Source organism: Pseudomonas frederiksbergensis (assembly GCF_003732275.1).
Classification (GTDB): Bacteria; Pseudomonadota; Gammaproteobacteria; order Pseudomonadales; family Pseudomonadaceae; genus Aquipseudomonas; species Aquipseudomonas frederiksbergensis_H.
Genome location: NZ_MOBM01000019.1, coordinates 228,654 through 286,324, shown reverse-complemented (window position 1 = coordinate 286,324; position 57,671 = coordinate 228,654). Strand labels below are relative to the sequence as shown.

At 59.3% G+C, this 57,671-nt stretch carries 37 protein-coding genes and 2 pseudogenes (1 of these 39 only partly in view); 29 read left to right on the top strand and 10 right to left on the bottom strand.

Going from position 1 to position 57,671, the window contains the following annotated elements:
- Window positions 1-391, bottom strand: a pseudogene (locus tag BK662_RS35860) (MCP four helix bundle domain-containing protein); its annotated part reaches 365 nt to the left of the window's first position; the annotation flags it as partial.
- A gap of 290 nt (window positions 392-681) precedes the next feature.
- Here BK662_RS35860 and BK662_RS15310 point away from each other — a divergent pair.
- The 4 genes and pseudogenes from BK662_RS15310 to BK662_RS35850 all read left to right on the top strand — a co-directional run bounded on the left by BK662_RS15310 (window position 682) and on the right by BK662_RS35850 (window position 3,261).
- Window positions 682-912 carry a hypothetical protein gene (locus BK662_RS15310; RefSeq protein ID WP_007903194.1) on the top strand — a complete coding sequence of 77 codons (231 nt, stop codon included), beginning with the start codon at window positions 682-684 and terminating at the stop codon, window positions 910-912.
- On the top strand, window positions 909-1,211 hold the full coding sequence (locus BK662_RS15305; protein WP_007903196.1) for a cell division protein ZapA: 303 nt from the start codon (window positions 909-911) through the stop codon (window positions 1,209-1,211). The genes BK662_RS15310 and BK662_RS15305 overlap by 4 nt, the downstream gene beginning before the upstream one ends.
- A 55-nt stretch (window positions 1,212-1,266) precedes the next feature.
- Window positions 1,267-2,394, top strand: a pseudogene (locus tag BK662_RS35855) (HAMP domain-containing protein); the annotation flags it as partial.
- A gap of 21 nt (window positions 2,395-2,415) precedes the next feature.
- A complete protein-coding gene (locus tag BK662_RS35850; protein ID WP_375538995.1) occupies window positions 2,416-3,261 on the top strand; it encodes a methyl-accepting chemotaxis protein in 846 nt (281 codons plus the stop codon).
- Between the two features lie 134 nt (window positions 3,262-3,395).
- Here the strand turns inward: BK662_RS35850 and BK662_RS15295 are convergent, their stop codons facing one another.
- Window positions 3,396-5,198 (bottom strand): acyl-CoA dehydrogenase, encoded by a 1,803-nt coding sequence (locus BK662_RS15295; RefSeq protein WP_123358747.1) that lies wholly within the window; start codon window positions 5,196-5,198, stop codon window positions 3,396-3,398.
- A 246-nt stretch (window positions 5,199-5,444) separates the two neighbouring features.
- Entirely contained in the window at window positions 5,445-9,398 is a 3,954-nt protein-coding gene (gene putA / locus BK662_RS15285; protein WP_123358746.1) for a trifunctional transcriptional regulator/proline dehydrogenase/L-glutamate gamma-semialdehyde dehydrogenase, read from the bottom strand.
- Window positions 9,399-9,859: 461 nt separating this feature from the next.
- Here putA and putP point away from each other — a divergent pair, with 461 nt between their 5' ends.
- The 8 genes from putP (at window position 9,860) to BK662_RS15245 (ending at window position 22,334) form a co-directional block, all read left to right on the top strand.
- On the top strand, window positions 9,860-11,344 hold the full coding sequence (gene putP / locus BK662_RS15280; RefSeq protein ID WP_123358745.1) for a sodium/proline symporter PutP: 1,485 nt from the start codon (window positions 9,860-9,862) through the stop codon (window positions 11,342-11,344).
- 366 nt (window positions 11,345-11,710) lie between these two features.
- Window positions 11,711-13,729, top strand: a complete 2,019-nt coding sequence (locus BK662_RS15275) for a type VI secretion system Vgr family protein (RefSeq protein WP_123358744.1) — start codon at window positions 11,711-11,713, stop codon at window positions 13,727-13,729.
- A complete protein-coding gene (locus tag BK662_RS15270) occupies window positions 13,719-14,456 on the top strand; it encodes a DUF4123 domain-containing protein (protein ID WP_123358743.1) in 738 nt (245 codons plus the stop codon). The genes BK662_RS15275 and BK662_RS15270 overlap by 11 nt, the downstream gene beginning before the upstream one ends.
- Window positions 14,456-19,261, top strand: a complete 4,806-nt coding sequence (locus BK662_RS15265) for an RHS repeat-associated core domain-containing protein (RefSeq protein ID WP_123358742.1) — start codon at window positions 14,456-14,458, stop codon at window positions 19,259-19,261. Before BK662_RS15270 ends, BK662_RS15265 begins: the two co-directional genes overlap by 1 nt.
- Window positions 19,261-19,677 carry a hypothetical protein gene (locus BK662_RS15260; protein WP_259695921.1) on the top strand — a complete coding sequence of 139 codons (417 nt, stop codon included), beginning with the start codon at window positions 19,261-19,263 and terminating at the stop codon, window positions 19,675-19,677. Before BK662_RS15265 ends, BK662_RS15260 begins: the two co-directional genes overlap by 1 nt.
- 171 nt (window positions 19,678-19,848) lie before the next feature.
- The gene (locus BK662_RS15255) at window positions 19,849-20,268 is read left to right on the top strand and encodes a hypothetical protein (RefSeq protein WP_311196283.1); all 420 of its coding nucleotides are present in this window, start codon (window positions 19,849-19,851) and stop codon (window positions 20,266-20,268) included.
- A 448-nt stretch (window positions 20,269-20,716) separates the two neighbouring features.
- On the top strand, window positions 20,717-21,040 hold the full coding sequence (locus BK662_RS15250) for a hypothetical protein (protein ID WP_123358740.1): 324 nt from the start codon (window positions 20,717-20,719) through the stop codon (window positions 21,038-21,040).
- Window positions 21,041-21,497: 457 nt separating this feature from the next.
- Window positions 21,498-22,334, top strand: coding sequence for a 23S rRNA (adenine(2030)-N(6))-methyltransferase RlmJ (locus BK662_RS15245; protein ID WP_008149676.1), 837 nt, complete (start codon window positions 21,498-21,500; stop codon window positions 22,332-22,334).
- A 109-nt stretch (window positions 22,335-22,443) separates the two neighbouring features.
- On the opposite strand, the gene msrA is transcribed toward BK662_RS15245, so the two are convergent.
- From msrA to aceE, 5 genes are all read right to left on the bottom strand, one after another.
- The gene (msrA, locus tag BK662_RS15240) at window positions 22,444-23,091 is read right to left on the bottom strand and encodes a peptide-methionine (S)-S-oxide reductase MsrA (protein ID WP_123358739.1); all 648 of its coding nucleotides are present in this window, start codon (window positions 23,089-23,091) and stop codon (window positions 22,444-22,446) included.
- 258 nt (window positions 23,092-23,349) lie between these two features.
- On the bottom strand, window positions 23,350-26,043 hold the full coding sequence (locus BK662_RS15235; protein WP_123358738.1) for a putative bifunctional diguanylate cyclase/phosphodiesterase: 2,694 nt from the start codon (window positions 26,041-26,043) through the stop codon (window positions 23,350-23,352).
- A gap of 259 nt (window positions 26,044-26,302) precedes the next feature.
- Window positions 26,303-27,700: an alkaline phosphatase D family protein gene (locus BK662_RS15230; protein ID WP_123358737.1), complete on the bottom strand. Its 1,398-nt coding sequence runs from the start codon at window positions 27,698-27,700 to the stop codon at window positions 26,303-26,305.
- A 283-nt stretch (window positions 27,701-27,983) separates the two neighbouring features.
- Entirely contained in the window at window positions 27,984-29,939 is a 1,956-nt protein-coding gene (gene aceF / locus BK662_RS15225; protein WP_123358736.1) for a dihydrolipoyllysine-residue acetyltransferase, read from the bottom strand.
- Window positions 29,940-29,950: 11 nt separating this feature from the next.
- Complete coding sequence (gene aceE, locus BK662_RS15220) at window positions 29,951-32,596, bottom strand: pyruvate dehydrogenase (acetyl-transferring), homodimeric type (protein WP_123358735.1); 2,646 nt, start codon at window positions 32,594-32,596, stop codon at window positions 29,951-29,953.
- A gap of 384 nt (window positions 32,597-32,980) precedes the next feature.
- Here aceE and glnE point away from each other — a divergent pair, with 384 nt between their 5' ends.
- The 11 genes from glnE to BK662_RS15155 all read left to right on the top strand — a co-directional run bounded on the left by glnE (window position 32,981) and on the right by BK662_RS15155 (window position 47,523).
- Window positions 32,981-35,920, top strand: a complete 2,940-nt coding sequence (gene glnE, locus BK662_RS15215; protein WP_123358734.1) for a bifunctional [glutamate--ammonia ligase]-adenylyl-L-tyrosine phosphorylase/[glutamate--ammonia-ligase] adenylyltransferase — start codon at window positions 32,981-32,983, stop codon at window positions 35,918-35,920.
- 296 nt (window positions 35,921-36,216) lie between these two features.
- Window positions 36,217-37,251, top strand: a complete 1,035-nt coding sequence (gene waaF, locus BK662_RS15205) for a lipopolysaccharide heptosyltransferase II (protein WP_123358732.1) — start codon at window positions 36,217-36,219, stop codon at window positions 37,249-37,251.
- Window position 37,252: 1 nt separating this feature from the next.
- Entirely contained in the window at window positions 37,253-38,314 is a 1,062-nt protein-coding gene (waaC, locus tag BK662_RS15200) for a lipopolysaccharide heptosyltransferase I (protein ID WP_052965121.1), read from the top strand.
- Window positions 38,314-39,435, top strand: a complete 1,122-nt coding sequence (locus BK662_RS15195) for a glycosyltransferase family 4 protein (RefSeq protein WP_123358731.1) — start codon at window positions 38,314-38,316, stop codon at window positions 39,433-39,435. The genes waaC and BK662_RS15195 overlap by 1 nt, the downstream gene beginning before the upstream one ends.
- Complete coding sequence (gene rfaP, locus BK662_RS15190; protein WP_123358730.1) at window positions 39,435-40,241, top strand: lipopolysaccharide core heptose(I) kinase RfaP; 807 nt, start codon at window positions 39,435-39,437, stop codon at window positions 40,239-40,241. The genes BK662_RS15195 and rfaP overlap by 1 nt, the downstream gene beginning before the upstream one ends.
- Window positions 40,241-40,975: a lipopolysaccharide kinase InaA family protein gene (locus BK662_RS15185; protein WP_123358729.1), complete on the top strand. Its 735-nt coding sequence runs from the start codon at window positions 40,241-40,243 to the stop codon at window positions 40,973-40,975. Before rfaP ends, BK662_RS15185 begins: the two co-directional genes overlap by 1 nt.
- Entirely contained in the window at window positions 40,972-41,724 is a 753-nt protein-coding gene (locus BK662_RS15180) for a lipopolysaccharide kinase InaA family protein (RefSeq protein WP_123358728.1), read from the top strand. Before BK662_RS15185 ends, BK662_RS15180 begins: the two co-directional genes overlap by 4 nt.
- Window positions 41,724-43,175, top strand: a complete 1,452-nt coding sequence (locus BK662_RS15175) for a lipopolysaccharide kinase InaA family protein (RefSeq protein ID WP_123358727.1) — start codon at window positions 41,724-41,726, stop codon at window positions 43,173-43,175. Before BK662_RS15180 ends, BK662_RS15175 begins: the two co-directional genes overlap by 1 nt.
- Before the next feature lie 412 nt (window positions 43,176-43,587).
- Entirely contained in the window at window positions 43,588-45,342 is a 1,755-nt protein-coding gene (locus tag BK662_RS15165; protein WP_030130449.1) for a carbamoyltransferase family protein, read from the top strand.
- Window positions 45,329-46,240 (top strand): glycosyltransferase family 2 protein, encoded by a 912-nt coding sequence (locus tag BK662_RS15160; RefSeq protein ID WP_185047131.1) that lies wholly within the window; start codon window positions 45,329-45,331, stop codon window positions 46,238-46,240. The genes BK662_RS15165 and BK662_RS15160 overlap by 14 nt, the downstream gene beginning before the upstream one ends.
- Window positions 46,237-47,523: a CDP-glycerol glycerophosphotransferase family protein gene (locus tag BK662_RS15155; RefSeq protein ID WP_259695920.1), complete on the top strand. Its 1,287-nt coding sequence runs from the start codon at window positions 46,237-46,239 to the stop codon at window positions 47,521-47,523. The genes BK662_RS15160 and BK662_RS15155 overlap by 4 nt, the downstream gene beginning before the upstream one ends.
- Before the next feature lie 10 nt (window positions 47,524-47,533).
- Here the strand turns inward: BK662_RS15155 and BK662_RS15150 are convergent, their stop codons facing one another.
- Complete coding sequence (locus tag BK662_RS15150) at window positions 47,534-48,166, bottom strand: BUD32 family EKC/KEOPS complex subunit (RefSeq protein ID WP_123358726.1); 633 nt, start codon at window positions 48,164-48,166, stop codon at window positions 47,534-47,536.
- 276 nt (window positions 48,167-48,442) lie between these two features.
- Here BK662_RS15150 and BK662_RS15145 point away from each other — a divergent pair, with 276 nt between their 5' ends.
- From BK662_RS15145 to hldE, 6 genes are all read left to right on the top strand, one after another.
- Window positions 48,443-49,555: a capsular polysaccharide export protein, LipB/KpsS family gene (locus BK662_RS15145; RefSeq protein WP_123358725.1), complete on the top strand. Its 1,113-nt coding sequence runs from the start codon at window positions 48,443-48,445 to the stop codon at window positions 49,553-49,555.
- On the top strand, window positions 49,549-50,772 hold the full coding sequence (locus BK662_RS15140) for an O-antigen ligase family protein (RefSeq protein ID WP_148057935.1): 1,224 nt from the start codon (window positions 49,549-49,551) through the stop codon (window positions 50,770-50,772). The genes BK662_RS15145 and BK662_RS15140 overlap by 7 nt, the downstream gene beginning before the upstream one ends.
- Window positions 50,773-50,876: 104 nt before the next feature.
- A complete protein-coding gene (msbA, locus tag BK662_RS15135) occupies window positions 50,877-52,667 on the top strand; it encodes a lipid A export permease/ATP-binding protein MsbA (RefSeq protein WP_123358723.1) in 1,791 nt (596 codons plus the stop codon).
- Window positions 52,667-53,563 carry a GNAT family N-acetyltransferase gene (locus BK662_RS15130; RefSeq protein WP_123358814.1) on the top strand — a complete coding sequence of 299 codons (897 nt, stop codon included), beginning with the start codon at window positions 52,667-52,669 and terminating at the stop codon, window positions 53,561-53,563. The genes msbA and BK662_RS15130 overlap by 1 nt, the downstream gene beginning before the upstream one ends.
- A gap of 16 nt (window positions 53,564-53,579) precedes the next feature.
- Window positions 53,580-55,001 (top strand): PIG-L deacetylase family protein, encoded by a 1,422-nt coding sequence (locus BK662_RS15125; protein WP_123358722.1) that lies wholly within the window; start codon window positions 53,580-53,582, stop codon window positions 54,999-55,001.
- 76 nt (window positions 55,002-55,077) lie between these two features.
- Complete coding sequence (gene hldE, locus BK662_RS15120) at window positions 55,078-56,499, top strand: bifunctional D-glycero-beta-D-manno-heptose-7-phosphate kinase/D-glycero-beta-D-manno-heptose 1-phosphate adenylyltransferase HldE (RefSeq protein ID WP_030130457.1); 1,422 nt, start codon at window positions 55,078-55,080, stop codon at window positions 56,497-56,499.
- A gap of 152 nt (window positions 56,500-56,651) precedes the next feature.
- Here hldE and BK662_RS15115 read toward each other — a convergent pair whose 3' ends face one another.
- Window positions 56,652-57,617 (bottom strand): metal ABC transporter ATPase, encoded by a 966-nt coding sequence (locus tag BK662_RS15115; RefSeq protein ID WP_123358721.1) that lies wholly within the window; start codon window positions 57,615-57,617, stop codon window positions 56,652-56,654.
- Window positions 57,618-57,671: the final 54 nt, after the last annotated feature.

The following is a 57,671-nucleotide window of genomic DNA, read 5'->3' as shown; positions in this document are numbered from 1 at the left end:
ACAAGCCCTTCATCCGGTCTTCGATCTGGCGATACTGACCCAGCAACTGCACATACTGATCATAGGCTGCACGTTCCTGCGGGCTGGCGATCAGCTTTTCATAGGATGTCTGAGCCGCTCGAATCTGCTGGTTACGGGTTTCCAGCAGGTCCATGGTTTTCTGCTGGACGTCCGGCTCGCGATTTACCAACAGGCGATAAGCCAGGACGCGCAGGCGCAGGGTCAGTTGAGTGAACTCGTCGAGGCTTTTGATGCTCGGTACGCTGTTGGAGGTGATCTCCTCGGCGGCGCCGCGAATCTTGCTCATCTGGTTCAGGGCGAACACACCCAGGATCAGCATCATGGCGCCAATCAGGGTGAAGCCGAGGAACGCCCGCGGTGCGATATTCATATTACGTAGGGACATAGTGTTCACCGAAAAAAGCGCATCCGTGCGGCGCTGAGACTGCTGTATGCATGACTTATCGGTCATACGACTAAAGTCTTGAGGCGCTGCGCGTTTTTGTCGCAGAAGGGCCGCGGCGACGAAGTGCAGGAACCAGATCCGCCAAACACAGTCTTTAAAGCTCGCGAGGAAGGTCGCCCGCCAGCAAAATCAAGGCCTTGCGCCCGAATAACCCTGGCGTCAGTGGTGACTTTTCTTTATCGTACGCGCCCTTTGAAAATGCCCGGAAAATCAAAATGTTGGAAGCATCCCTAAGCCAATTGGAACAACTGGTCAGCGACCTGGTGCAGCAGAACCAGACCCTGCTCGGCACCAATCAATCCCTGAGTGCAGAACTGGCCCAGGTCAAGGATGAAAACGAAAGCCTGCAACTGAGCCTGATGGAACAGGAAGAGAAACAAGGCGCCACCGCGGCACGCATTCAGGCCTTGGTTGAGCGCGTCAGCGCCGGCCCTGTCAGCGCATGAGTTACGGCGCCGCAGGGGTAAAAGTCGTCTCGATCCTGGGAGAGGACTATTCGATCAAGGCGCCGGCCGGGGAAGAGCAGACCCTGCTGGACGCCGCCTTAATGTTGAAAGCCGCCCTGGCCGAGACCAAAAAGAAATACCCGACGCTGATCGGTGACCGCTTGCTGGTGCTGGCGGCAATGAATCTGTGCTCGCAGCAGATCGAAATGCAAAAGCGTCACCAGCAGGAACTCGACCGTTACCAAGAGCAAGTCAGCGCCACGGTTGAAGTGATCGCCAAGACAATCAATCAGGCCTGATCAGCTTTGCGCACAACCAAAGAATAAATTGTCGTTTGCGTTGTATACAATCGGCATGGCTGTTGCAGTGTTTCAGCCTCTTATTCTTTGGGGGTGCTCCATGCAGTTCTGGCGACGCAGTATTCAATGGCAGTTGATCCTGAGCATGGGCACCGCCCTGCTGGTCAGTATTCTGATCGTGGTTGGCGTTTATACCCTTGTGGTCAACCGCCTCGCCCAGCGCTATCTGGTCGAGCAGGCGCTGCCGTCGAGCATCGAGGCGATGCGCAACGACATCGAACGAATCCTTGTTCAACCCCTCACCGCCGCCAAGGACATCGCCAGTAACAGCATGGTGCGCGACTGGTTGGTCGGGGGCGAGAACAATGCCCAGACTGCCGCGTTTGTGCAGTACCTGGAAGGCATCCGCGCCGAGCACAAAGCCTTTACCGCGCTGATTATCGGGGCCGCTTCAAGCCATTACATCACTGAAAAAGGCCTGGACCGGACGCTCAGCCGTTCCAATCCCAACGACGCCTGGTTCTATTCGTTCCTCGACAGCAACCAGCCGCGCACCCTCAATATCGACAATGACACCGCCACCGGTGAGTTGGCGCTGTTCATCGACCTCAAGGTCGAGCAGGCCGGCAAAGTCGTGGGTGTCGCCGGGCTGGGCCTGAGCATGAAAGAGCTGTCGCAGCTGATTCAGAATTTCAACTTCGGTGAGCGCGGCAAGGTCTATCTCGTGCGCTCCGACGGTTTGATCCAGGTTCACCCAGAGGCGCAGTTCAGCGGCAAACGCACGCTGATTGAACAGATCGGCGCCCCGGCGGCGCAAGCGGTCATGGGGCAGCTCTCTACCTCCACCGCGTCCGCCACCAGCAGTTTTGTCCGCGATGGCGAAGATTTTCTGGCATTGAGCCTGCCGCTGCGTGATTTGGGGTGGACCTTGGTGGCCGAAGTGCCGCAGTCGCAGATCTACGCCGAAGCCCGGCGCGCGATGTGGATGAGCAGCGGCATCGGTCTGGCGGTGGCGCTGATTTGCCTATTGCTGGTGGTGTTGCTGGCCCGTGGATTGGTGCGACCGATTCGTCAGGTAACAGCGGCGCTGGTAGCCATCGGTAGCGGTGGTGGAGATTTGACCCACAGGTTAGATTCCAGCCGCGCCGATGAACTGGGTGACCTCGCTCGCGGCTTCAATCGCTTCCTGGAAAGTCAGCGCGACATGATCGGCGAAGTCCTGGCCACCAGTGAGCGTTTGCGCACCGCGGTTGGCCAAGTGGCACGGGTGGTGGATAACACGGCCGAACGCTCGGGCCGTCAGCAGGAAATGACCGACATGGTCGCCACCGCTGTCCACGAGATGGGCCTGACCGTGCAGGAAATTGCTCAAAACGCCGGCAACGCGGCCGTCGCTTCGCAAACCGCGCGGGATGAAGCACTGCAGGCGCGGGAAGTGGTGGGCGGATCGATCCGGCATATCGAAAGCATGTCCGACGAGATTGGCATCGCCGCCGGCGCGGTGGGTGAGCTGGCCCATCAGGTAGCGTCTATCGATCAGGTGTTGGCGGTGATTCGCGGGATTTCCGAGCAGACCAATTTGCTGGCGCTCAACGCCGCCATCGAAGCGGCGCGGGCCGGGGACATGGGGCGTGGGTTTGCGGTGGTGGCCGATGAAGTTCGGACCCTGGCGCGGCGGACTCAATCGTCTACCGACGAGATTCAGCAAATGATCGGCAGCCTCAAGCAGGGCGCGGAGAATGCGGTGTCTTCCATGCACGCCGGGCAAGCGGCGACCGGCACCGGCGTTGAGTCGAGTCAGCGCACCGGGGCGTCGTTGACGGCGATCACCGGGCAGGTCGAGCGGATCAGCGACATGAACCATCAGGTGGCGACGGCGACGGAAGAGCAGTCGGCGGTGACGGAAGAGATCAACCGCAACGTGCAGGGGATTTCTGATTTGGCTCGAGCGACGGCGGGGGAAGTCAGGGCTTGTCGGGAAGACTGTCAGACGTTGCAGCGGTTGGCCGATGATCTGGCTCGGCAGATGGGTGGGTTTCGGTTGAGCTGACAATCGCGTTGATTGTACCGACGCCATCGCGAGCAGGCTCGCTCCCACATGGTTCGCGTCTAACCAGACAACGCGTTCAAATGTGGGAGCGAGCCTGCTCGCGATTGGTTTTCAGCTGCGCTAAAGATTTCGGATCAGAACCACTCATCCTGCATGCCCAGACACACATCATCCCGCGCCTCAAGAATCGCCAGCTCATGGTGGCAACCCGGCACTTCCCACGTCAGGAAATATCGTGCCGCCTGCAGCTTGCCCTTATAGAAGCTCACATCCGCCGCATTCCCTTTGGCCAACCCTTCCTCCGCACGAATCGCCTGTTCCAGCCAACGCCAACCAATCACCGTATGACCGAACACCTTCAAGTACAGCGCCGAGTTCGCCAGGCTGCTGTTGACCTTGCCTTGAGCCAGATCGGTCAGCAGGCCGATGGTCACGGCTTGCAGGCGCGCCACCAGTTTCTCCAGCGGTTCCCGCAGTGGCGTTAGCGATTCATACACCTGCGCCCGCTCGGCGGTGGCGGCGATCAGGCGGATCAGTTGCTTGAGCCCCGCGCCCCCGTTCTGCGCCAGTTTGCGCCCCAGCAAGTCCAGCGACTGAATGCCGTGAGTCCCTTCATGAATCGGGTTCAGGCGGTTGTCGCGGTAGTACTGCTCCACCGGGTACTCACGGGTGTAACCGTGGCCGCCGAGAATCTGGATCGCCAGTTCGTTGGCCTTCAGGCAAAACTCCGACGGCCAGGATTTGACGATCGGCGTCAGTAGATCCAGCAGCTCATGGGCCTGTTTGCGCTCGGCTTCGCTCTCAAGGGTCGTGGTGTCGTCAAACAGCCGCGCCGCGTACAACCCAAGGTCGAACGCGCCTTCTACATAAGCTTTCTGGGTCAGCAGCATGCGTTTGACGTCGGCATGCTGAATGATTGCCACCGGTGCGGTGCTCGGATCCTTGCTATCCGGCACTCGACCTTGCGGCCGCTCGCGGGCGTACTCCAGGGAGTACAGATACCCGGCGTAACCCAGCATCACCGCACCCATGCCGACGCCAATCCGCGCCTCGTTCATCATCTGGAACATGTAGCTCAAACCGTGGTGCGGCTTGCCCACCAGATAGCCGACACACTCGCCGTTGTCGCCGAAATTCAGCGCGGTGGACGTCGTACCGCGCCAGCCCATCTTGTGGAACAACCCGGCCAGTAATACGTCGTTGCGCTGGCCGAGACTGCCGTCATCGTTGACCAAAAACTTGGGCACGATAAACAGCGAAATGCCCTTCACCCCGGCCGGTGCGTCCGGCAGTTTGGCCAGCACCATATGCACGATGTTTTCCGACAGCGGGTGATCGCCGCCTGAGATGAAGATCTTGTTGCCCTTGAGTCGATAGGTGCCGTCGGACGCGGGTTCGGCGCGTGTACGAATATCCGACAACGACGAGCCGGCATGTGGCTCGGTGAGGGCCATGGTGCCGAAGAAGCGGCCATCAATCATCGGTTGCAGGAAGCGCTGCTTCTGCTCCTCGGTGCCGAAGCTTTCGATCAGGTTCGCCGCGCCCATGGTCAGAAACGGGTAAGAGGTCGATGCCGCGTTGGCCGACTGAAAGTGCGCAAAGCAGGCTTGCGACAGCAGCGTAGGAAGTTGCATGCCGCCCGCGTCGAAACTGCGCGCGGCGTTGAGGAACCCGGCTTCGAGGAAGGCATCCACCGCCGGTTTCACTTCCGGAATCAGAATCGCCTGACCGTCCTCATAGCGCGGTTCGTTCTCGTCGCCCTTGCGGTTGTGCGGGGCGAAGAACTTCTCGGCGATGCTGCGGGCGGTGCCGATGGCCGCATCGAAGGTCTCGCGGTTGTGCTCGGCGAAACGCTCACGCTGGGTCAGGCCCTCGGCATCAAGGACTTCATACAGCTCGAAAGCCAGATTGCGGGAACTGAGCAATGTCTCGGACATGGCGGCCTACCTTATTTTGGAATGGACCGAGTCTAGGCGTGGGGAGGGCGGGCTGAACAGGATGATTGATGTGGGTGATGGTGGAGCGAGAGCGCCGCTGATCAAATGTGGGAGCGGGCTTGCTCGCGAAGGCGGTTGATCATTCAACATTAATGTCGACTGATACACCGCTTTCGCGAGCAAGCCCGCTCCCACAGGTATTGTGTAAACCAGGCACCCATTGCAGGTGCCCGGTCTTATTGCGGTTTAACCGATCGTCATCAAACTGGCATTACCACCCGCCGCAGCGGTGTTCACGCTCAACGCACGCTCGATCACCAGACGCTCCAGCGCAATGTTGGTTTCGCCCTGGGACAAACCATGAACCCCAACAATCGCACCGGCACGTTTGGCCACTTGCTGGCAGACCGCACGCAACTGGTCGGAATGGCCATGATGCAGAACCGCATCAATTACCACCTCATCCTTGGTCCAGTCGGCAACCCGCTTGATCCGCCCCTGGATTTCTTTCGGCAAGCGTGCGAACAGGGCCTTGCCCGGTTCAGCGTCCGGCCACACCGCCGAGCCGCCCACGGCCAATACCGCAGCCAGTTGGGTCAGCAGATCGCCTTCGACGTCGGCCAGGCACAGCACGTGTTCGCGCGGCAGGATGGCGTAGCTGTTGCGCTCGCCGGTCGGGCCAGCCAGTACACGTGTGATCCCGCTTTGCGATTGCGCCGCGAACTGTACGCACAGGGTGCTCAAGTCAGCGAACTTGTTGCTGTCGGCCCAGGCTTTCAGCGCGGTCAGCGGCTTGCTCATGGCATCACGCAGACGGACGTCCGGTGCCGCGAGAGCGTCGCCGCGAGCGAAGGATTGTTCGATTGCATCGGTAGGACGCGTCGACAGCAAGCGGTACAGGTACAGCGGACCACCGGCTTTCGGGCCAGTGCCCGACAGGCCTTCACCGCCGAACGGTTGCACGCCAACTACAGCACCAACAATGTTGCGGTTCACGTAGACGTTACCGGCGTTGACGTTGTCGATCACCTTGGCGATGGTCTCGTCGATGCGAGTGTGTACGCCCAGGGTCAGGCCGTAGCCGGAAGCATTGATCTGGCCGATCAGTTGATCGATCTCTTTTCGCTTGTAGCGAACCACGTGCAGAACCGGGCCGAAGATCTCCCGTTGCAGTTCGTCGAAGCTTTCCAGTTCGATCAGGGTCGGCATCACGAAGGTGCCACGTTTGACTTCTTCGCTGTTGGCGATTGCCACCTGATACACATTGCGACCTTTGTCGCGCATAGCCTGGATGTGCTTCTCGATGCCGGCCTTGGCTTCGGCGTCAATCACCGGGCCGATGTCCACGGACAGACGCTCTGGATTACCAAGACGGCATTCCGCCATGGCGCCCTTGAGCATTTCGATGACACGATCAGCGGAGTCTTCCTGCAGGCACAGTACCCGCAGCGCCGAGCAACGCTGACCAGCACTGTCGAAGGCCGAGGACACCACGTCGATCACAACCTGTTCGGTCAGTGCCGAGGAGTCAACGATCATTGCGTTCTGACCGCCGGTTTCGGCGATCAGTGGAATCGGACGACCCTGAGCATCCAGACGACCGGCGACGTTGCGTTGCAGCAGGCGAGCGACTTCGGTGGAGCCGGTGAACATCACGCCTTTAACGCGATCGTCGCCGACCAGACGGGCGCCGACAGTTTCGCCACGGCCCGGCAGCAATTGCAGCACGCCTTCCGGAATCCCGGCTTCGAGCAGCAAACGCACGGCTTGAGCAGCCACCAGCGGGGTTTGTTCCGCAGGTTTGGCCAATACCGGGTTACCGGCGGCCAGCGCAGCAGCGACCTGACCACTGAAGATGGCCAGCGGGAAGTTCCACGGGCTGATGCAGACCACCGGACCCAACGGGCGGTGGGCATCGTTGGTGAAATCGTTGCGAGCCTGCACCGCGTAATAACGCAGGAAGTCCACGGCTTCGCGCACTTCGGCGATGGCGTTGGCGAAGGTCTTGCCGGCTTCGCGAGCCAACAGGCCCATCAGCGGCTGAATCTCGCCTTCCATCAAATCGGCGGCACGTTCCAGGATTGCGGCGCGCTCGGCCGGCGGGGTGGCCTGCCAGATCGGTGCAGCATTCAGGGCGCACTGGATCGCGTTGTCGACGTCTTCAACGGTCGCTTCCTGTACATGGCCAACCACATCACGCAGATCGGACGGGTTCAGGACGGGCGCAGGGGTTTCAGTGCTGGACGCGCAACCGAGCATCGGCGCCGCTTTCCAGTTGTTGTGAGCGGTGGCCAGCAGGGCACACGACAGGGAAGCCAAACGATGTTCGTTGGCCATGTCGATGCCGCTGGAGTTGGCGCGCTCGGCACCATAAAGATCACGCGGCAGCGGGATACGCGGGTGCGGCAGGCCGAAGCCGCCTTCCAGCGTCGCCATCTGCTCGATGCTGGCCACTGGATCGGCCACCAACTCCTGGATCGAAATAGATTGGTCGGCGATGCGGTTGACGAACGAGGTGTTCGCGCCGTTTTCCAGCAGACGACGTACCAGGTACGCCAACAGAGTTTCGTGAGTGCCAACCGGTGCGTACACGCGGCACGGACGGTTCAGCTTGCCTTCGGAAACTTTACCTACAACCTGTTCGTACAGCGGTTCACCCATGCCGTGCAGGCACTGGAACTCGTACTGACCGGGGTAATAGTTCTGACCGGCGATGTGGTAGATGGCCGACAAGGTGTGGGCGTTGTGCGTGGCGAACTGCGGATAAATGACTTCCGGCACCGACAGCAGTTTGCGTGCGCAGGCAATGTAGGAAACGTCGGTGTACACCTTGCGGGTGTAGACCGGATAGCCTTCCAGGCCTTCGACCTGGGCGCGCTTGATTTCGCTGTCCCAGTACGCGCCTTTTACCAGGCGGATCATCAGGCGATGACGGCTGCGGCGAGCCAGGTCGATCACGTAGTCGATCACATACGGGCAACGCTTCTGGTACGCCTGGATCACGAAACCGATGCCGTTCCAGCCGGTCAGTTGCGGCTCGAAGCACAGACGCTCCAGCAGATCCAGCGACAACTCGAGGCGGTCGGCTTCTTCGGCGTCGATGTTCAGGCCGATGTCGTATTGCTTGGCCAGCAGGGTCAGCGACAGCAGGCGCGGGTACAGCTCTTCCATCACGCGCTCGTACTGGGCGCGGCTGTAGCGCGGGTGCAAGGCGGACAGCTTGATCGAAATCCCCGGGCCTTCATAAATCCCACGACCGTGAGAGGCTTTGCCGATCGAGTGGATGGCTTGTTCGTACGAGGCCAGGTACTTCTGGGCGTCATGCTCGGTGAGTGCAGCTTCACCCAGCATGTCGTAGGAATAGCGAAAGCCTTTGGCTTCGAACTTGCTGGCGTTGGCCAGAGCTTCGGCGATGGTTTCGCCGGTGACGAACTGCTCGCCCATCAGGCGCATGGCCATGTCGACGCCCTTGCGGATCATCGGCTCGCCGCTCTTGCCGATGATGCGGCTCAGGGACGAAGTCAGGCCGGCTTCGTTGTGGGTAGCGACCAGTTTGCCGGTCAGCAGCAAGCCCCAAGTGGCGGCGTTGACGAACAGCGACGGGCTGTTGCCCAAGTGCGGCTGCCAGTTACCGGTGCTGATCTTGTCGCGGATCAGCGCGTCACGGGTGCCTTTGTCCGGGATGCGCAGCAGCGCTTCGGCCAGGCACATCAGCGCCACGCCTTCCTGGGACGACAGGGAAAACTCCTGCAGCAGGCCCTGAACAATCCCGGCACGGCCGCCGGCGCTTTTCTGATTGCGCAGTTTCTCGGCAATCGAGGCGGCGAGCTTGTTAGTGGCTTCGGCCATCGGGGCCGGCAGGCGCGCCTGCTCGATCAGCATCGGCACCACTTCAGGTTCCGGGCGACGGTAGGCGGCAGTGATAGAGGCGCGCAGCACCGATTGCGGCAGGATGCTTTCAGCGAATTCCAGGAAGCACTGATGCGCGTGATCGACGTGGATCTCGCCCGCTTCGTCAACTTCCTTGCCGTTCAAACCGTTCAGCTCGGACAGGGTTGCACCACCCTCGAGTTTTTCCAGGTAATTGAAAATTGCCTGCTTGATCAGCCAGTGCGGCGTGCGATCAATCGAGGTCGCGGCGGCCTTGAGGCGTTCGCGGGTCGGGTCGTCAAGTTTGACCCCAAGAGTGGTGGTAGCCATATTTTTATCCTCATGTTTGCCACGACCGCGTGGCATCAGCTGGCGGCAAGATTAGCTGTGCGTCGGTCGAGGTGCAACCGGGTGCAACCCTTTTTTTTGTCGGAATAATAAGCAGCTCGTCAGGAAATTAATTCTGGTACATCCCTCCCGCGCCTGCTTGGTGCTTTTACTTCTAGCGCAACCCGGAAAACGCCCTAAAAAGGAGCAAAAACCGACCCTTTTCAGGAAAATCCGACTAGGTGCAACTTATTCGCACGAAACTGGTTGCACCTTATTTGCTTTGTTGAATAGCATTCGCGGCCAAGGTGCAACCGGTCAAAAGATCGGTGTGCCGGCTGATGGCTTTCCTGGGGAAACATCAGTCATAAATGCGCGGGTTCCGGAATCGTCTGTCAAACGTTGTCGTTTGCGAGCGGTTCACTAGCCGCCGTTACATAAAAACAATGCCAGGGCGTAACTCAATGAGCGTAAGCAATCCAACCCTGATCACATTCGTGATCTACATCGCAGCAATGGTGCTGATCGGCTTGATGGCCTATCGCTCCACCAACAATCTTTCTGACTACATTCTGGGCGGTCGTAGCCTGGGCAGCGTCGTGACCGCACTCTCTGCCGGTGCTTCCGACATGAGCGGCTGGTTGTTGATGGGCCTGCCGGGCGCTATCTACATGTCCGGTCTTTCCGAAAGCTGGATCGCCATCGGCCTGATCATCGGTGCTTACCTGAACTGGCTGTTCGTTGCCGGCCGTCTGCGCGTGCAGACCGAGCACAACGGCGATGCGCTGACCCTGCCGGATTACTTCTCCAGCCGTTTTGAAGATAAAAGCGGCCTGCTGCGGATCATCTCCGCGGTCGTGATCCTGGTGTTCTTCACCATCTACTGCGCTTCCGGCATCGTGGCCGGTGCCCGTCTGTTCGAAAGCACCTTCGGCATGTCCTACGAGACAGCGCTGTGGGCCGGTGCCGCGGCGACGATTGCCTACACCTTCGTCGGTGGTTTCCTGGCTGTGAGCTGGACTGACACCGTACAAGCCACGCTGATGATCTTCGCCTTGCTGCTGACGCCGATCATCGTGCTGTTGGCAACTGGCGGCATCGACACCACGTTCCTGGCGATCGAAGCACAAGATCCAAGCAACTTCGACATGCTGAAAAACACCACTTTCATCGGCATCATCTCGCTGATGGGCTGGGGCCTGGGCTACTTCGGCCAACCGCACATCCTGGCGCGTTTCATGGCAGCGGATTCGGTCAAGTCGATCGCTAATGCCCGTCGCATCTCCATGACCTGGATGATCCTGTGCCTGGGCGGCACCGTCGCTGTAGGTTTCTTCGGTATCGCTTACTTCTCGGCAAACCCTGCCGTGGCCATGCCCGTGAGCGAAAACCACGAGCGTGTGTTTATCGAACTGGCGAAAATCCTGTTTAACCCGTGGGTTGCCGGTGTGTTGCTGTCGGCCATTCTGGCTGCAGTGATGAGTACCCTGAGCTGCCAACTGCTGGTGTGCTCGAGCGCCCTGACCGAAGACTTCTACAAAACCTTCCTGCGTAAAACCGCTTCCCAGGTTGAATTGGTCTGGGTCGGCCGTGCCATGGTGTTGCTGGTTGCCCTGATCGCCATCGCTCTGGCGGCTAACCCGAATAACCGTGTACTGGGTCTGGTCAGCTACGCCTGGGCTGGTTTCGGTGCTGCGTTCGGTCCAGTTGTCCTGATCTCCGTGATCTGGAAAAACATGACCCGCAACGGCGCACTGGCCGGCATCCTGGTCGGCGCGATCACCGTGATCGTCTGGAAACACTTCGAACTGCTGGGCCTGTACGAAATCATCCCTGGTTTCATCTTCGCCAGCCTGGCGATCTACTTCGTCAGCAAAATGGGTACACCGACCACCGGCATGCTTCAGCGCTTTGCCGCGGCCGAGAAGGATTTCCGCCTGAACCAGTGATGGGGATGAGCTGATGCTCTGAGCTTTCGCTGAACATGAAAACGGTCCGCTTCTTTTTGGAGGCGGGCCGTTTTTTTTGGACCACGCAAATCTCGAAACGCTATGAGTTCCCTGTGGGAGCGAGCCTGCTCGCGATAGCGGTAGATCATGCAACATTAATGTCGACTGATTCGGCGCAATCGCGAGCAGGCTCGCTCCCACACTGTTTAGTGGTGGTTTTGAAGGAGTTGTCTGTAGCCAAGTACACTGATTTTTGAAGGAAAAATCCCTAAAAAAGTAGGGCAAATCTGATTTCCTTGTCCCTCCGTCAACACCCCTTGTCGCTCATGCAGAATCGCCCGCCTTCATTCTGCAGAGACACATCGGATGTTCGCGCCTGCCAATCAACCGCGTTTCACGTTGACCCTCGACGGCGTCCAGAATGAGCTCAAGGTACTTGAGTTCACGGGCAAGGAAGCCATCAGCCAACCCTACCGTTTTGACCTGGAACTGGTCAGCGAACGGCCCGACATTGACCTCGAAAGCCTGCTGCACGGTCAGGCGTTTCTGAGTTTCGATGCGCAAGGTTCCGGTATTCACGGTCAGATTTTTCGCGTCGGCCAGAGCGATTCCGGCCAACGTCTGACGGGCTACCAAATCAGTCTCGTACCGCGTCTGGCGTACCTCGCTCGGCGCATCAATCAGCGAATCTTCCAGCATAAAAGCGTGCCGGCGATCGTCACGCAAATCCTCAAAGACCACGGCATCCAGCGCGATGCCTTCGAGTTCCAGCTCGGCAGTGACTATCCCGAGCGCGAGTATTGCGTGCAGTACGCCGAAAGCGATCTGGCGTTCATCCAGCGGTTGTGTGCCGAGGTGGGTATTCACTACCACTTCCAGCACAGCCCCGACGGGCATCTGCTGGTGTTTGGCGATGACCAGACGGTTTTCCCTCGCCTGCCCGAACCGACGCTGTACCTGCCGGGTAGTGGGATGGCGGCAGATGCGCCGGCGATCAAGCGTTTCAACGTGCGGCTGGAAACCCGGACCACAGCGGTCACTCGTCGGGACTACGACTTCCATAAACCGCGCTTGCAACTCGAAAGCCGTCTCGACAGCGAGCAGCGACCGGTGCTTGAGGACTACCACTTTCCCGGCCAATTCACCGATCGCGAACACGGCAAGCATCTGGCTCAACGGGCGTTGGAGCGCCACGGTGCAGATTACCGCCAGGCCGAAGGTCGCGGCGACGAATCTGCTTTGGTCAGTGGGCATTTCCTGCACCTCGCCGAGCACCCGCGTCAGACGTGGAATGACCTGTGGTTGATCACCGAAATCGAACACCGTGGTCGGCAGCCGCAGGTTCTTGAGGAGTCAGCGACCAGCGACAGCCCGAATGATTTCCAGGGTTATCGCAATACCTTTCTGGCGACGCCGTGGGACGTTTCCTTTCGCCCGCCGCTGGGGCCAGAAAAGCCGCGCATGCTTGGCTATCAACCCGCCGTGGTCACCGGTCCGACTGACAGCGAAATCCATTGCGACGAGTACGGTCGAGTCAAGGTTCAACTCGCCTGGGACCGTGACGGTCAGCTCAACGAGCATTCCAGTTGCTGGCTGCGCGTAGCCACTGGTTGGGCGCACGACCGCTATGGCAGCGTGATGATTCCGCGCGTCGGCATGGAAGTGCTGGTGGGGTTCGTCGATGCCGATGCCGACAAACCGCTGGTCATGGGTTGCCTGCCCAACGCGGCGACCCCGGTGCCGCTCGATCTGCCGGCGGACAAGACTCGCAGCATTTTCCGCAGCCAAAGCAGTCCCGGTGGCGGCGGTTACAACGAATTGCGCATTGAGGATCGTAAAGGCGCCGAGGAAATCTACCTGCGCGCCCAGCGAAACTGGACTCAGCATGTACTGAACGATCAACAGGTGCAGGTTGATAACGCCCGCAGCATCGTCGTCACCGGCACCGCTCGCCATGAACTGAAGGCCGACGAAAAGCACATCACCCACGGTCAACGCCAGACCGAAGTGCGGCTGGACGATCACTTGGTGGTGGTCGGCAACCGACACATTCGCGTGACCAGTCAGGCCCTCAACGCCAGTCAGCAATTCCACGTCAGCGCCGGCCAGCAAGTGGTCATTGACGGCGGCGCCAGCGCGACCATTCAGGCGGGCGGGCAATGGATCAACATCGGCGCCGGCGGGATTTTCAGCAGCGTGCCGATCCAGGTCGGTGGCGCCCCGATGGCGGCCATGGCCGCTGCGCCGAGCTTGCCGGATGTTCCGTTGAAACTCGCTGCCGCCCCGGCGGCGCTGCTCAGTGCCGCACAAATACTCAGCCTGCAAAGCGATGCACCGTTCTGTGAAGAATGCGAGCGCTGCAAGGATGGTGTTTGTGCCGCCTGATGCCTTGTCACCTCACACCTGGCTGGAGCGCCAGCCGCTGAAACCGTCGGAGCAACTGTTCGCGATTTTCAGCAGTGCCAGTGCTGCGGAACCGTTTAAAGCCTGGAAACGCTCGATCACGGCTCAAGCGCCGAGCCCGATCTGGGCTGACACCGCATATGCCGAATGGGAAGCGGTGATGCCCTATGTCGGAATTGTCGCTGCGGATAGTGAGTTTCTGGAGTGGGTTGCTACCACTGAGGCTCGTGATTGGGGGTGGTTGGCGGTTTCTTCTGCCTCTCAAGAAGTGCTGGTCGAGCATTTGCGCAGCCTCACTCAAGTTCTTTTATCAAGCGGCAATGCGGTGTTTTTTCGGTTCTGGGATGGGCGCTATTTGCTGTCGATTCTTCAGTCTGCCGACGTTAACGCCACGCAGTTAATGCCTGTCATTGACCGTTGTTTGATCAATGGGCAAGCGCTCGATATCGGTGGCAGTGCATTGAAAGCCGCTAGGGAGTTTCCGTGGTGGGACGTTTCCGAATCACTGCTCAAACACCTCTCCACTGAGTCCGCCACAACCCGAATCAACAACTTGATGAAGTGGTTGAGCGAGGATCGACCTGATTTATATGAGGCGTTCTCAGAGCGCGTATTGCGGCACAAAGTTGCGATCTTTTTGCAAGCGCCGGACCTGCCTCAAGCACCGAAATCAGCCTTGGTGGATTACCTGATATCGGAGCTGGACTGATGGATCAGATCGTACGGATCGAGCAGGAACTCGACGGTTTCAAAGACACCTTGAGTTTATATCGTCAGCAACTTGGCAGCTTCTTGAGCCGGAATGCGGACAGGGTTAGCCGAGTTACGGATATGCCGTCGCTGATGGACATGGAGCGGAAGATCAAGCTGGGAAATACCAGCAAGTCGGTCAGTAGTCGCGATGACGATTTTTTCTCCAGCGTTGCGCAGTGTCCGGACAGCGGAATTCTGGAGATCGAGAGCAAGTTCGAATCGGTTTATGACATTCCGTTGGGGAATATTCAGGTCGATGTGATTGCCCAGGATGGCGGTAAGTCGACGCCTGTGACGCTCGATGAAAACGGTAAAGGACAGTTTGAAGGCTTACCCGGCAAGTTCTATCGCGTTCATGTTCAAGGTGAAGTTACCCCAGACCAAATCGATGATCTGTTCTCCTCCTACGACGGCCTGACCACAGAGCTGGAGGGCTGGCTGCGCAAGGAGTGGGAGGGGTTCAAACCGCAATGGCCGCAGCAATCGACATCGGCATCGTTGGCCGCTGTGGGCAATGGAATGCTCGCGGGAGGTTGGGCGGCGATTCAGGCTGTTTGGGATGGTATTGGTGAACTCACCGACATCCTGAAAGACCCCGACGCCTTTGCCGAAAAGCTCGGTGAAAGTGCAGCCCAACTCGCCAATCTGGCCGTCACTGCCCCAGACAAAATGGAAAAGGCCATGTTGCTGGCCAGTGACGAGGCAGCGCTGTGTTTGCTGATGCGCACCGCAGTGCTATGGCTCGAAGCGTTGCCACCTTCGCAACTTGCCGGGGCCTCGGCTGAAGCCATTTCCAAGGTCGTGGTCGGCTTGGTCATCGACTTGTTGATTGGCTTGGTGCTGAGTGTGGTCGGGGTTGGCATTGCCTGGTTGACGGTACGCCTGGCCAAGTACAGCGCGCAGATTTTTCAGGTCGCAATGGGCTTCGTGAAGTCGATGGTCGCGATCATCAACAACTTCATGGAGTACGTCGACCGCTATAAAAAAGTCGCCGCGCGCGGTGTTGCAGCGGGACTGAAAAAGGGTCGCATGCAATTGCGCTGGAATGGCCGCAAGAACACCACACTGAAAAAAGACGAACACCACGACGACGTCCCGGATCAGGCGAAAAACCCCAACGGCGACAGCGCCGATTCCGCCGATAAAACCGCGACCAATAAATGCCCGGTGTCGATGGTTACCGGCGAAGAACTGCTGACCCTCACCGATGGTTCGCTGGACGGCATTCTGCCGTTTGACTTCACCCGGCTCTATCGCACCAGCGCCGCCGAGATCGACTGCGGCCTCGGCTTCGGCTGGAGTCATACGCTCGCCCATCGACTGGAAATCGATGACGACAGCGTCATTTGGATCGACCACGAAAACCGTCGCACCACGTTCCCGCTGCCGAACCACGAACGCCCGGCGATCCACAACAGCCTCTCTCGCGCCGCGATTTATCTCGGCGATGACCCTGAAGAACTGATCCTCGCCCAGGCTGGCGACGACGCGCGTTTCTACCACTTTCATAACGGTCGTCTGACGGCGATCAGCGACGCGTACGACAACCGATTGCGCATCACCCGCGACCGCCAGGAGCGCATTCAACGCCTCGACAACGGTGCCGGCCGCGCCTTGCTGTTGCGCTATGACCGCGCTCATCTGATCGCCGTCGACTACCAGGTGTTTGTCCCGGCGAAGACCCTCGATGAGGCCTGGCACACCGAGCAAACGCTGATCAGTTACCGCTACGACAAATGCGCGCAACTGATCGAAGCGAGCAACGCCGCCGGGGAAAGCGAGCGCTACGACTACGACGATCAGCACGTCATTCTGCAGCGGCAACTGGCCGGTGGGGCGAGTTTCTTTTGGGAGTGGGAACGGTCTGGCAAGGCGGCGCGTTGCATCCGGCACTGGGCGTCGTTTGCGCAGATGGATGCGTGCTACGTCTGGGATGACCAAGGCAGCGTCACCGTCCAGAACATCGATGGCAGCGAAGAGGTTTACGTTCACGATGACCGGGCGCGGCTGGTGCGCAAGGTCGAGCTGGACGGTGGCGAACACCTCAAGGCCTATGACGATCAGGGCCGGCTGATTGCCGAGCAGGATCCGCTCGGGGCCGTCACTGAATATCGCTACGACGAAGTCGGGCGGTTGGTGGCGCTGATTCCGCCGCAAGACGAGCCGACGGCCTACGAATATCGCAACGGTTTCCTGCATGCGCGCTATCGCGGCAAAGCGGTGTGGAAGTATCAGCGCAATACCCAGGGGGATGTTACCGAGGCCACCGATCCCGACGGCCAGGTCACCCATTATCACTACGACGAACAAGGCCGACTGCTATCGATCCGCTACCCGGACACCAGCCGCCATGTGTTCGTCTGGAATGCCTTGGGGCAGCTGGTCGAGGAAACGCTGCCGGATGGCGGGCAGCGACGCTTTTCCTACGATGCGCTGGGGCGGCAGACGACCCGTCAGGACGAACACGGTGCGCTCACCCAGTACCAATGGGATACCGTCGGCCGACTGGTTCAGACGACGCTGCCTACCGGGGCCAGCCGCGCCTTTAGTTACAACGCCTACGGCAAGATCACCGCCGAACGCGATGAACTGGGCCGCGTCACCCGCTACGAATACGCCGACGATCTGCATCTGGTCAGCCGCCGGATCAACCCTGATGGCACCCAGCTCCAGTATCGCTACGACAACGCGCAGTTACGGCTCACGGAAATCGAAAACGAATCCGGCGAACAATATCGCCTGGACTACACGCCCAACGGATTGATCCGACAGGAAACCGGCTTCGACGGCCGCCGCACCGCGTATGTCTATGACCTCAACGGTCATTTGCTGGAAAAAACCGAGTTCGGCGATGACGGCTCGCAGCTGGTTACCGGGTATCAACGGGATTCGGCCGGTCGCCTATTGGTCAAGACGCTGCCCGACGGCATCAACGTCGAGTACCGCTACGACTCGTTGGGCCGACTGACCAGTGTCGACGACGGCCACGACCATCCGCTGGAATTCGAGTACGACCAGCAGGATCGCCTGATCACCGAGCACCAGGGCTGGGGCACCTTGCGTTACGGCTACGACGCCTGCGGCCAGCTCAACCGCCTGCGCCTGCCGGACAGCAGCAAGCTCGATTACCACCATGCCAAGGGTGGTGCGCTGACGGCGATTGACCTTAATGGCGCGCGGCTCACCACTCACCAATTTGCTTTCGGCCGCGAACTGCAGCGTCAACAAGGTCAGCTCACCAGCCAATATCACTACGACGAACAAGGCCGGTTGCAAGCCCACGCCATCAACCAGCAATCCCGTCCGCTGTACATGCGTCACTACAGCTACGCAGTCAACGGCAACCTGGCGACCATCGCCGACAGCCGCCATGGCCAGCGCAGCTATTACTACGATGCACTCAACCACCTGACCCGCGTCCGCCACACCCGCGACGACCCACCGGAAACCTTCGCCCACGACCCGGCCGGCAACCTGCTGATGCAGGACCGCCCCGGCGTCGCGAAGGTGCTGGGTAATCGCCTGCTCATGCAGGGCGACCGGCATTACGACTACGACGCCTTCGGCAACCTCATTCGCGAACGCCGCGGCACCGGGCAAAAACTCGTCACCGAATACCGCTACGACTGCCAACACCGCTTGATCGGCGTCACCACCCCGGACGGTCGCACCGCCAACTACCGCTACGACGCCTTCGGCCGCCGCATCGCCAAAATTGTCGACGGCCACACCACCGAATTCTTCTGGCAAGGCGATAACTTCGTCGCCGAAAGCAGCCGCGAACACTACCGCAGCTACGTCTACGAGCCCGGCAGCTTCCGCCCGCTGGCGATGCTCGACGGCAAAGGCCCGAAAAAGGCCTGCCCGTTTTACTACCAACTCGACCACCTCGGCACGCCGCAGGAACTGACCGATTTTGGTGGCGAGATTGTTTGGTCAGCGAAGTACAGCGCCTACGGTAAAGTCACGCACCTGGCGCTGGGTGGGGGCGAGCAACTTGAGCAACCGTTGCGGTTTCAAGGACAGTACTTCGACGCCGAGAGCGGCCTGCACTACAACCGGCATCGGTACTATGATCCGGATGTTGGTCGGTACCTGACACCGGACCCGATCAAGTTGGCGGGTGGGCTGAACCAGTATCAATACACGCCGAATCCGACGGGCTGGGTTGATCCGTTGGGGTTGAGCGGGAGCTGTCCGCCACCGAATAAGCCTGGGTGTGGGGCGCCGGATGATACGACTGGCGTTAAGGTTGATGAAGGTGAGCCGAAGCTACCGAAGCTGACGGGTGATCAGCGGAGGGCGAGGATTGATGAGTTGGCTGAGGCGAATGCGAAGCGCCGTGTTGAAGAAATGGAAGCAAAATACGATATGCACACAGTCAAAAAACACAGCTCAGAAATATCTGACCAAGCGCTCAAACAACGAGCAGTTAATGGGGCCGATCCTCATACCGGTGAGGTTCCGAAAGGCGCTAAAGGGAACTCGAGCTCTCAATTCAGAAACTGGCGTATGCATTTGGGGGCGTTGAATAAAGCTATGACAAGGGAAGCGTTAGGTTTGAGCCCGCATACAGGGAAGGACCACAATCAGTATCCGATTGTAAGGATGGAACTACCTGGGGCCGGGCGTGGTTATAAGCCAAACAAGAAAGAGGTTAGTAACCCAAGACTAAATGAAGATCTGAATTGGTTTGAAGTTAAGTTCGATAAGGATAATGTGCTGCGGCCTTTTACTGCTTATCCTTCGGGGAGAAAATGATGTTGCGAGATCCATTTTTAAATGAAGAGTTTCAACCAGATTTGATGTGGTTTATTGGCGTTTTTGATGTTTATGATCGCGAGGAAACTCGGGGTGCGGAACTGGAAGTTTTTAATCCTAATGACCGCTTTGACAGAGCGGAGCTGATCAAAAGATACAGCTTGAATCTAGGTTATCTGTCCTATAGACATAAGCTCGTGCTGATGGATTTTCTAGCGGAAAAGCTAAGCGATGCGTCTTATGATTTTCAGAGTTTGTTTGATATAGATGAAGAAGATGCAGGCAGTTGGCCGCGTGGTGAGTGGTATGCATTGGAGGATCCCCGTGGATTTCTTCAAGATGTCTATATGTTGGCTCAGGAGGCATGGAAGGAAGATCTTCTTTTGGCGAGTCTTGAAGATCGGGACAGTTGGTGATGGATAAGGTGGTGCCTGTCAGTCTGGACTCCCACGCGTCGGCATTCTCAAGAGTAATAAATAAATTCGTCCCCTTTATGCTTAGGTTGAATGAGGTAGAAGCGAGGTTTGATAAAAATAACACCAGGCGCCCATTTACAGCTTTTCCGAGATAAAAGCGAGGAACAGATTTTGAAATCTCCATTTGAAAAGGTAAGCCTACCTTGGGAGCCTCGACTTTCTTATATTTTAGGGGGGCTTGAGATTTATGATCGGGAGGAGGAATTAGGAGAGGTCCTTAGGAAATATAACCCTGATCTTCGTCAGGAACGATGTGAAGTAATTAGAAAGTTTGTGCTGCGTGGTTTGGGCTGCCTAAGTTACAGGCATCGGTTTGCTCTATTTAAGATTCTTGAAGGGGCGTTGGCCGATAGGGAGTTTGATTTTTCTGCACAGTTTGAAAGTGATTACGATGAATGCATTACTATCGCGTGGGATGAGACGGAGATAGTAGATCCTCGCGGTTTTTTTGAGGATATATACAGGTTGGCAAGCTTAGAGTGGAAAGATGATCTTCATAGAGCAAGTCTTGAAGATCAGTCCAGCTGGTGATGGAGAAGGTAGCGCCTGTCAGCCTGGGATCCCACGCGTCGGCATTCTCAATGCCAATTGCCAGCACTGCGGAATGTTTGAGTGTTGTTTAAAGACCTCGTAACTATTACGAAATTTCCGGGCAAGCTCATCGGAAGTTTCCTTCAAGTTGTGACGGCTTCCATGAACTGGTGGGCGATGGGTTGCAGGGATAGTCTTTGGCTGTCGCTGCATATGCAGTGGCAGGGTGTAGGAGCCCTTGGAGATTTACCGCGCATCAGCGCTGTCGTTTGATTGCGGCACTTAATTCGTGTCCGTAAGATCGTTCGCGGCGGCTGTGCGCGGGACACGCTTCGGCGTGGCTGAGTTTGGTGGATTCCTCAGTTTCCTACTCCCGCGTACGGCTGCCACCCAAGCCCGTAGGAAAGGCCGTTGGTAGCTTAAATTTATCCGCCAAAGGTCTCAAAAAATGAAAACACTGACCCCCGATCCACCCTACGAAAAAATAATCCCTCATCCAGAAAACCGCTTCATGGCATTGACCAGCAACTGCACAGACATGCCCACGCTGTTCGTCGATACCCACGCGCCGCTCGATGTTTTGTATGACGCTGCCAGCTATCGAATTCGCGCCGTCACGCAGGTGCTTGAGAATATGTCGATGCGCGGTTCAGTCGAGTGTGAGTCGTTCATTCTTAGTGACTTTGCCTTGCTCTGTGCCATTCCGTTGCGGGATGGGTGTGATGTGCTGGATGTGGTTGGGCGGCGGTTGCGGGTTCGTTCTTCGGACTAGTGCCGAGTAGCTTTTGTGGCGAGGGAGCTTGCTCCCGTTGGGCTGCGCAGCGGCCCCAAAGCCTGCATTCCGGTTTTGTCAGGTACACCGCGGGGCTTGGTTTGGCGACTGCTGCGCAGTCGAACGGGGCGGTGCGGCGTTCCGACGAGCCCCCTCGCCACGGAGTTTTGTGGTGGTTTCAGTTTCTTGGGGCTGCTGCGCAGCCCAGCGGGAGCAAGCTCCCTCGCCACAAGAGCAATAGCAATAGCAAGAGCAAGAGCAAGAGCAAGAGCAAGAGCAAGAGCAAAAGCAAGAGCAAAAGCAAAAGATCGCAGCCTTCGGCAGCTCCTACAGAGAGTTGTGATCATCCCCTTGCTTCTGCGTTGGGATGATTGCCGGGCAGAGTGGCCGCTCAGCCACCAACCCCTGACGTTCTGCCCCGTACAAGGTAAACTTCCCGGCCTTCGCAGGAGCAATCATGAATTATCGTCACGCCTTCCATGCCGGCAATCACGCCGATGTGTTCAAACACCTGACTTTGACCCGCATCATCGCCTTGATGTCGCGCAAGGAGCAGCCGTTTGCCTATCTCGACACTCACGCCGGTATTGGTCTGTATGACCTGCAGGGCGATCAGGCGAGCCGTACCGGTGAGTACCTGGAAGGGATCGCGCGGTTGTGGGATCAGCCGGATTTGCCGGCGTTGACCGCCGATTACATGAAGGTGCTGCACGACATGAACCCGGATGGCCAGTTGCGCTATTACCCGGGGTCGCCGGAGTTGGCGCGGCGTCTGACGCGGCCGCAGGATCGGGTGATGCTCAACGAGAAGCACCCCGAAGACGGCTTGCTGCTCAAGGACAACATGGCCGGTGATCGTCGGGTGAAGGTTCACTTGGGCGAAGGCTGGCATGTGCCGCGGGCGATGTTGCCGGTGCAGGAGAAGCGGGCGGTGATGTTGATTGATCCGCCGTTCGAGCAGCTTGATGAGATGCAGCGTTGTGCGGCTTCGTTGAAAGAGGCGATTGGCCGGATGCGGCAGACGGTGGCGGCGATTTGGTACCCGGTGAAGGACCAGCGCATGTTGCGTCGTTTTTATCAGGACCTGGCCGGCACGGGCGCGCCGAAGTTGTTGCGCGTGGAGTTGTTGGTGCATCCGCTGGATACGCCCAATAGCCTGAATGGTTCGGGGTTGGCGATTGCCAATCCGCCATGGGGGCTTGAAGAGGAATTGCGTGAGTTGCTGCCGTGGTTGTCCAAGAAGCTTGGGCAGACCCAGGGTGGGTGGCAGATGGATTGGTTGATTGCCGAATAAGGCGAATCGACAAGCAAGATCAAAAGATCGCAGCCTTCGGCAGCTCCTACAGGGTGAATGCAAAACCGTGTAGGAGCTGCCGAAGGCTGCGATCTTTTGCTTTAAGCGGTCAGATCGGGCAAGTCACGCCTGTGCCGCCAATCCCGCAATACCCTTCAGGGTTCTTGGCCAAATACTGCTGGTGATACGCCTCGGCGAAGTAGAACGTCGGGGCTTCTTCGATTTCGGTGGTGATGGTGCCTTTGCCAGCCTTGGTCAACTCGGCCTGGAATACTTGCTCGCTGTGCTTGGCCGCAGCCAGTTGCGTCGGGTTGGTGGCGTAGATCACCGAGCGGTACTGGGTGCCGATGTCATTGCCCTGGCGCATGCCCTGGGTCGGGTTGTGCAGTTCCCAGAACATTTTCAGCAGCGCTTCGTAATTGACTTTTGCCGGCTCGTAGACCACCAGTACCACTTCGCTGTGGCCGGTCAGGCCCGAGCAGACTTCTTCATACGTCGGGTTCGGCGTAAAGCCGCCGGCGTAACCCACCGCCGTACTGACCACGCCTTCGCGCTGCCAGAATTTGCGCTCCGCGCCCCAGAAGCAGCCGAGGCCGAAGATCGCGAAATCCACGTCGGTGACGAACGGGCCCAGCAGCGGTGCGTCGTGGACGAAGTGTTTTTCCGGCACGGTCATTGGGGTTTCACGGCCAGGCAGAGCTTGTTCTTTAGTCGGGAGCACGTTTTTGTTCACCAGGATTTCCGAGCGCAAGACCATGATCAGTCCTCTCAGTCAGGTTGAAATGTAAATAAACAGACTGCCAGTGTGCCTAATGCCGGTCAGTTACGCACTACCCCTGTGGGAGTGGGGCCTGTGGCGAGGGGGCTTGTCGGAACGCCGCATCGCCCCGTTTGAGTGCGCAGCACTCACAAGATCTTTGGTACATCAGAGATTTTGAGGCTGCTTCGCAGCCCAACGGGGGCAAGCCCCCTCGCCACAGGGATTGGGGGTGTTCCACAGGGGATTGCGGTGTGCTCAGGCGATTGGGCCGCGCGGGTAGCGTTTGAGCTTTTCGATCAGTTCGGAACCCGGGATCGGTCGGTCGAACAGGTAGCCCTGACCGACGTCGCAGCGGTGGCGGCGCAGGAAGGCGAGCTGCTCGGCCGTCTCGATGCCTTCAGCCACAACCTTGAGTTTCAGGTTGTGGGCCATGGCGATCACCGCGGAGGTGATTTCCATGTCGTCCTGGTTGTCGGGGATTTCGTGGATGAAGCTTCGATCGATCTTGATGATGTCGATCGGGAATTTTTTCAAGTAGCTGAGCGACGAGTAACCGGTGCCGAAGTCGTCCATCGCCAGGGTCAGGCCCAGGCGCTTGAGCTGGTCGAGCTGCAAGTGGGTGTCTTCGGTGGCTTCCAGCAGCAGGCCTTCGGTCAGTTCCAGCTCCAGCAGGTTCGCCGGCAGCTCTTCTTCCTTGAGGATGTTGGCGATGGACGCCACCAGGTCCGGGTCGGAGAACTGCTTAGGCGACAGGTTGATCGCCACTTGCAGGTTGCCGAGGCCGGCGGCGGTCAGGTCTTTGCTCATGCGGCAGGCCTGGCGGGCGATCCATTTGCCGATCGGGATGATCAGCCCGGTCTCTTCGGCGACGCTGATGAACTGGTCCGGGCGGATCATGCCTTTTTCCGGATGGTTCCAGCGCAGCAGCGCTTCCATCCCCAGCAGGCGACCGCTGCGCAGGCACAGCTTGGGCTGGTAGAACACGTCCAGCTCGTTCTGGGTCAGGGCGCGGCGCAGGTTGTTCTCGACGAACAGTTTGTAGCTGGCCTCGGCATTCAGCGCTTCGGTGAACACCTGCACCTGATGTTTACCGTTGGCCTTGGCCTTGTGCAGTGCCAGGCCAGCGTTGCGCATCAGCGTCTGCGGGTCGCGACCATGCAGCGGCGCGCAGGCCAGGCCCACGGAGCCGGTGACGCTGATCAGCTGGTTGTCGACGAACATCGGTTTGTCGAGGGTCGCCAGCAACTGGTTGGCGACCTGTTGGCCAGCCGAGAGGTCAGTGTCGTCCAGCAGCACTGCGAACTCGTTACTGGCGAAGCGCGCCAGACTGCCGCTCGGGCTCAGGCTGTTGCGCAAGCGCCGGGCCAGGCTGATCAGCAGTTTGTCGCCGGTCTGGTGGCCGAGGCTGTCGTTGATGCGTTTGAAATTGTCGATGTCCACCAGCAGCAGGCTGATCGGCGTGTCGCTGTCTCGGGCGAAGCGTTCGTCGAGGTTGCGAATGAACGCCGGGCGGTTGCCGAGGTTGGTCAGGTTGTCGGTGTAGGCCAGGCGCTCGATGCGCTGCTGGGCGAGCTTGGTCTGGGTGATGTCTTCGTAGATGCCGATGTAGTGCGTCAGCTCACGGTTGTCGCCGTAGACCTTGGAAATCGACAGCTGGCCCCAGTAGGGTTCGAGGTTTTTGCGCCGGCTCTTGAACTCGCCCTGCCAACTGTTGCTCTTGGCCAGCGCCGACGGCGCGTCGAACAACAGTTCGCTGAGGTTTTCCAGCGCCGGCAGTTCCGACAGCCGCTGGCCATGGACTTCCTCGGTGGTGTACTGGGTGATCGCGGTAAAGCTTGGGTTGACGTACTCCACCACGCCATCGCAATTGACCAGCAGAAAGGCGTTGGCGCTTTGCTCCACCGCACGCTGGAACAAGTGCAGGGCGCTGGTGGCGGTGCGGCGGTTGTGGTTGTTGATGACTTGGGCGAACTGATCCGCCAGCTCGCCGGCAAAGGCGATTTCGTCCGACTGCCAGGCGCGGGTCGCACCGGTCTGCTCCAGGCAGAGCACACCGACCACTTGGCCATCGATGCGGATGCTGGCGTCGAGCATCGCGTTGACGTCGCGCGGGCGAAGGCTCTCGGCTATTTCCCGGGTGCGCGGGTCGCGCATGGCGTTGTGGGCATCGATAGCGCGCCCGGTGTGCAAGGCGTCGAGGTAATCGGGGAAACCACTGACATCGATCGGCTCCGGCAGTCGGTGACCCCGGGTGACGCGGTGATAGGCGGAGATCGGCGTCAGTAGCGAGCCGTCGAGGTTCCACAGGCTGGCGCAGTCGACTTCATAGATGTCGCAGGCACTGCGGGTGATCAGCTCGGCGGCTTCTTGCAGGGAATTGTTGGTGCTGTAGCGCTGGCGGGTCAGCAGCAGAATCAGGTCTTGCTGGGCGCGCACCCGGTCCAGGTGCTGCAGTTGTTCCTGCTGGGCGCGCTGATTGAGTTCCAGGGCGATTTGCAGGCGTGAGTTCTGGGTTTCCAGGTCCAGCGCCGGCGTTAGCGGTTCGCCGTCGAACAGACCGTCCACCACCATCAGGTAGCCGCGCAGCAGGTGTCGATTGTGTTGTTTGTAAGCTTCGCCCAGTTCCAGCAGGCTCAGTACGCCTGCGGCGGTGTGCAAGGTGTAGCGGATCAGGTAATGCGGGCTATCGGTAAGTTGCTGCTGGATCGTGTCGTGCAGTTGATAGCGCGCCTCGGGCTCCATCAGGCTGGCGTAAGGTGAGCCGACCAGGGCACAGAGCTCCACCGCCGGCAGGCCAAACTGTCGTTCGCAATTGGGGTCGAGAAACAGCAGCGCCCAGCTCGGTTCATTCAGCCGTTCGAAACGCAGCATGCCGAGCCGCGAGGGCACAGGCAACTGCGTCACTACCTCGGCCACCATACGGCTGGCGGCATCGGGTTGGCTTTTCATGGAGGGAAACTCGCTTCGAATATGCTGATCGCGCCGGGCTCTCGCCCTCTTTACTGTTGTCTGCGGCAAGGTTGCATCATTGCGACACCGACTGACAAGAGACATGAAGGCCAAGTGCTATAAGAATATGTCGGCAGGGGCGAAGATTTCTCCAGCGAGGGAGGTGAAAAGGTCAAAAGATCGCAGCCTGCGGCAGCTCCTGCGAAGGAACGGCTTACACCGTGTAGGAGCTGCTGAAGGCTGCGATCTTTTCCGTCAGTCAACGCAACTTGATGCTTATCGACTGCAGTAACTTGCCATCCCGATCGTGATAATTGACGCGAACTTCCTCGGCATCGACGACCAGATGCGCGAAATTATCCTGGCTGATCACCTCACTGGTCAGCTCATGCCGATAATCTCCCGCGGCCGTTCGGACCAGCGCCTGGTCGAGAATGAAGGTGGATGCCTTGGCGTACGGCAGCAGTTTGCTGTTGCACAGCGGTGAAGACACGAGGGTATGAACTTCGAAATCCGGGACCTCGCTGTGGGTCAGGCGACTGGTTAGCGAGCCGTGGACGTCGCCGGAAATGAAGAAAACGTTCTTGATGCCGTGCGTACGAATCGTCTCCAGCAGCCGTAGTCGTTGTTCCGGGAAGGCTTTCCAGGCGTCATCACCGTGAAGCTTGCGGTCGGGGTAAAACATGACACTGGTGACTACGAATTTGACCCGGGCCGTGCTGTTGATCAGCCATTTGAGCAGTGCCTGTTCCTGTTCTTCATCAAGGATGCGCCGGTCGCTGGCCGACAGATTGCGTCGGGTTCGGCTGTCGGTGATAAACCATTCGATATCACCCTCGGTGAATTGATACCAATAGTGCGGAAGCAGCGCTCTGTTGACTTGCCCGTTGGCAAGCAGTTCATGTGCGGGGCTGTGACTGACTTGATAGAGCTCATACGCCGCCATGGCGTTTCTGTATAAGTGCATGTCACTCTTACTTGCATTGGCGGGCCAGTTGTCTTCAATTTCATGGTCGTCGAGGATCATGTAAGTTGGCACGCCGGACATTAACTTCGAGATATGAGGCTGAGAAAAAGCCGTGCGGTATTTTCTGAGGATGTCCTTGTATTCCCGGTCGGGGGCCACGAGGTTCAGGTCATCGACGTAGATTTGGTCGCCAGTCATCAGCATGGCGCTGATCGGTGGCTCGGCGCGTTCCGCCAGGCTTGTGATCGAGGCAAAGATCCGATCGCCCAAATGCGGGGCTGACGCAATGCCGGCGGTCATTCGCAGGTAACGACATGAGCCTACGATATAGGCCCGTGGCGTGGTGGTTTTGCTGGACTGCGTGCGAAAGCGGTAGATTTCCCGAGGCCATTGCAGCGGCAGTTCCTGAACCGTCTCCACGGTGTGCACCGGGCTCATGGGGCTGAACCAGCCCGCCTGATATTCATAGTCGGTATCGGTGGCGAGATCGTTGAGTGCAATCACATCGGACATGTCGCGCAAGATTGTCAGTTTTGCAAATACGCCTTTGGACCAGTGTTCCTCACCGGCGCGTCGATAACGAACACCTGCAAATACCAGTGCGTTGTTCTGTGAATTACCGCGTAAGAAAATACGGATGTGATTAGTTGTAGTGTGGCCAATAATCGGGCCGACAGTTGGTTTGAACATGTTCGAATCCATTCGAAGTAATGCTAACTAAGCAGGTTAAGTTGTCGAAGTTTCTATTGGAAACTCTCCAAGCTAAGCCTAGTTATTGGATCGCGAAAAATATCGGGCGGAAGTGGACTCGAGTTGTAGGCGGCGTAAGCCATGAACGTAGGAATAAGGTGCAGAGGAGGGCTTTCTTCAGGGCAAAAAAAGCCCCGCCAAATTGGCGGGGTTGAGGTACGAGCGTGGCGCTCGGAAAACATGGAACGCGACTGGCCCTCCGGTGAAGGAGGGCCGGCCGGTGTTACAGCAGGATGGTGCGGATGTCCGCCAGCAGGTCGCTCAGACGCTTGGTGAAGCGTGCAGCAGCGGCGCCGTTGATCACACGGTGATCGTAGGACAGCGACAGCGGCAGCATCAGTTTCGGCTGGAAGGCTTTGCCGTCCCAGACTGGCTGGATGGTTGCCTTGGAAACACCGAGGATCGCCACTTCCGGCGCGTTGACGATCGGCGTGAAGCCGGTGCCGCCAATGTGGCCGAGGCTGGAAATGGTGAAGCAAGCGCCTTGCATGTCGTCAGCGGTGAGCTTTTTGTCGCGGGCTTTGGCGGCCAGCGCAGCGGCTTCGGCTGCCAGTTGCAACAGGCTCTTCTGGTCGACGTTCTTGATGACCGGTACCAGCAGGCCTTCTGGGGTGTCGACGGCGAAGCCGATGTTCACGTACTTCTTGCGGATGATCGCCTTGCCGCTTGGCGCCAGCGAACTGTTGAAGTCCGGCAGTTCCTTGAGCAGGTGCGCGCAGGATTTGAGCAGCAGCGGCAGGATGGTCAGCTTGACGCCAGCCTTCTCTGCAACGGCTTTCTGAGCGATACGGAACGCTTCCAGCTCGGTGATATCAGCCGAGTCGAACTGAGTCACGTGAGGAATGTTCAGCCAGCTGCGATGCAGGCTGGACGCGCCGATTTGCATCAAGCGAGTCATCGGCACTTCTTCGATTTCGCCGAAACGGCTGAAGTCCACGACTGGAATCGGCGGAATGCCCGCGCCGCCAGTTGCGCCGCCAGCGGCCGGTGCTTCCTTGGCCTTTTGCATCATGGCTTTGACGTAAACCTGCACGTCTTCTTTCAGCACACGACCGTGCGGGCCACTTGGGCTGACCGCGCTCAGCTCGACGCCGAACTCACGGGCCAGTTGACGCACCGCAGGACCTGCGTGAACCTTCGCGCCCGGCTTGGCCGGTGCAGCAGCAGGTGCAGCAGGTGCCGGAGCAGCAGGTGCTGCGGCGGCTGGCGCAGGCGCGCTAGGTGCAGCAGCGGCTGGAGCCGGAGCCGCAGCAGGTGCCGCGCCTTTGACTTTCAGCTTCAGGATCAGGTCGCCGGTACCGACTTCGTCATCCAGCTTGATGGAAACGCTTTCCACCACGCCAGCGGCAGGCGATGGAATTTCCATGCTCGCCTTGTCGGATTCCAGGGTGATCAGCGACTGGTCGGCGGTGACGGTATCGCCAGCCTTGACCAGCACTTCGATGATCTTGGCCTTGCCCGCAGAACCGATGTCCGGGACGTGAATGTCCTGAACCGTGTCGGCAACCGGAGCCGCCGGAGCCGCAGCGGCTGGCGCCGGAGCAACGGCAGCAGGCGCAGCAGCCTGGGCTGGCGCGGCCGCGGCCGGTGCAGCAGCACCCGCCACTTCCAGGTCCAGAATCAGGTCGCCGGTGCCGACTTCGTCGTTGAGCTTGACGCTGATGGCCTTGACCACGCCAGCGGCAGGCGATGGAATTTCCATGCTCGCCTTGTCGGATTCCAGGGTGATCAGCGACTGATCAGCCGCGACGGTGTCGCCGACCTTGACCTGGATCTCGATGATCTGGGCCTTGCCCGCCGAACCGATGTCCGGCACGTGTACTTGCTGAACGCTGGCAGCTGCAGCAGGCGTTGCGGCTGGAGCGGCCGGCGCTTTCGCGGCGGCAGGTGCAGGTGCAGCCTTGGCAGCCGGCGCAGCGGCAGCCGCAGGGGCCGCAGCGGCGGCACCTTCGACTTCCAGCTCCAGCAGTTCGTCGCCTTCTTTCAGGCGATCGCCCAGCTTCACTTTCAGGCTCTTGATGATCCCGGCCTTCGGCGCAGGCACTTCCATGCTCGCCTTGTCCGACTCAAGTGTCAGGATGCTCTGGTCGGCTTCGATGCGGTCGCCGACCTTCACAAACAGTTCAATTACTTCACCTTCACCGCTGCCGATGTCAGGTACGCGAATGAGTTCGCTCACAGAGTGTCTCCTCAGCAGTCCAGTGGGTTGCGTTTTTCCGGGTTGATACCGAACTTGGCGATGGCTTCAGACACCACCTTAGGTTCGATATCGCCACGGTCAGCCAGAGCTTCCAGGGCTGCCAACACCACGAAATGACGATCGACTTCGAAGAAGTGACGCAGCTTCTTGCGGCTGTCACTGCGGCCGAAACCATCGGTGCCCAGGACTTTGAATTCCTTGGACGGGACCCACTGACGAATTTGCTCAGCGAACAGCTTCATGTAGTCGGTAGACGCAATGACCGGACCTTTACGGCCGTTCAGGCACTCTTCGACGTAGCTCAGTTTAGGCTTTTGGCCCGGGTGCAGACGGTTGCTGCGCTCGACGGCCAGGCCATCGCGACGCAGTTCGTTGAAGCTGGTAACGCTCCACACGTCAGCGCCGACGTTGAACTGTTCACGCAGGATCTTCGCCGCTTCACGGACTTCACGCAGGATGGTGCCGGAGCCCATCAGCTGAACGTGGTGCGCCGCTTCGCGGGTGTCTTCCTCGAGCAGGTACATGCCCTTGATGATGCCTTCCTCTACACCGGCCGGCATGGCTGGTTGCTGGTAGGACTCGTTCATCACGGTGATGTAGTAGAAAACGTCCTGCTGCTCTTCGGTCATCTTCTTCATGCCGTCCTGAATGATCACCGCCAGCTCGTAGCCGTAGGTTGGATCAAAGGTGCGGCAGTTCGGGATGGTGGCAGCCAGGATGTGGCTGTGACCGTCTTCGTGTTGCAGGCCTTCGCCGTTCAGCGTGGTCCGGCCGGCGGTGCCGCCGATCAGGAAGCCACGGGTGCGGCTGTCGCCGGCGGCCCAGGCGAGGTCGCCGATACGCTGGAAGCCGAACATCGAGTAGAAGATGTAGAACGGCAGCATTGGCTGGTTGTGGCTGGAGTACGAAGTACCGGCAGCGATGAAGGAGCTCATGGCGCCCGCTTCGTTGATGCCTTCTTCGAGGATCTGGCCCTTCTTGTCTTCTTTGTAGAACATCACCTGATCTTTATCGACTGGCTCGTAGAGCTGGCCGACGGAGGAGTAGATGCCCAACTGACGGAACATGCCTTCCATACCGAAGGTACGGGCTTCGTCCGGGATGATCGGGACGATGCGCGGACCGATTTCCTTGTCCTTGACCAGTTGCGCGAGGATCCGCACGAAGGCCATGGTGGTGGAAATTTCACGGTCGCCCGAGCCGTCCAGGATCGCCTTGAGGGTATCGAGCGACGGAGTCGGCACGCTGAAGCTCTGCGCGCGACGCTGTGGAACGAAACCGCCCAGGGCAGTGCGGCGCTCGCTCAGGTAGCGGGCTTCGGCGCTGTTGGGTTCCGGCTTGAAGAACGGCAGGTTTTCCAGCTCTTCGTCTTTGACCGGAATGTCGAAGCGATCACGGAACAACTTCAGGCTGTCGACATCGACTTTCTTGGTGTTGTGCGCAGTGTTTTTCGCTTCGCCGGCACCGGTGCCATAACCTTTGATGGTTTTGGCCAGGATGACGGTTGGTTGTTCTTTGTGGTTGACCGCTTCGTGGTACGCCGCGTAGACCTTGTACGGGTCGTGGCCGCCACGGTTGAGTTTCCAGATCTCGTCGTCGGACAAGTCTGCAACCATCGCCTTGAGTTCCGGCGAGTTGAAGAAGTGTTCACGCACGAACGCGCCGTCTTTGGCTTTGTAGTTCTGGTACTCGCCGTCGATGACTTCGTCCATGCGACGTTGCAGGATACCGTCGACGTCTTTGGCCAGCAGTGGGTCCCAGAAACGGCCCCAGATGACTTTGGTCACGTTCCACTGAGCACCGCGGAATACGCCTTCGAGTTCCTGGATGATCTTGCCGTTGCCGCGAACCGGGCCATCAAGGCGCTGCAGGTTGCAGTTAATGACGAAGATCAGGTTGTCGAGCTTCTCGCGGCCAGCCAGCGAGATGGCGCCCAGGGATTCTGGTTCGTCGCACTCGCCGTCGCCCAGGAAACACCAGACTTTTTGCTTGCCTTCCGGGATGAAACCACGGGCTTCCAGGTACTTCATGAAGCGTGCCTGGTAGATCGCCTGGATCGGGCCCAGACCCATGGATACAGTCGGGAACTGCCAGAAATCAGGCATCAGCCATGGGTGCGGGTAGGACGAGAGGCCCTGACCGTCCACTTCCTGGCGGAAGTTGTTCATCTGGTCTTCGGTGATGCGGCCTTCCATGAATGCGCGGGCGTAAACGCCTGGCGAGGTGTGGCCCTGGAAGTAGATCAGGTCGCCGCCGTGTTCGTCGGTCGGGGCCTGGAAGAAGTAGTTGAAGCCGATGTCATACAGGGTCGCACTGGAAGCGAAGCTGGAGATGTGACCACCCAGGTCAGAATCTTTCAGGTTCGTACGCATTACCATGGCCATCGCGTTCCAGCGTACCAACGAGCGAATGCGGCGTTCCATGAACAGGTCGCCAGGCATGCGTGCTTCGTGGGTAACGGGGATCGTGTTGCGGTAAGGCGTGGTGATGGCGTAAGGGAGCTGCGAGCCGCTACGGGTCGCGAGTTCGCCCATACGGGTCATCAGATAGTGAGCACGGTCTTCGCCTTCTTTGTCGAGAACCGATTCCAGGGCGTCCAGCCATTCCTGGGTTTCGACGGGATCGAGGTCTTGCATGGCTTGCTCCAGGGCGGAAAGGCTTCCAGAATCGGTTGCCTGAGTTTGCGACTGGCCTTGTGGGCAGACGATATAAATTCTTGGATTGCCGAGAGGTATGTTCCGGCGGCGTGTAGTTTTACTACAAATCATCGGGCATTTCAGCCTTTCGAATGTATAGACGAGTAGTAAAACTACAGAAGATTGGCTTGTGGCCTCCGGCTGCGTTGTGAGAATAATCGTTAAGGTTGGTCTTTTGCCAACCAAAAAAGGTGAAGGCTTGATGATCGCTGCCAAAAATAAACAAAATTCAGCTATTTCTAACCTTTGTTCGACAGTCAGTCAGGTAGCGTATTTTCACGAATCACTACACGCAGCCCTTCACACGCCGATCAAGGATAGACCATGAGCCTCCCTTCGCTTGCCGAACTGCCCGACGTACTCCTGCCCTTCGTCACCCGTGCCGAGCAGTCGTTCCGTACGGCCGTCGCGGTGCTTCCCGACGATCATGGCCTGTCTGCCTGGACGCCTGAGCGCTGGGCGCAATTTGCCCGCGTCACCGCCGCCAGCGACTTTGTCATTGAACAGAGTCTGCGTGACCCTTTGATGTTGCTGGAGCTGGTGCAGTCCGGCGAGCTGGACCGCGCCTTTGCGCCGGGCGAGTTGTGCGCACAGATTGCGAGGGCGGTGAGCACCGCCGAAACCGACGACCAACTTGGTCGCGCCCTGCGTCGCCAGCGCGCACGCCAGCAAGTGCGGATTATCTGGCGCGACCTGACTCGCCAGGCCGATCTGATCCAGAGCTGTCGCGACCTCTCGGACATGGCCGATGCCAGTATCGATCAGGCCTATCAGTGGTTGTATCAGCGCCATTGCCAGCAGTTCGGCACGCCCACCGGGCGACGTAGCGGCGAGCCGCAGCAGATGGTCATCCTCGGCATGGGCAAGCTCGGCGCTGTGGAGCTGAATCTGTCGTCGGACATCGACCTGATCTTCGCCTACCCCGAAGGCGGCGAAACGGTCGGCGTGAAACGGTCGCTGGATAACCAGGAATTTTTCATTCGTCTCGGTCAGCGGCTGATCAAAGCGCTGGACCCGATGACCGTCGACGGTTTCGTGTTCCGCGTCGACATGCGCTTGCGGCCTTACGGTTCGTCCGGCGCTTTGGTGCTGAGCTTCAATGCACTGGAACAGTATTACCAGGATCAGGGCCGCGACTGGGAGCGCTACGCGATGATCAAGTCGCGCGTGGTGGCTGGCGATCAAGTGGCGGGCGCGCAACTGCAAGAGATGCTGCGCCCGTTCGTTTACCGGCGTTACCTGGACTTCTCGGCCATTGAAGCGCTGCGCACCATGAAGCAGCTGATCCAGCAGGAAGTCCGGCGCAAGGGCATGGCCGACAACATCAAGCTGGGTTCCGGCGGCATTCGTGAAGTCGAATTTATCGCCCAGGCCTTTCAGTTGATTCACGGTGGCCGCGACCTGAGCCTGCAGCAACGTCCTCTATTAAAAGTACTGAGCACCCTCGAAGGCCAGGGTTACCTGCCGACGGCGGTGGTCAGCGAATTGCGCGAAGCCTACGAATTTCTGCGTTACACCGAACACGCGATCCAGGCGATTGCCGACCGTCAGACCCAGATGCTGCCAGATGGCCCGCAGGATCAGGCGCGCATTGCCTTTATGCTCGGGTTTGCCAACTGGACGGCGTTCCACGAACAACTGATGTACTGGCGTGGCCGGGTGGCCTGGCACTTTGCTCAGGTGATCGCCGATCCCGATGAAGAGGCCGGCACCGAGAGTGAAGTGGTGGTCGGCGGGGAATGGTTGCCGCTGTGGGAAGAGGCCCAGGACGAGGAGGCCGCGTGCCGTCAGTTGGAAGAGGGTGGTTTCGCCGACGCCTCCAAGGCGCTGAAAGCCTTGGCCAGTCTGCGCGGCAGTCCGCAATTGCGCGCCATGCAGCGCTTGGGGCGTGAACGCCTTGATGCTTTTATTCCGCGCTTGCTGGCTCAGGCTGTGGAACACGCCAATCCCGATCTGGTGTTGGAGCGGGTACTGCCGCTGGTGGAAGCCGTGGCGCGTCGTTCCGCCTATCTGGTGTTGCTGACCGAGAACCCCGGGGCCCTGCGCCGCTTGCTGACGCTATGCGCCGCGAGCCCGTGGATTGCTGAACAAATCACGCGCTTCCCGCTGCTGCTCGACGAATTGCTCAATGAAGGCCGTTTGTTCAAGCCACCGCTGGCGCCGGAACTGGCCGCCGAATTGCGCGAGCGTTTGACGCGGATTCCCGAAGACGACCTCGAACAGCAAATGGAAGCCCTGCGGCATTTCAAGCTGGCGCACCGCTTGCGCGTCGCCGCCTCGGAAATCGCCGGCAGCCTGCCCTTGATGAAGGTCAGTGATTACCTGACCTGGCTTGCCGAAGCGATCCTCGAACAAGTACTGGCCCTGGCCTGGCGCCAGACGGTGGCCAAGTACGGTACGCCGCTGCGCACCGACGGCAGCTTGTGCGACCCTGGTTTCATCATTGTCGGTTACGGGAAAGTCGGTGGTCTGGAATTGGGGCACAGTTCGGACCTGGATCTGGTGTTCATCCACGACGGCGATCCGCAGGCCGAAACCGACGGGCCGAAGCCTATCGACGGCGCACAGTTTTTTACCCGGCTCGGGCAACGCATCATTCATTTGCTGACGGCGCAGACCAACTCCGGCCAGCTGTATGAAGTGGACATGCGCCTGCGGCCGTCCGGTGCGTCCGGTTTGCTGGTGAGTTCCCTGGGGGCGTTTGCCCGGTATCAGGAAAACGAAGCCTGGACCTGGGAACATCAGGCGCTGGTACGGGCGCGGGTGCTGGTGGGCAGTCAGGATGTTGGCCAGGCATTCGAGAAGGTTCGCGCGGCGGTATTGGCCAAGCCGCGGGACCTGCCGACCTTGCGCCAGGAGGTCAGCGAGATGCGCGCCAAGATGCGCGATAATCTGGGCAGCAAGAGCACTGCGGCGGGCACGGCGGCAAATGCCTTCGAGGCCACGGCGCCGTTCGATCTCAAGCAGGATGCCGGAGGTATCGTCGATATTGAATTTATGGTGCAATACGCGGCTCTGGCATGGTCTGAAGCGCATCCGTCATTGCTGCGCTATACCGACAATATCCGCATTCTGGAAGGGCTGGAGGAGGTTGGGCTGATGCCCGCCGAAGACGCCAGCCTGTTGCGTGAAGCCTATAAGGCTTACCGCTCCGCCGCTCACCGGGAGGCCTTGCAGAAGGACGCCGGCGTGATACCGGGCGACCAGTTCGTGGATGAACGACGGCAGGTAATGCGGATCTGGCGCGAGCTGGGGTTAAGCTGAAACGGGATATTTGCAACACCTGATACCTCTGTGGGAGCGAGCCTGCTCGCGATGAGGCCGTCACATTCAACATTTATGCTGACTGTCAGGCCGCCATCGCGAGCAGGCTCGCTCCCACACTGGATCTGCGGTGTTTGGTAGATTGAGGCAGCTAAGCTGTATCGCATGGATGTGCACAAAAATTGATCCGACGAGCCCCAATCGGCTCGTCCAAATGACCTGACGGTTCACCCCGAAGGTGCTGGATTCTCGAGGCGGGGAGGCGTATGCCTCCCCGGCTCGTTTATGGAAACCACATGAAAATTCTGATCGTTGGGCCCAGTTGGGTCGGTGACATGGTGATGGCGCAGACACTTTTTCAGTGTCTAAAGCAGCGCCACCCGCAGTGCGAAATCGACGTGCTGGCCCCCGAGTGGAGCCGGCCGATTCTCGAGCGCATGCCCGAAGTACGCCAGGCCTTGAGCTTCCCGCTCGGCCACGGCGTGCTGGAACTGGCGACGCGTCGGCGCATCGGTAAATCCCTGGCCGGTCAGTACGACCAGGCCATCCTGCTGCCCAATTCCCTGAAGTCGGCGCTGGTACCATTTTTTGCCGGTATCCCGAAACGCACCGGCTGGCGCGGCGAGTTCCGCTACGGCCTGCTCAATGACGTGCGTACGCTCGACAAAGAGCGTTACCCGCTGATGATCGAGCGCTTCATGGCCATGGCCTTTGAGCCTGGCGCCGAGCTGCCGAAGCCGTATCCACGGCCGAGCCTGCAGATCGACCCGGTGACCCGCGACGGCGCACTGGCCAAATTCAGTCTGGCCCTCGACCGTCCGGTGTTGGCGCTGTGCCCCGGCGCCGAGTTCGGCGAGTCCAAGCGCTGGCCGTCCGAGCACTACGCCAAGGTCGCCGAAGCGAAGATCCGTGAAGGCTGGCAGGTCTGGCTGTTCGGCTCGAAAAACGATCACGCGGTGGGCGAAGACATTCGCGCGCGGCTGATTCCGGGTTTGCGTGAAGAGTCGGTGAACCTCAGTGGCGACACCTCCCTGGCCGAGGCCATCGATCTGCTGTCCTGCGCCGATGCGGTGGTCTCCAACGACTCCGGCCTGATGCACGTGGCCGCTGCGCTGAACCGCCCGCTGGTGGCGGTGTACGGCTCGACGTCGCCGGGTTTCACGCCACCATTGGCCGAGCATGTCGAAATCGTGCGCCTGGGCATCGAATGCAGTCCATGCTTCGATCGCACCTGCCGTTTCGGTCATTACAATTGCTTGCGCCAGCTCATGCCCAAAGCGGTGAACGAAGCCTTGCAGCGGTTGCTGGGCACTGTGGTCGAGGTCAAATAGTTTGCGGGTACTGTTGATCAAGACTTCTTCGCTGGGCGACGTGATTCACGCGCTGCCAGCGTTGACCGACGCGGCGCGGGCGATCCCCGGCATCACGTTCGACTGGGTGGTGGAAGAAGGTTTCGCCGAGATTCCGACCTGGCACCCGGCCGTGGGCAAGGTGATTCCGGTGGCGATCCGTCGCTGGCGCAAGAACATCTGGCAGACCATCAAGAGTGGCGAATGGAAGCGCTTCAAGCAAAGCATTCGCGCGACCAAATATGACTTGGTGATCGATGCCCAGGGCCTGCTGAAAAGCGCCTTGCTGACTCGCTACGCCAAAGCTCCGGTGGCTGGGCTGGACAAAAACTCAGCCCGCGAACCGATTGCCGCGCGTTTCTATTCCCGTCGTCTGGCCGTGGCCCGTGGGCAGCACGCGGTAGAGCGAGTGCGTCAGCTGTTCGCGGTGGCCCTGGGTTATGACCTGCCTAAAGGGCTGGGCGACTACGGCCTGAACGTCGAGCGACTGGTGGAGTTGCCGCGCAAGAATCCGTACGTGGTGTTTCTCCATGGCACCACCTGGGACACCAAGCACTGGCCCGAAGCCTATTGGCGCGAGCTGGCCGAGCGGGTGGGTTACCTCGGCGTGGCGGTGAAGCTGCCGTGGGGTAATCCGGTCGAAAAGGCCCGCGCCGAGCGCATAGCCAAAGACATGAAGCACGTCGAAGTGCTGCCCAAACTGAACCTGGCGGGTGTCGGCAAAGTCCTGGCCGGAGCGCAAGCCTGCGTGGCGGTGGACACCGGTCTCGGTCATCTGGCCGCGGCGCTGGACGTGCCGACCCTGTCGCTGTTCGGTCCGACCAACCCTGGCCTGACCGGCGCGTACGGCAAGTCGCAGATTCACATGGCCAGCGACTTCCCCTGCGCGCCGTGCCTGCAAAAGAAATGCACCTATCAACCGACGGCCGACGATGCCCGTCGGTTCGACCTGAAACGCGAGTGGCCCCTGTGCTTCACGCGTCTGAATCCCGAGCGTGTCGCGAGCCGACTGAGCACGTTGTTACTGGCTGAGGAGCTGCGCTGATGCAATTGGCATTTGTCCTGTACAAATATTTTCCGTTTGGTGGCTTGCAGCGCGATTTCATGCGCATCGCCCTCGAATGTCAGCAGCGCGGCCATCAGATTCGCGTCTACACGCTGATCTGGGAGGGCGATGTTCCACCGGGTTTCGAAGTGCTGGTGGCGCCGGTCAAGGCGCTCTTCAATCATCGGCGCAATGAGAAACTCACCGAGTGGATGGAGGCCGATCTGGCCAAGCGTCCGGTGGATCGCTTGATCGGTTTCAACAAAATGCCGGGCCTGGACGTTTACTACGCCGCCGACGGCTGCTTCGAAGACAAGGCACAAAACCTGCGCAACTCGCTGTACCGTCGCTGGGGTCGCTACCGGCACTTCGCCGAGTACGAGCGCGCGGTGTTCGCCAAGGATGCCAAGACCCAAGTGCTGATGATTTCCGAAGTGCAGCAGCCGCTGTTCATCAAACATTACGACACGCCGCTTGCGCGCTTCCATTTACTGCCGCCGGGTATCTCTCAGGACCGTCGCGCGCCGACCAATGCCGCCGAGATCCGTGCCGAGTTTCGTCGCGAGTTCAGCCTGAAAGATGATGAACTGCTGCTGGTGCAGATCGGCTCCGGGTTCAAGACCAAAGGCGTGGACCGCAGCCTCAAGGCGCTGGCCGCCTTGCCCGCCGAGCTGAAAAAACGTACCCGACTATTTGTAATTGGCCAGGACGACCCCAAAGTATTCCAGTTGCAGAGCGCCACATTGGGGCTCGGCGACAACGTGCAGTTCCTCAAGGGTCGCAGCGATATCCCGCGTTTCCTGCTCGGTGCCGATCTGTTGATCCATCCGGCGTACAACGAAAACACCGGGACGGTGCTGCTTGAAGCCGTGGTGGCTGGCTTGCCGGTGCTGGTGAGCGCGGTGTGCGGGTACGCTCATTACATCGCCGAGGCCGACGCCGGCCTGGTGCTGGACGAGCCCTTCGATCAGGCGCAACTGACGCAGTACCTGACCGGCATGTTGAATGACGCAAATGCACGGGCGGCCTGGAGCCGCAACGGTCTGGCCTTCGCCGCGACGGCCGACCTCTACAGCATGCCGCAGCACGCGGCCGATGTGATTCTGGCGGAGCACGCTTAATGAAGTTGATGCTGGCTGAACCGTTCAAGAGCCTCTGGGCCGGACGCGATCCGTTCGCCGAAGTCGAGGGCCTCAAGGGCGAGGTGTACCGCGAGCTTGAAGCGCGTCGGACACTGCGTACTGAAGTGGACGGTCACGGGTTCTTCGTGAAGATCCATCGTGGCATCGGCTGGGGCGAGATCTTCAAAAACCTGCTGACCGCCAAGTTGCCAGTGCTGGGCGCGGGCCAGGAATGGAAGGCCATCCAGCGCCTGCAAGAAGTCGGTGTGCCGACCATGACCGCTGTGGCTTACGGCGAAAAGGGCAGCAATCCGGCAGACCAGCATTCGTTCATCGTCACTGAAGAGCTGGCGCCCACCGTCAGCCTCGAAGACTTCAGCATCGACTGGGTCAAGCAGCCGCCCGAGCCCAAACTCAAGCGCGCCTTGATCGCCGAAGTCGCGCGCATGACCGGCATGATGCACCGCGCCGGGGTCAACCACCGCGACTGCTACATCTGCCACTTCCTGCTGCACACCGACAAGCCGGTGACAGCCGACGACTTCAAGCTGTCGGTGATCGATCTGCACCGTGCCCAGACCCGTCCGACGATTACCCAACGCTGGCGCAACAAGGACCTGGCGGCGCTGTATTTTTCGGCGCTGGACATCGGCCTGACCCGTCGCGACAAATTGCGTTTCCTCAAGGGCTACTTCCAGCAGCCCTTGCGCCAGATTCTGGCTGAAGAAGCGGGGCTGCTGGCATGGCTCGAAGGCAAGGCCAACAAGCTCTACGAGCGTAAGCAGCGATACGGGGATGCGCTCTGATGTCGGGTTGGACACTGGAACCTGCTTACAGCGATCTGGCAGAAGACTTCGGCAGCCTTGACGCGGTGTTCGCGCTCAAGGGCGAGCGACTGACCCACGATCCACTGTCGGAGGTCATTCGCGTCCAGCGCAACGGCGTCAACTATTACGTCAAGCGCTACGTCGGCGCCGGCAAAGGCCTGCGCCGTTACCTGGGCAAGCCGCGGGTGAAGGCCGAGTGGCAGAACCTCAAGCGTTTCGCCAAATGGGGCATTCCCACCGCCGAAGTTGTGGCCTGGGGACTGGAGCGGCGCGGCGTGGCATATGACCGAGGGGCAATGATCACACGCGAACTGCCTCATACCGAAGATTTGTCGGCCCTGGCTGACCGGCGTGATCCGAAACTGGCGGACCGCGCCTGGGTCGACAACATCAGTCGACAGCTGGCGGGCTATACCCGGACCATGCACGATCACCGTTTTACCCATAACGATTTGAAGTGGCGCAACCTGCTGATCGACGATGAGTCCCGGCTGTTTCTGATCGACTGCCCCAATGGTGATTTCTGGCGCGGCTTCTGGCTCAAGTACCGGATCACCAAAGACCTGGCTTGTCTGGACAAAGTTGCCAAATATCACCTGTCGGCCACCCAGCGCCTGCGCTTCTACCTGCAATACCGCCAATGTGCCCGGCTCGATGCCGCCGACAAGAAACGGATTCGGCACGTGGTGAGATTTTTCGAGGGCCGCGAATGACTGACTTTCTGGCTGCTGAAGACCGTGCGCTGCTTGAGCGTCATGGCCTCGGCACCTTCGACGCGCTCTGGGCCAAACAGCTTGAAGCCGTGGACGAACCCAACACCGGTCGGGGGGGCTGGAGCAGTGTGTTTCGGCTGGAACTGGAAGGTCATAGCTATTACCTCAAACGCCAGAGCAACTACCTGACACGCACATTGCATTCGCCCTTTGGCGAGCCGAGTTTTGCCCGCGAGTTTCGCAACATCAGTCGTTATCAGAAACTGGGTATACCGGCGCTGCAGGCAGCGTTTTTCGGTGAGCGCAAAGTCGACGGCGAAGTCCGGGCGATTCTGCTGACCCGTGCGCTGGACGGTTGGGATGACCTGGATTCGCTGTTGCAGCGCTGGTCCGACCTGAGCGCGGTGCAGCATTCGGCGATTCTGAAAGCCTGTGGGCAACTGGCGCGACGCCTGCACGAGGTGCATCAACTCCACGGCTGCTTCTATCCCAAGCATATTTTTCTTCAGGCGACCGGTGACGGCTATCAGGCTCGGTTGATCGATCTGGAAAAAACCCGCCCGCTGTTTTTTGGTCAGCGTGATCGGGTCAAGGACCTGGACCCGTTGCTGCGTCGGGCGCCGGAATGGAGCGAAAGTCAGCTGCGCGAGTTGTTGGCGGTTTATCTGAATCAGCCATTGAACCGTTCGGTGGTGGACAGTTGGGTATCGCGCCTGAGTGCGCGGCGCAGTCACAAGGAGGCGCGTTGATGCGTTTGTCCGAACTGAAAAATGCCGGCCGCAGCCCAAGCCTGCCGCTGAACATTCCACTGGCGGATGCCGCGGGGCCGGCAGAGTTGCAATTGCTGAGCCTGCTGCGGGTATTGCCGGGGCAACGTTATGTGGGCGCCGGGGTCTGGCGCGGCCGGCCGGTATTGGCCAAGTTGCTGGTCGGCGGCAAAGCGGCGCGGCACTTTCAGCGCGAACTGGACGGCGTGCGTTTGCTCGCTGCTCAAGGGCTGACTACGCCGTTGTTATTGGCTGATGGCCTGAAGGACGGCGAAGGCGGCTGGTTGTTGTTCGATTTACTTGAAGGCGCCGAGAGCCTGGGGGATGCCTGGAAACAGGTCGAACACTTGGCCGTGTTGGCGGATGAGCAATCAGCGGTGCTGGCTGAGGCCTTGGGCGCGATAGGTCATCTGCATAGCAAGGGGCTGTGGCAGGAAGACCTGCACCTGGACAACCTGCTGCGCCACGGCGGTCAGTTATATTTGATCGATGGCGCCGGGATCTGCGCCGAGACGGCTGGCAAGCCACTGTCACAGGACAAAGTTCTGGAAAACCTCGGGGTGTTTTTTGCCCAGTTGCCCAAATCGCTGGAACCCTTCACTGAAGAATTGCTGGTGTATTACCTGTTGAGCAACGGCGAACATGCCTTGCCCATGGAAGCGTTGCAGAAGCAGATCGACAAGGTCCGCCGCTGGCGTTTGAAGGACTTCCTGATCAAGGTCGGCCGCGAATGTACGTTGTTCAGCGTCCAGCGCGGAGCGTTCGGCTTGCGGGCGATTCGCCGCGAGGAAGAGGCCGCGATGTTGCCGGTGCTGGAGCAGGCCGATGCCTTGCTCGATCAGGGCCACCTGTACAAGACCGGCGGCGCGGCGAGTGTCGGCAAGGTCGACGTGGCCGGGCGCACATTGTTGGTCAAGCGTTACAACATCAAAGGCTTTGCTCACTGGCTCAAACGCTTCTGGCGCCCGAGCCGCGCCTGGCACTCATGGCGTGAAGGCAACCGTCTGGCTTTCCTGGGCATCGCCACGCCCAAGCCATTGGCGTTACTGGAGAAACGTTTTCTCTGGCTGCGCAGCCGGGCGTACCTGGTGACCGAGTATTTGCCGGGGCCGGACATCATCGAGCGGTTTGCGCCATACGTGGAAAGCGGCGAAGCGCCGCAAGCCGAGTTGCAGGCTCTGGATCACCTGTTCGCCGAGCTGATTCGCGAGCGGATCAGCCATGGCGATTTCAAGGGGCATAACCTGTTCTGGCAACAGGATCGCTGGGCGCTGATCGATCTGGATTCGATGTGTCAGCATGGCTCGATCAGTAGCTTTGCCCCGGCGTACGCGCGGGATCGGGCGCGATTCATGCGCAATTGGCCCGAGAGCAGTGCGCTGTATCAGGTGATTGATCAGCGTTTGCCCAAAGATATCTCCAGCGCTGCCTGAATCGGGGCTTCGCCCCTTTCGCGGGCAAGCCCGCTCCCACAGTGGTTCTCGGTCGTACACAAAATTTGTGTTCAACATAAACCTAATGTGGGAGCGGGCTTGCTCGCGAAGAGGCCGGAACTGTCAGCCGAGTCACTCGGTGAGGAAAGCCTTCGACACCGTTTCCTTGCCCTATGCGATTTACCGGCAGGCAATCGACAGCAATCTCAGGATTTACTGGCGCCCAGGTCGCGGATGAGCGACGGCGAGTGCGTGGGCTCGACGTCATCTTCACGGCGCTGATAAGGGCAGGGTCATTCCCGCCATGTTTACGCTATAATCCCGCCCTTTAGCTGTCTCTCGCCCCTTGCGAGGGCACATTAATTTTTGAGGCGCGTTGCGCCTGCATGCAGACTAAAGAGGCTAGACCCCTGTGGCATTGACGATTCTTGGCCTGTCCGGCGCCCTTAGCCATGATCCTTCCGCAGCCCTGTATATCGACGGCAAGCTGGTCGCGGCGGCTGAAGAAGAGCGCTTCGTGCGCGATAAACATGCAAAGAACCGCATGCCTTACGAATCGGCGAAGTTCTGCCTTGAGCAGGCGGGTATCAAGCCGTCCGACGTTGACGTGGTGGCGATTCCGTTCGCCCCGATCAGCCTGTTCGGCAAGGCTCGCTGGCACTACGCCAAGCGTTACTGGTACGCCCCGGACCGCGCCCTCGATGCGATCCTGATGGGCAACCGTCGCTACAAGCGCTATCGCAACAAGATTGTCTGGTGCCTCGAACAGCTGGGCTTCGATCCAAAGAAAATCAAGATCGAGCCGGTCGAGCACCACCTGGCCCACGCCTCCAGTGCCTACCATTGCTCCGGCTTCAAAGAGAAAACCGCGATTCTCGGGATCGACGGCAAGGGTGAGTACGCCACGACCTTTTTCGGCTACGGCGAAAACGGCAAGATCCACAAGATCAAGGAATTCTTCGATCCGGACTCCCTCGGTGGCCTGTACGGCGCGATCACCGAGTTCCTCGGTTTCGAGATGCTCGACGGTGAGTTCAAGGTCATGGGCATGGCGCCGTACGGCGATGCCAGCAAATACGATTTCTCGCGTCTGGCCTCGTTCGAGAACGGCGAGCTGGTGATCAACACCGACTACGCCAACGTCATCGGCCTGCGTCGTTATAAAGAGAAGGGCAAAGGTTTCTACTTTTCGCCGAAGCTGATCGAGTGGCTGGGGCCCAAGCGCGAAGGTGACATCGCCGACGAGCCGTACATCCACTACGCCGCGAGCATGCAAGCGCTGTTCGAGAAACTGGCGTTGCAGATGATCGACCATTACCTGGGCGATGTGCTCAAGGAAACCGGCAAACTGGCCTTCGCCGGTGGCTGTGCGCTGAACGTCAAGCTCAACCAGAAAATCATTGCCCGCGACGACATCAAAGAACTGTTCGTTCAGCCTGCGTCCGGCGATGCCGGTACCGCGGTCGGCGCTGCGGCTTACGTGTCCCATGCCCGTGGTGTCCCGGTCGAAAAGATGGAGCACGTCTATCTCGGTCCGTCCTACAGCAACGAAGACGTGATCGCGGCCTGCGCCCGTCACCCGAGCGCGCCTGCATGGCGCAAGCTCGATAACATGCCGGAAAAAATCGCCAAAATCATGGTCGACGGCAACCCGGTGGCCTGGTTCCAGGGCCGCATGGAATTCGGTCCACGCGCCCTGGGTGGTCGTTCGATCATCGGTTGCCCGAGCGCGACCGGCGTGGCTGACCGCATCAACCACCAGATCAAGTTCCGCGAGCGCTGGAGGCCTTTCTGCCCGTCGATGCTCGACACCGTTGCACCGCAGATGATCAAGATCGATCACCCGGCGCCGTTCATGACCTTCACCTTCGAAGTGGCTGAAGAGTGGAAAACCCGCGTGCCGGAAGTCGTCCACGAAGACGGTACATCCCGGGCCCAGGTGTTGAAGCGCGAATACAACCCGCGCTACTACGACATGATGAAGGCGCTGGAAGTGCTGACCGGTAACGGTGTGTCGCTGAACACCTCGCTCAACCGTCGTGGTGAGCCGATGATCTGCTCGCCGACCGATGCCTTGAACATGTTCTTCGGTTCCGATCTGCAGTACCTGATCATGGAAGACATTCTGGTGGTCAAAGAAGGTGCGGACGGGTATGCGGTTGACTGACGTGCTGATCAGTGTCGTTATTCCTGCTTATAACTACGCCAAAACCCTGCCGCGTGCGGTGAAATCGGTGCTGGCGCAGTTGGGTGATGCCCAGGCTGAATTGCTGGTGATCGATGATGGTTCCACTGACGCGACGCCGCACGTTCTGGAGCAGCTCCTGGCTGAACATGCAGGATGCTTTAGAGCTCTGCGCAAACCCAATGGCGGTTTGTCTTCGGTGCGTAATCGCGGGATCGAGGAGGCTCGGGGGCAATACCTGATCTTCCTCGATGCCGATGATGAGATGGCGCCTGGTGCGCTGGCTGCATTGACTCAGCATATCTCCAGCAATCCTGACAGCCGTTTGATCATTGGCGGTCACTGGTCGGTGTTCGACGACGGTCGTCGCGTCCAGCACGCCGTAAAACCCTTGCCGGCCACCCCGCGCCAGCGGGTGCGTGGCTACTTGCTGGACAAGACGGTATCGCTGTCCAACGGCGCCTGCGCGATGCATCGCGAAGTGTTTGCACCGGGCAACTATCCTGAGCACTTGCGCAACGTTGAAGATATTCCGGTGTTTGCTCAGGTGTTGGCGCGTTTCCCGTGCAGTGTGCTCGATCAGCCCCTGGCCTTGATCTACAAGCATGACGACAGCATGCGCCATGACCTCAAGCAAAGCCTGGCGGCAGGCGTGGGGATGGTTGACGAGGTATTTTCCTCGGTACGCATGCCTCAAGAACTGCAGGACCTGCGCCAGGCTTTCCTGGCTCAGCGCTGCCTGTCGTTGTTCCGCGATTGCTACAGTGCCGGCGATTATGTCAATGCCAAGGCTTTTTACGCCCGCGCCGTGCGCGCCGATCTACGCTCGCTCACGCGCTGGTCCTATACCCGCAAGGCTATCCGGTCGTTATTTAAGTGAACACGCCGCCGTCTGACACAACTGTGTTCCAGGCTGAGGGATGCTGGGCACAAAAAGCGCGTGAGCTGGACCGTTATCGCTGGAAGCTACTGCGCGAGCGTCATGGTCGCTGTGGTAGCCTTTTGCGCCTGGTTCGTGATGTGCTGGTGGATGTGGCGATCGGGATTCGCGTCAAGGCGTGCTTGAGTGATTCGGTCGTCGCTGCGCCTTGTGAGGTGCTGTTGTTGCATTCGGCACCCAAGTCCATGGTGTTGCAGCGCAAGAATATTCTGATCGAGGGGCTGCGCAAGCGCGGGCAGCATGTGACAGAGGCAGCGTTACGTTCTCCCTCGGACGCCTGCGCCCAGCGTATGCTGCTGGCGCCGCCGCAGTCCGTACCGTTGCGTTATCTGGTGTACGCCGCCCATGCCCAGTGGTTGGTGATGACGTATTCGCCCAAGGTGCTGATCAATGAACGCAACGGTAGTCTTCATGCGCCGTTCCTGCGCCTGGCATTGGCTGCGCGTGGTGCTCGACTGCTGCAACTGGCCCATGCCACGACGCTGGAGTCTTCGCGGCGACTGGGGATGAACGATTACGACTACTACGGCGTCTTTGGGCATAGTTCGCTGGTTGCCTTGCAAGAAAGAACATTGCGGTTCGGTGAGTCGACAGTGGTGCTGATCGGTTCTTACCTCGCCGATGAAACCTATGATCTGCCAGTTGCCGATCCTGCTCTTCAGACGTTGTTAATTCTGGGGGTTGGCCCTGATCGGGAAAAAGAACCGGGCTACCAGCGCACCTATCAGTTACTGCGCGACTGGGCCGAACAGCATCCACATTATCGCGTACTGTTCAAGCGTCATCCGCGCAGCAAGGCGCAATTCTGGAGCGATGCCGCTGCGCAGTTAGCCAGCGTCGCCTTGCTGGATAGCAAGTGTTCATTGGCGCACGCTTTGGCGCAGGCCAGTGTTGTGGTCAATATCATGTCCAATGCAGGTATCGAAGCAGGGCTGGCGGGCCGGCCGGTAATCCATGTGAATGCGGGCAGCGATGTGGATATCTTCTCTCACTCGCTGTTTTTTGGGCCTCAAGTGCGCGATGAACATGAGTTTTCCCGCCAGTTGCAAGCGCTTGAGCAGGATTATCCGAGGCATGTGGCCCAGGCACGGCGTTTTGCCGATTACCACTTGGTATACGGTTCTCAGGGTTTGGCAAAGACCATTCAACTGGTTGATGACTTGCTGCGAGGCGCAGACCCTGCGCGAGACTTTGAGACCTTCAGGCTGTCTGCCGCCGGCTGACGCTGACAGCTTAGGGATTCAGCGCCAGGCTCAGTTCCCGTCCATTGCACACGCGTTGGTGGTTCAGGTAATGCTCAAGGAACTGGTTGTCCTTGAGCAGCCACTCGCGATCCTGGCGATAGCGCAACATATGCTTGAAATTGCGCAGACGCAGGCCTTTGCGCAGCGGCTTGCGATAGGTGCGCAGGTCGGCGATGTCGATCAGCCCCAGCGTGTTTTCAGGCGTCAATACCACATTGCCCAGGTGCGCAGAGCGAAAGTAGATACCGTCCTCATGCAAGCGTGCAATGAACTCACCCAGTTGTGCCCGAAGAGATTCGTTATTGCCGGTGCCCAGTAACTGGCGCAGGGTGCGACCGGGCAGGGGGTCGTAATGCACGGCATCGCGCTCGATGCTGGGGATGCGATAAATCTGGCGAACCGTTGGGCATTCGATATTGCGTTCGCGCAGTGTTCGGCAGTTGTCGGCGAAGCGCCGGGCGTAAGGCGCCCAAAGCGCAGAGGTCAGCAGGCGTTTGCGGCGAAACAGCTTGAGCATCGAGCCATCGGCCAGGCATAAAACTTTATCCCCTTTACCATCGGCCTCGAGAACGTCGGCGCCCTTGCGCATGTTGAGATAAGCGGTATGGTCGAGCGTTTGCATCAAGGCTCCAGGGCTTGGCCTCTGATGAGATGGGCAGCCGACTATGTTACCGCAGTGCGCATGCTGCAAAAAACCGCTGTGGTACAATCGCCTCACTTTTTAAGATGCAGTTGCCCGTTGCCTGGCGCAATACCATAGAGTGCTTGCTTCTGATTACTGGTTTTATACTTCTATACGCGGACGGGCGAATAACAGGGTGTTGATGTCTGCGGACTTGTCGCACGTGGTTATATTTGCGCTTTGGCGGGTGGATGCGGCCTATTTTTTGGACACCCTATGACGACAATGCTGTTCATTTCCCTGGCCAAACATCAAGGCCTCTACTTCAATCGGTTACTCAATGAGACCGAGCTACAAGGTAAAGTCGTTACCCCGCCACAGATGCCCTGGCCAAGGTTGTTGCAGACATCCAGAGTGCTTTCGCGAATCGACTGGCCGAGCCTGATCGAAGAAAAATGCGAGGAGCGGCGCGTCAAGAACAAAAACGATGGTCGCTTGTATCGTCTGTTGTTGCGTCTTGAGCTGATTTGGATGGCGCTACGTGCCCAGGCGTTGCTTGATCGCGAGCACCCCGATGCGCTGGTGTTCTGGAATGGTTCCCACCGCTACTGCCGATTGCTGACGGCCTTGGCGCCGTCGGGTTGTAAGACTTTTTTCTTCGAGAACGGCTTGTTGCCCGACACCACGACCGTTGATCCGCAGGGTGTGAATTACCTGAACGCCGTTCCGCGCGAGGCCGGTTTTTACCTCAACTATCCTTTTCCCGTGCCTGAAAGTCAGGCAGTGCCTAATCTGATTCCACGCCAGCCTCGTACCAGCGGCCCGGCACCGATTGTGCTGCCGGAGCAGTTCGTCTTTATTCCGTTCCAGGATGATCGTGATAGTCAGGTTCGGCTGTTTTCTCCCTGGATCAGGAACATGCACGAGATGTTTGCCTTGGGCGAGCGCTTGGCCAAAGAGACTGGTTTGACAGTAGTGTTCAAGGAACATCCATCCAGCCGCGAGACGTATCCCGGGTTGCATGAGCGTACTCACGAGCGCCTGTTGTTCGCCAACGGCAATGCCACTCAGCAGTTGATCGAGTCCAGCCAGTTTGTGATCACCCTGAACTCGACGGTTGGCCTGGAAAGCCTACTCTTGGGCAAGCCTGTGCTGACCCTGGGTCAGGCGTTTTTTAATATCGAGGGACTGGTGATGCATGCCGATAACGCCGAGCAGGTGATGGAGCTGGCGCGCGCATTCCCGCAATGGCCACTCAATGAGCGGTTGAGGCGTAACTTCCTCCACTACCTCTCCGAGCACTACTGCATCAAGGGTGGCTGGAAGAACGCTGACAAGGCCCAGTTGCAGCGGGTCGCCAATCGAATGCTGGGTAAAGCCGAGTGCTGACAGGAATGAAGAAACTTTTCGGTAAGGATGTCCTGGAAGTGTGGGCGTCTATCGGTTTTCTTGTGCTGCTGTGTGGAGCATGGGTACTGCCGAACAATAAACTTTATCACCAAATGATAATTTTCCTGCTCTGGCTGCCCGCCGTGTTGGCGCTGTTCCATCGGGATTTTCGGCTGATGCTCAAACAACCGGAGTGCCTCCTCTTCGCCATTTTCGTGGCTTGGACATTATTGGTGCTGATGGTTGAGGGGGGCGATAACATCTTCGGCAAAAGCAAGGTGACGCTCTATGTGACCCTTACCCTGTTAGGTGTGCTACTGGCTGCGCAGAACCGCAAGTGGCGCTTCGAGTCCATGTTGTTGTACGCATCGATTATGGGCGGTTTTTTTGCTGCGGCTTCCTGGGTCTACTTTTATGACGTATCTGCTCAACCTTTCAGCGGCAGGCTGATTGCCATTGGCTTGTGGGACACAGCAATCATGGCCGCGCATGCGGTGGGGGCCTTGCTGATTCTTGGCGTCTTCACGTTGCAGACCAAGCGCTTCAATCCCTGGGCGATGGTGTTGCTGCTGATTCCGGCGCTGGGATATGCGCTATTCCTGGGCTTCAGCCAAACCCGCGGTGTGTGGATCGGCTTGCTGGCCTGTCTCTTCGTGATGGGAGTGGCGCGACCGTCGCGCATGGCAGGCGGGCTGATCTTCCTGGTGGTCCTGGGGTTGGCGTCCATTGCTGTATTCAAGCCGGAAATTCTCTTGCAGCGTGGCGTTTCTTTCCGTCCCGAGCTATGGAACGGCGGCGTTCGCTTGATGCTGGATCACTGGATGATGGGGTTGGGGTTCCATGAGTACCTGATTCCTGTCCCTGAAATCGGACAGGCCTTCAAACATCCCCATAACCTGTTCCTGGATATCGGTGTGCGTCTCGGAGTACCTGGCCTGCTGCTGTTCGGCTGGTTGTGGCTGGCGGCTGGCTGGCGTGGCTGGATTTCGCGCGCGCAGCCACTGGGCCAGGTGTTGCTTGCACTCTGGGTGTTTTCCGGGGCGTCATTGATGACCGATGGCATTGGTCTCTGGCTCAAGCCCAATGCGGACTGGTTGATCACTTGGTTGCCGATTGCCTTGAGTATCGTGTTGGCCACTCGCGGGAGCAATGAAACCAAAGATTCCGTCTGGAGTGTTTCGACCCCTGATGCTCCTGGTCCGGAAGCGAAGTGCTGAAGCAGCGTTTTCGGTACCTCGTCCTGGCTGAGCCGATGTTGTAATTCGTTCGCTGTTACAATCCACAGGTTGTCTGTCTTTTTCAAACGTACGAGGCGCGCCGAATGGCCAATTCCGACCAGCAATCAAGCATGAAGATTTACCTGCGGTTGCTGAAATACGTGCTCCCGTACTGGGGCGCTTTCGCCATCAGTATTGTCGGCTTCGTGCTATTCGCATCTAGCCAGCCGATGCTGGCGGACATGCTCAAGCATTTTCTCGACGCCTTGCAGAAACCCGATGACACCAAGTTCCTGGGTGTCTCGCTGGTGCTCGGCGTACCGTTGTTGATTGTGCTGATTGCGGTCTACCAGGGGATCGGCTCATTTCTGGGCAACTATTACCTGGCCAAGGTTGCCCGTGGCGTGGTCCACGACCTGCGTTGCGCCTTGTTCGACAACCTGTTGACCTTGCCTAACCGCTACTTCGACAACCATAACTCCGGTCATCTTATTTCCCGCATTACCTATAACGTGACCATGGTCACCGGCGCCGCCACCGATGCGATCAAAGTGGTGATCCGCGAAGGCCTGACGGTGGTGTTCCTGTTCGCTTACCTGCTGTACAGCAACTGGAAAATGACTCTGGTATTGCTGGCGATCCTGCCGGTCATCGCGATTCTGGTGAGTAGCGCCAGCAAAAAATTTCGCAAGCAAAGCAAGAAAATCCAGGTGGCGATGGGCGATGTGACCCATGTGGCTTCGGAGACGATCCAGGGCTATCGCGTGGTTCGCAGCTTTGGCGGTGAGACCTACGAAATCGATCGGTTCCACAAGGCTAGCGCCGATAACATGAACCGCAGCCTGGGCATGACCCGTACCCAGTCGATCTACACGCCGATGCTGCAACTGGTGATTTACGTTGGCATGGCTGTGTTGATGTATCTGGTGCTTTACCTTCGCGGCGATGCCTCCGCTGGCGAACTGGTTGCCTACATCACCGCCGCCGGTTTGTTACCCAAGCCGATTCGTCAGTTGTCGGAAGTCAGCGCCACGATCCAGAAGGGATTGGCCGGTGCGGAGAGCATCTTCGAGCAACTCGACGAAGTACCGGAAGTCGATACTGGCACCAAGGAGATGGTGCGCGTCAACGGTCGCCTGGAAGTGCGTAACCTGAGCTTCCAGTACCCGGGCACCGAGAAAATCGTGCTCAACGATATTTCCTTTACCGCCGAAGAGGGCCAGATGGTCGCTCTTGTGGGGCGTTCAGGCAGCGGCAAATCGACCTTGGCCAACCTGATTCCGCGTTTCTATCACCACGACAAGGGCCAGATCCTGCTCGATGGTATGGATGTCGAGGAATACAAGCTGACCAACTTGCGTCGTCACATTGCCCTTGTGACCCAACAGGTCACCCTGTTCAACGACAGTGTTTCGAACAACATCGCCTACGGCGACCTTGCTGGCGCACCCTTCGAAGACGTGCGCAAGGCGGCCGAAGATGCCTACGCCGCCGAGTTCATCGACCAAATGCCTCAAGGCTACGACACCCTTGTGGGCGAAAACGGCGTGCTGCTTTCCGGCGGTCAGCGCCAGCGTCTGGCGATTGCCCGGGCACTGCTCAAGAATGCGCCATTGTTGATCCTCGATGAGGCCACCTCGGCCCTCGACACCGAATCCGAGCGGCATATTCAGGCGGCTCTGGAACAAGTAATGAAGGGCCGTACCACGCTGGTGATCGCTCACCGCTTGTCGACCATCGAGAAGGCTGACCTGATCCTGTTGATGGACCAGGGCCGCATCGTCGAACGCGGCACCCACGCCGAGTTGTTGGCGTTGAACGGTCTCTATGCACGCCTGCACGAGAAGGATTTCGTCGAAAGCACCGACGAGGCGATGACGGAGTCCCACGTTTGATTTTGAGTTACTGGCGAGCCTGGAGAGAAAGCGGCTGGGCGCCCATCGATGCAACGGCTTATACCCAGGCCTGGCAACAGTTTGGCGGCAGCGTGGCGACTCATCCCGAAGTGGTTGAGCGTCTGGCAGGGCTGGTAGGCATCCCGGTGCGTTATCTGGGTTGGTTCGTCGACGGTGAACTGTGCGCCGCGATGCCGACCTGGGGCCGTCATGTGGCCTTGTCCAAGGAAGTGCTCAAGCGTGAAGGCAAACGTGGCCTGCTCGATCTCGGCAATGCCGAGATCATCCTGCCGGTTGCCGAAGATGCTCAGGTTCGCATGCGGCATCACGCGCGTTATGTGTCCGAACTCAATGCCCCAAACATCACCGGTCTCGCGGAGCAACCTGAAGGCCTGGCGCTGGCTCGTGAACCAGAGGACTACAGCAAGAAGTTTCGCTACAACCAGCGTCGTGAACAGCGTTTGCTTGAAGAGGCGGGCGGCATCATCCGACCGATGCTGGAGCTGAGCGCCAGCGAACAGGCGACCATCTATGCCGACCTGTTCCAGCGCCGCTGGAACTTTGAAGCACCGGGCAAGGCGCGTCTTTCTGAAGTGTTCAGCCTGTTGCGTGAGTTCATGACCGGCTCCTTGATCTACCTGAACGACGAGCCGGTGGCGATCCAGATTCTGTACCGGGTCGAGGCGCCCAAGTGGGTCAGCCTGGAATACATTAACGGCGGTGTCGACCCGCAAAACCGCGAGTTCAGCCCTGGCAGCGTACTCAGTTTCGTCAACACCCAAGCCGCATGGGAGCAGGCCCGCGCCGTGGGCAAGCCGCTGCGTTACTCGTTCGGCCGCGCCGATCGTGAATACAAGGATCGCTGGTGTCACCGGGTTCCGGTCTACCGGGTTTGAGCGAGGACAGGCAGTCATGAGCGCACGCAAGCAACAATTGCTTAAACGCCATCGCCAACGCAAGCGCGTGGTGCTGATCGGTGCGTTGTTGGCTGCATTACTATTTGGCATTTTTGTCGCGTGGTGGCCGTTGCCGCTGCTCGTGCTGCTGGGCTGGGTCGCTCATGAAGCCTGGTTCGCCGACCATTTGTTCTATGCCCCAAGCGACGATTATCGCTACGACTTCCCGGCGGGTACGCCGCAATTCCCCACCACCCTGGTCAATGGTGTCTTACAGGTGAGGGGTGACTTTGGCGTGGCGCAAACCCTGGTTTTGCAGGTGCGGGTCAAGAGCCATTGGCTGGGGCGCTTTCTTGACCCTCAGGTATGGATCGGTGACGACCGTCAGGACCTGGAGCGCGGTGTTGCGGGAGAGCGTTTTCTCAATCTGTCCGGGCAAGGCTCGGCGCTGGCTGCCGGGACCCTGACATTACGTGGACGCTTTTGCAGCCTGGCGCCGCAGGCGACTTTGCACGCCCTGAGTCATCCGGATTTTGGCCAGCAGCGTCTACTCATCATCGCCCCCCATGCCGATGATGCTGAACTGGCGGCTTTCGGTCTCTATAGCCGGGCGTCCGAGGTGGCTATCGTCACACTGACCCAAGGCGAGATTGAGGCCGAAAACTACCACGATATGGGCCTCGACAGCGCTCAGGCCGCCCGACTCAAGGGGCGCCTGCGCAGTTGGGACAGCCTGGCAGTGCCGCTGTGGGGCGGGGTGCCGCAACAACAATGTGTGCAATTGGGCTACTACTGCTTGCAACTGAATGCGATGGCGCAGCAGCCGGAACAAAGCTTCGGTTCCCGGGAGTCGGGTGAGAGCGATATACGCGACGTGCGTCGGCACAATGCCCTGAGCCTGCCGGGTGACGTCGATGGTCAGCCCCATTGGCGCAACCTGGTGGCTGATCTGGCGCGTCTGCTTGAGCATCACCGTCCCGACGCGGTACTGACGCCCCATCCCGAACTGGATCCCCATAGCGATCATGTCGCCAGCACGCGCGCCTTGATGGAGGCGATTGAACTCAGTGCCTGGCGCCCGCGAACTCTGCTGCTCTATGCCAATCACCTGCATGACAATGACCGCTGGCCGATGGGCCCGGCGGATTATGGCACTGCTCTGCCGCCGACCATCGAGCCATTGCCTGCTGATGGGATATGGAGCCCGTTGCTGGACGCGCCAACCCGCATGGACAAAGCCATGGCCTTGGGCATGCAGCACGACTTGCAGGGCCGTCCACCGCTCAAAAGACGTTTGCGTCGGGTGATTCAGCGGTTATTGGCCGGGCGTCGCTGGCCCCGCACCGGTGAAGACGAGTTCTTCCGTAAAGCGGTGCGCCGACACGAACTTTTCTGGGTGCGTCCGCTGGATGTCCCTCCACAGGATGACCGCCGCTGAACCTCTTTGCTCGCATGCGGCCGTACTCTTTCGCTATGTTATTATCCGCGACGCTTTTATTGCCCCTGGAGTTTCCATGAAGTTATCCATGCCACGATTCGATCAGGCCCCTGTCCTGGTGGTCGGTGATGTCATGCTCGACCGTTACTGGCATGGTGGTACCTCACGGATTTCCCCTGAGGCGCCGGTACCGGTAGTCAAAGTCGAGCAAATCGAGGACCGCCCGGGCGGTGCCGCCAACGTTGCCCTGAACATTGCCGCGCTGGGTGCTCCGGCCTCGCTGGTTGGCGTGACCGGCGACGACGAAGCGGCTGACAGTTTGGTCAATAGCCTCAAGGGTGCCGGCGTGCGGGCGTTGTTCCAGCGTATCGCGCACCAGCCGACCATCGTCAAGCTGCGGGTAATGAGCCGCCACCAGCAATTGCTGCGCATCGACTTCGAAGAACCTTTCTCCACCGACGCCCTGGCGCTGGGCGAGCAAGTCGACGAACTGCTCGAAGGCATCAAGGTGCTGGTGTTGTCCGACTATGGCAAAGGCGCGCTGAAAAATCATCAGGTGCTGATCCAGGCCGCCCGTGCCCGTGGCATTCCGGTGCTGGCTGATCCCAAGGGCAAGGACTTCTCGATTTACCGCGGCGCGAGCTTGATCACCCCGAACCTCAGCGAGTTCGAAACCATCGTCGGTGGTTGCGCCGATGAGCACGAGCTGGTGAGCAAGGGCGCGCAGCTGATGCACGACCTCGACCTCGGCGCCTTGCTGGTGACCCGTGGCGAACATGGCATGACCTTGCTGCGCCCGGATCATCCGGCACTGCACCTGCCGGCCCGTGCCCGTGAAGTGTTCGACGTGACTGGCGCCGGTGACACGGTGATTTCTACCCTGGCGGCAGCAATCGCCGCTGGCGAAGAACTGCCGCACGCGGTGGCCTTGGCCAACCTGGCGGCGGGCATCGTGGTCGGCAAGCTCGGTACCGCAGCCATTAGCGCGCCGGAACTGCGTCGCGCGATTCAGCGTGAAGAAGGTTCCGAGCGTGGTGTATTGGGGCTGGAGCAGCTGTTGCTGGCCGTCGACGACGCACGTGCACACAACGAGAAGATTGTGTTCACCAATGGCTGCTTCGATATCCTGCATGCCGGCCACGTGACCTATCTCGAACAGGCGCGGGCTCAGGGTGATCGTCTGATCGTGGCGGTCAACGACGATGCGTCGGTAAGTCGCTTGAAAGGGCCGGGTCGGCCGATCAATAGCGTCGACCGCCGCATGGCCGTACTGGCCGGTCTGGGCGCCGTGGACTGGGTAATCAGCTTCGCTGAAGGCACCCCGGAAAACCTGCTGCGCGAGGTCAAGCCGGATGTGTTGGTCAAGGGCGGTGATTACGGGATCGACCAGGTGGTCGGTGCGGACATCGTCACTGCTTACGGCGGGACCGTGAAAGTGCTGGGGCTGGTGGAAAACAGCTCGACCACGGCGATTGTCGAGAAGATTCGCAATCACTGAAACGGCGCGGTTAGTGTGGCGAGGGAGCTTGCTCCCGCTGGGTCGCGAAGCGGCCCCAAAGCCATAGGCCGCGGTTTTCAGATAGATCACGTCGCGAGTTTTACGACTGCTGCGCAGCCGAGCGGGAGCAAGCTCCCTCGCCACAGGTTTCTTTATCGTGCGGCCTTGCGCGGCACGATTCTTTTCAGCAATTGCTTTGCTTTTCCGTGCAAGCGGGCTAAGCCTGAATCCTTCCCCGGCGGGCTCAGACCCTGTTGCCGTACCCAGTCTTTCCAGCGAATCCGCTCATCCTTCACCAGCCATCCTTCCTGCCGGGCAAAACTCTCCGCCAGATACAGCCCGCGGGTACTCGCCGGGTACAGCTGATCCTTTTTCAAGGTATACAGCTCGGCCATCGGCAGGCCGTCCTGCAGGGGCATCAAATACAAATCGGGACGTTTGCGATCGAGCCGGGCCACCAATTGATCGCCCTCCAGCCGTTCGTCCACATGGAACAGGCTCAGGGATTTGGCTTCCTTGGGCACATCCAGGCGCAAGTCGTAGATCAATTGCAGTGATGCGGTCGGCAAATGCACATAGGCCCTCGGCCGTTCGATCAGCGGCATGTTGGCGCAGCGCACCGGCCGCGCCGAGCCGGACAGCGGCGTCAGGCGAAACGGCAGGGCTTCGCGGTAATGCAGGGCGGACGAGTAGGGTGCCGGCAGCCAGGTGTCGTTGAAACGCCCGCTGAGCCAGCCCTCCGGGGTTTCCAGCAGGCACTCTTCGGCAATTTCCTGGGTCGCCGTGTGCAGCGGCAGATTCAGCTCATGGGCCGGCACGTAACCCGAGATCAGCTTGAGCACCACATCGCCGCGGTCCTGCCGGCGCTGACGCACCAACACCCAGTAATCGCGATTCTGCCAATGCAGGGTTAGGCGCACCGAAACCCCAAGGTTCGCCAGTTCCAGGGCGAACCGCTCGGTGTCGGGCACCGTTACCGGACGGCGGCGTTGCAAAGTCTGGGAGAAATTCAACGGCATCCCGACGCTCTGGTAACTCAGGCCTTCGGGCGTCGCTTCGACGAATAACGGCAGGGTCTTGAAGTTGCTCGGGTTCTTTCTTATCAGCGTACGCGGCATGTCGGCTCCTGCTTAAGGCCGCGTGGGCGGCATCAATGGCTAGGGTCTGTTGAC

Bases quoted from the DNA above. Each gene is read 5' to 3' on its own strand.
- BK662_RS15295 (WP_123358747.1), bottom strand. From the start codon at position 5,198: ATGTCCGAGACATTGCTCAGTTCCCGCAATCTGGCTTTCGAGCTGTAT.
- BK662_RS15275 (WP_123358744.1), top strand. From the start codon at position 11,711: ATGTTCGCGCCTGCCAATCAACCGCGTTTCACGTTGACCCTCGACGGC.
- aceE (WP_123358735.1), bottom strand. From the start codon at position 32,596: ATGCAAGACCTCGATCCCGTCGAAACCCAGGAATGGCTGGACGCCCTG.
- waaF (WP_123358732.1), top strand. From the start codon at position 36,217: ATGAAAATTCTGATCGTTGGGCCCAGTTGGGTCGGTGACATGGTGATG.
- BK662_RS15180 (WP_123358728.1), top strand. From the start codon at position 40,972: ATGACTGACTTTCTGGCTGCTGAAGACCGTGCGCTGCTTGAGCGTCAT.
- BK662_RS15310 (WP_007903194.1), top strand. From the start codon at position 682: ATGTTGGAAGCATCCCTAAGCCAATTGGAACAACTGGTCAGCGACCTG.
- BK662_RS15115 (WP_123358721.1), bottom strand. From the start codon at position 57,617: ATGCCGCGTACGCTGATAAGAAAGAACCCGAGCAACTTCAAGACCCTG.
- putA (WP_123358746.1), bottom strand. From the start codon at position 9,398: ATGGCTACCACCACTCTTGGGGTCAAACTTGACGACCCGACCCGCGAA.
- rfaP (WP_123358730.1), top strand. From the start codon at position 39,435: ATGAAGTTGATGCTGGCTGAACCGTTCAAGAGCCTCTGGGCCGGACGC.
- BK662_RS15250 (WP_123358740.1), top strand. From the start codon at position 20,717: ATGAAAACACTGACCCCCGATCCACCCTACGAAAAAATAATCCCTCAT.
- BK662_RS15245 (WP_008149676.1), top strand. From the start codon at position 21,498: ATGAATTATCGTCACGCCTTCCATGCCGGCAATCACGCCGATGTGTTC.
- glnE (WP_123358734.1), top strand. From the start codon at position 32,981: ATGAGCCTCCCTTCGCTTGCCGAACTGCCCGACGTACTCCTGCCCTTC.
- BK662_RS15230 (WP_123358737.1), bottom strand. From the start codon at position 27,700: ATGTTCAAACCAACTGTCGGCCCGATTATTGGCCACACTACAACTAAT.
- msrA (WP_123358739.1), bottom strand. From the start codon at position 23,091: ATGGTCTTGCGCTCGGAAATCCTGGTGAACAAAAACGTGCTCCCGACT.
- BK662_RS15185 (WP_123358729.1), top strand. From the start codon at position 40,241: ATGTCGGGTTGGACACTGGAACCTGCTTACAGCGATCTGGCAGAAGAC.
- BK662_RS15125 (WP_123358722.1), top strand. From the start codon at position 53,580: ATGAGCGCACGCAAGCAACAATTGCTTAAACGCCATCGCCAACGCAAG.
- BK662_RS15195 (WP_123358731.1), top strand. From the start codon at position 38,314: ATGCAATTGGCATTTGTCCTGTACAAATATTTTCCGTTTGGTGGCTTG.
- BK662_RS15235 (WP_123358738.1), bottom strand. From the start codon at position 26,043: ATGAAAAGCCAACCCGATGCCGCCAGCCGTATGGTGGCCGAGGTAGTG.
- BK662_RS15150 (WP_123358726.1), bottom strand. From the start codon at position 48,166: ATGCAAACGCTCGACCATACCGCTTATCTCAACATGCGCAAGGGCGCC.
- msbA (WP_123358723.1), top strand. From the start codon at position 50,877: ATGGCCAATTCCGACCAGCAATCAAGCATGAAGATTTACCTGCGGTTG.
- hldE (WP_030130457.1), top strand. From the start codon at position 55,078: ATGAAGTTATCCATGCCACGATTCGATCAGGCCCCTGTCCTGGTGGTC.
- BK662_RS15305 (WP_007903196.1), top strand. From the start codon at position 909: ATGAGTTACGGCGCCGCAGGGGTAAAAGTCGTCTCGATCCTGGGAGAG.
- BK662_RS15175 (WP_123358727.1), top strand. From the start codon at position 41,724: ATGCGTTTGTCCGAACTGAAAAATGCCGGCCGCAGCCCAAGCCTGCCG.
- BK662_RS35850 (WP_375538995.1), top strand. From the start codon at position 2,416: ATGATCGGCGAAGTCCTGGCCACCAGTGAGCGTTTGCGCACCGCGGTT.
- BK662_RS15265 (WP_123358742.1), top strand. From the start codon at position 14,456: ATGGATCAGATCGTACGGATCGAGCAGGAACTCGACGGTTTCAAAGAC.
- BK662_RS15260 (WP_259695921.1), top strand. From the start codon at position 19,261: ATGTTGCGAGATCCATTTTTAAATGAAGAGTTTCAACCAGATTTGATG.
- BK662_RS15145 (WP_123358725.1), top strand. From the start codon at position 48,443: ATGACGACAATGCTGTTCATTTCCCTGGCCAAACATCAAGGCCTCTAC.
- BK662_RS15160 (WP_185047131.1), top strand. From the start codon at position 45,329: ATGCGGTTGACTGACGTGCTGATCAGTGTCGTTATTCCTGCTTATAAC.
- putP (WP_123358745.1), top strand. From the start codon at position 9,860: ATGAGCGTAAGCAATCCAACCCTGATCACATTCGTGATCTACATCGCA.